Source organism: Microbulbifer sp. GL-2 (genome assembly GCF_007183175.1).
GTDB lineage: Bacteria > Pseudomonadota > Gammaproteobacteria > Pseudomonadales > Cellvibrionaceae > Microbulbifer.
In genome coordinates this window covers 1,837,672-1,895,342 of sequence record NZ_AP019807.1, presented here as the reverse complement: position 1 = coordinate 1,895,342, position 57,671 = coordinate 1,837,672, and the positions used below count along the sequence as shown (strand labels likewise).

General features: G+C 48.9%; 53 protein-coding genes (2 of these 53 only partly in view). 28 read left to right on the top strand and 25 right to left on the bottom strand.

Annotated features, from left to right (window positions below):
• The 7 genes from GL2_RS08355 to GL2_RS08325 form a co-directional block, all read left to right on the top strand.
• Positions 1–460 carry the 3' portion of a DUF5694 domain-containing protein gene (locus GL2_RS08355; RefSeq protein ID WP_143730225.1) on the top strand. Its footprint begins 368 nt before the window's first position, so the window shows 460 of its 828 coding nt (coding positions 369–828); the start codon falls outside the window, past its left edge; the stop codon is at positions 458–460.
• 37 nt (positions 461–497) lie between these two features.
• Positions 498–1,325 carry a DUF5694 domain-containing protein gene (locus GL2_RS08350; protein WP_143730224.1) on the top strand — a complete coding sequence of 276 codons (828 nt, stop codon included), beginning with the start codon at positions 498–500 and terminating at the stop codon, positions 1,323–1,325.
• A gap of 12 nt (positions 1,326–1,337) precedes the next feature.
• Complete coding sequence (locus GL2_RS08345; RefSeq protein ID WP_143730223.1) at positions 1,338–1,586, top strand: hypothetical protein; 249 nt, start codon at positions 1,338–1,340, stop codon at positions 1,584–1,586.
• Positions 1,587–1,631: 45 nt separating this feature from the next.
• Positions 1,632–1,853, top strand: coding sequence for a hypothetical protein (locus tag GL2_RS08340; protein WP_143730222.1), 222 nt, complete (start codon positions 1,632–1,634; stop codon positions 1,851–1,853).
• A complete protein-coding gene (locus GL2_RS08335; protein ID WP_232053796.1) occupies positions 1,816–2,361 on the top strand; it encodes an alpha/beta hydrolase in 546 nt (181 codons plus the stop codon). Before GL2_RS08340 ends, GL2_RS08335 begins: the two co-directional genes overlap by 38 nt.
• Positions 2,362–2,521: 160 nt before the next feature.
• Positions 2,522–3,118, top strand: coding sequence for an alpha/beta hydrolase (locus GL2_RS08330; protein WP_143730220.1), 597 nt, complete (start codon positions 2,522–2,524; stop codon positions 3,116–3,118).
• A gap of 116 nt (positions 3,119–3,234) precedes the next feature.
• Positions 3,235–3,609, top strand: coding sequence for a phosphate-starvation-inducible PsiE family protein (locus tag GL2_RS08325; RefSeq protein ID WP_232053795.1), 375 nt, complete (start codon positions 3,235–3,237; stop codon positions 3,607–3,609).
• Positions 3,610–3,707: 98 nt separating this feature from the next.
• Here the strand turns inward: GL2_RS08325 and GL2_RS08320 are convergent, their stop codons facing one another.
• The 6 genes from GL2_RS08320 to GL2_RS08295 all read right to left on the bottom strand — a co-directional run bounded on the left by GL2_RS08320 (position 3,708) and on the right by GL2_RS08295 (position 8,574).
• Positions 3,708–4,469, bottom strand: coding sequence for a TerC family protein (locus GL2_RS08320; RefSeq protein WP_143730218.1), 762 nt, complete (start codon positions 4,467–4,469; stop codon positions 3,708–3,710).
• 103 nt (positions 4,470–4,572) lie between these two features.
• Positions 4,573–4,959: an STAS/SEC14 domain-containing protein gene (locus tag GL2_RS08315; RefSeq protein ID WP_143730217.1), complete on the bottom strand. Its 387-nt coding sequence runs from the start codon at positions 4,957–4,959 to the stop codon at positions 4,573–4,575.
• 264 nt (positions 4,960–5,223) lie between these two features.
• Positions 5,224–5,547 (bottom strand): DUF2007 domain-containing protein, encoded by a 324-nt coding sequence (locus GL2_RS08310; protein WP_143730216.1) that lies wholly within the window; start codon positions 5,545–5,547, stop codon positions 5,224–5,226.
• Between the two features lie 72 nt (positions 5,548–5,619).
• Positions 5,620–6,018 (bottom strand): hypothetical protein, encoded by a 399-nt coding sequence (locus tag GL2_RS08305; protein WP_143730215.1) that lies wholly within the window; start codon positions 6,016–6,018, stop codon positions 5,620–5,622.
• Positions 6,019–6,241: 223 nt separating this feature from the next.
• Entirely contained in the window at positions 6,242–7,750 is a 1,509-nt protein-coding gene (locus GL2_RS08300) for an aldehyde dehydrogenase (RefSeq protein WP_143730214.1), read from the bottom strand.
• Between the two features lie 161 nt (positions 7,751–7,911).
• Positions 7,912–8,574, bottom strand: a complete 663-nt coding sequence (locus tag GL2_RS08295) for a fumarylacetoacetate hydrolase family protein (protein WP_143730213.1) — start codon at positions 8,572–8,574, stop codon at positions 7,912–7,914.
• A gap of 159 nt (positions 8,575–8,733) precedes the next feature.
• Here GL2_RS08295 and serA point away from each other — a divergent pair, with 159 nt between their 5' ends.
• Both serA and rarD read left to right on the top strand, forming a co-directional pair.
• Positions 8,734–9,981 carry a phosphoglycerate dehydrogenase gene (gene serA / locus GL2_RS08290; RefSeq protein ID WP_143730212.1) on the top strand — a complete coding sequence of 416 codons (1,248 nt, stop codon included), beginning with the start codon at positions 8,734–8,736 and terminating at the stop codon, positions 9,979–9,981.
• A 231-nt stretch (positions 9,982–10,212) separates the two neighbouring features.
• Positions 10,213–11,121 carry an EamA family transporter RarD gene (gene rarD, locus GL2_RS08285; protein ID WP_143730211.1) on the top strand — a complete coding sequence of 303 codons (909 nt, stop codon included), beginning with the start codon at positions 10,213–10,215 and terminating at the stop codon, positions 11,119–11,121.
• A gap of 419 nt (positions 11,122–11,540) precedes the next feature.
• On the opposite strand, the gene GL2_RS08280 is transcribed toward rarD, so the two are convergent.
• The 6 genes from GL2_RS08280 to GL2_RS08255 all read right to left on the bottom strand — a co-directional run bounded on the left by GL2_RS08280 (position 11,541) and on the right by GL2_RS08255 (position 17,064).
• The gene (locus tag GL2_RS08280; RefSeq protein ID WP_143730210.1) at positions 11,541–11,921 is read right to left on the bottom strand and encodes a VOC family protein; all 381 of its coding nucleotides are present in this window, start codon (positions 11,919–11,921) and stop codon (positions 11,541–11,543) included.
• A gap of 224 nt (positions 11,922–12,145) precedes the next feature.
• Complete coding sequence (locus tag GL2_RS08275) at positions 12,146–12,679, bottom strand: GNAT family N-acetyltransferase (RefSeq protein ID WP_143730209.1); 534 nt, start codon at positions 12,677–12,679, stop codon at positions 12,146–12,148.
• Between the two features lie 314 nt (positions 12,680–12,993).
• Entirely contained in the window at positions 12,994–13,515 is a 522-nt protein-coding gene (locus GL2_RS08270) for a DUF4166 domain-containing protein (protein WP_143730208.1), read from the bottom strand.
• A 124-nt stretch (positions 13,516–13,639) separates the two neighbouring features.
• A complete protein-coding gene (locus GL2_RS08265; RefSeq protein WP_143730207.1) occupies positions 13,640–14,620 on the bottom strand; it encodes an alpha/beta hydrolase in 981 nt (326 codons plus the stop codon).
• Positions 14,621–14,740: 120 nt separating this feature from the next.
• Entirely contained in the window at positions 14,741–15,805 is a 1,065-nt protein-coding gene (fba, locus tag GL2_RS08260) for a class II fructose-bisphosphate aldolase (RefSeq protein ID WP_143730206.1), read from the bottom strand.
• 95 nt (positions 15,806–15,900) lie between these two features.
• A complete protein-coding gene (locus GL2_RS08255; protein ID WP_143730205.1) occupies positions 15,901–17,064 on the bottom strand; it encodes a phosphoglycerate kinase in 1,164 nt (387 codons plus the stop codon).
• A 591-nt stretch (positions 17,065–17,655) separates the two neighbouring features.
• Here GL2_RS08255 and GL2_RS08250 point away from each other — a divergent pair.
• The 3 genes from GL2_RS08250 (at position 17,656) to GL2_RS08240 (ending at position 23,287) form a co-directional block, all read left to right on the top strand.
• The gene (locus GL2_RS08250; RefSeq protein WP_143730204.1) at positions 17,656–18,054 is read left to right on the top strand and encodes a globin; all 399 of its coding nucleotides are present in this window, start codon (positions 17,656–17,658) and stop codon (positions 18,052–18,054) included.
• A gap of 275 nt (positions 18,055–18,329) precedes the next feature.
• Entirely contained in the window at positions 18,330–21,149 is a 2,820-nt protein-coding gene (locus tag GL2_RS08245; RefSeq protein WP_143730203.1) for a pitrilysin family protein, read from the top strand.
• 632 nt (positions 21,150–21,781) lie between these two features.
• Positions 21,782–23,287, top strand: coding sequence for a S8 family serine peptidase (locus GL2_RS08240; RefSeq protein ID WP_143730202.1), 1,506 nt, complete (start codon positions 21,782–21,784; stop codon positions 23,285–23,287).
• Between the two features lie 82 nt (positions 23,288–23,369).
• Here the strand turns inward: GL2_RS08240 and GL2_RS08235 are convergent, their stop codons facing one another.
• Positions 23,370–24,314: a LysR family transcriptional regulator gene (locus tag GL2_RS08235; RefSeq protein ID WP_143730201.1), complete on the bottom strand. Its 945-nt coding sequence runs from the start codon at positions 24,312–24,314 to the stop codon at positions 23,370–23,372.
• 228 nt (positions 24,315–24,542) lie between these two features.
• Here GL2_RS08235 and GL2_RS08230 point away from each other — a divergent pair, with 228 nt between their 5' ends.
• Positions 24,543–24,836: a putative quinol monooxygenase gene (locus GL2_RS08230; RefSeq protein ID WP_143730200.1), complete on the top strand. Its 294-nt coding sequence runs from the start codon at positions 24,543–24,545 to the stop codon at positions 24,834–24,836.
• A gap of 189 nt (positions 24,837–25,025) precedes the next feature.
• Here the strand turns inward: GL2_RS08230 and GL2_RS08225 are convergent, their stop codons facing one another.
• Positions 25,026–25,916: an SPFH domain-containing protein gene (locus GL2_RS08225; protein WP_143730199.1), complete on the bottom strand. Its 891-nt coding sequence runs from the start codon at positions 25,914–25,916 to the stop codon at positions 25,026–25,028.
• Positions 25,917–26,082: 166 nt separating this feature from the next.
• Between GL2_RS08225 and GL2_RS08220 the strand changes: the two genes are divergently transcribed.
• Both GL2_RS08220 and GL2_RS08215 read left to right on the top strand, forming a co-directional pair.
• Positions 26,083–26,313, top strand: a complete 231-nt coding sequence (locus GL2_RS08220) for a DUF350 domain-containing protein (RefSeq protein ID WP_143730198.1) — start codon at positions 26,083–26,085, stop codon at positions 26,311–26,313.
• An 11-nt stretch (positions 26,314–26,324) separates the two neighbouring features.
• On the top strand, positions 26,325–27,158 hold the full coding sequence (locus GL2_RS08215) for a transglutaminase domain-containing protein (protein WP_143730197.1): 834 nt from the start codon (positions 26,325–26,327) through the stop codon (positions 27,156–27,158).
• Positions 27,159–27,235: 77 nt separating this feature from the next.
• On the opposite strand, the gene GL2_RS08210 is transcribed toward GL2_RS08215, so the two are convergent.
• Entirely contained in the window at positions 27,236–29,629 is a 2,394-nt protein-coding gene (locus GL2_RS08210) for a zinc-dependent metalloprotease (protein ID WP_232053794.1), read from the bottom strand.
• 206 nt (positions 29,630–29,835) lie between these two features.
• Here GL2_RS08210 and GL2_RS08205 point away from each other — a divergent pair, with 206 nt between their 5' ends.
• Positions 29,836–30,606, top strand: coding sequence for a DUF2884 family protein (locus GL2_RS08205; RefSeq protein ID WP_143730196.1), 771 nt, complete (start codon positions 29,836–29,838; stop codon positions 30,604–30,606).
• A gap of 356 nt (positions 30,607–30,962) precedes the next feature.
• Here the strand turns inward: GL2_RS08205 and GL2_RS08200 are convergent, their stop codons facing one another.
• The 10 genes from GL2_RS08200 to GL2_RS08155 form a co-directional block, all read right to left on the bottom strand.
• On the bottom strand, positions 30,963–32,240 hold the full coding sequence (locus tag GL2_RS08200; protein WP_143730195.1) for a CAP domain-containing protein: 1,278 nt from the start codon (positions 32,238–32,240) through the stop codon (positions 30,963–30,965).
• 379 nt (positions 32,241–32,619) lie between these two features.
• Positions 32,620–33,504: an alpha/beta fold hydrolase gene (locus GL2_RS08195; RefSeq protein ID WP_172621091.1), complete on the bottom strand. Its 885-nt coding sequence runs from the start codon at positions 33,502–33,504 to the stop codon at positions 32,620–32,622.
• 480 nt (positions 33,505–33,984) lie between these two features.
• Positions 33,985–35,376 carry a pyridoxal-dependent decarboxylase gene (locus tag GL2_RS08190; RefSeq protein ID WP_143730193.1) on the bottom strand — a complete coding sequence of 464 codons (1,392 nt, stop codon included), beginning with the start codon at positions 35,374–35,376 and terminating at the stop codon, positions 33,985–33,987.
• Between the two features lie 120 nt (positions 35,377–35,496).
• Positions 35,497–36,120, bottom strand: coding sequence for a GDSL-type esterase/lipase family protein (locus GL2_RS08185; protein WP_143730192.1), 624 nt, complete (start codon positions 36,118–36,120; stop codon positions 35,497–35,499).
• 500 nt (positions 36,121–36,620) lie between these two features.
• A complete protein-coding gene (locus GL2_RS08180) occupies positions 36,621–37,781 on the bottom strand; it encodes a DUF3570 domain-containing protein (RefSeq protein WP_197736534.1) in 1,161 nt (386 codons plus the stop codon).
• Positions 37,768–37,986 (bottom strand): DUF4266 domain-containing protein, encoded by a 219-nt coding sequence (locus tag GL2_RS08175; RefSeq protein ID WP_143730191.1) that lies wholly within the window; start codon positions 37,984–37,986, stop codon positions 37,768–37,770. The genes GL2_RS08180 and GL2_RS08175 overlap by 14 nt, the downstream gene beginning before the upstream one ends.
• Before the next feature lie 4 nt (positions 37,987–37,990).
• Positions 37,991–38,467, bottom strand: coding sequence for a TlpA disulfide reductase family protein (locus tag GL2_RS08170; RefSeq protein ID WP_143730190.1), 477 nt, complete (start codon positions 38,465–38,467; stop codon positions 37,991–37,993).
• Positions 38,468–38,505: 38 nt separating this feature from the next.
• A complete protein-coding gene (locus GL2_RS08165; protein WP_143730189.1) occupies positions 38,506–39,159 on the bottom strand; it encodes an outer membrane beta-barrel domain-containing protein in 654 nt (217 codons plus the stop codon).
• Complete coding sequence (locus GL2_RS08160) at positions 39,129–40,025, bottom strand: outer membrane beta-barrel protein (protein WP_143730188.1); 897 nt, start codon at positions 40,023–40,025, stop codon at positions 39,129–39,131. The genes GL2_RS08165 and GL2_RS08160 overlap by 31 nt, the downstream gene beginning before the upstream one ends.
• Before the next feature lie 3 nt (positions 40,026–40,028).
• The gene (locus GL2_RS08155; protein WP_143730187.1) at positions 40,029–42,644 is read right to left on the bottom strand and encodes a PD40 domain-containing protein; all 2,616 of its coding nucleotides are present in this window, start codon (positions 42,642–42,644) and stop codon (positions 40,029–40,031) included.
• 225 nt (positions 42,645–42,869) lie between these two features.
• Here GL2_RS08155 and GL2_RS08150 point away from each other — a divergent pair, with 225 nt between their 5' ends.
• From GL2_RS08150 to GL2_RS08095, 12 genes are all read left to right on the top strand, one after another.
• Positions 42,870–44,096, top strand: coding sequence for a hypothetical protein (locus GL2_RS08150; protein ID WP_232053793.1), 1,227 nt, complete (start codon positions 42,870–42,872; stop codon positions 44,094–44,096).
• Positions 44,097–44,101: 5 nt separating this feature from the next.
• Complete coding sequence (locus GL2_RS08145) at positions 44,102–46,585, top strand: LamG domain-containing protein (protein ID WP_143730186.1); 2,484 nt, start codon at positions 44,102–44,104, stop codon at positions 46,583–46,585.
• A gap of 122 nt (positions 46,586–46,707) precedes the next feature.
• Entirely contained in the window at positions 46,708–48,279 is a 1,572-nt protein-coding gene (locus tag GL2_RS08140) for a general secretion pathway protein GspF (RefSeq protein WP_143730185.1), read from the top strand.
• A gap of 12 nt (positions 48,280–48,291) precedes the next feature.
• Complete coding sequence (locus tag GL2_RS08135; RefSeq protein ID WP_143730184.1) at positions 48,292–49,290, top strand: FAD:protein FMN transferase; 999 nt, start codon at positions 48,292–48,294, stop codon at positions 49,288–49,290.
• Between the two features lie 114 nt (positions 49,291–49,404).
• Positions 49,405–49,929, top strand: a complete 525-nt coding sequence (locus GL2_RS08130; protein ID WP_143730183.1) for an AraC family transcriptional regulator — start codon at positions 49,405–49,407, stop codon at positions 49,927–49,929.
• A 36-nt stretch (positions 49,930–49,965) separates the two neighbouring features.
• Positions 49,966–52,020, top strand: coding sequence for a hypothetical protein (locus GL2_RS08125; RefSeq protein ID WP_143730182.1), 2,055 nt, complete (start codon positions 49,966–49,968; stop codon positions 52,018–52,020).
• A complete protein-coding gene (locus GL2_RS08120) occupies positions 52,013–54,889 on the top strand; it encodes a tetratricopeptide repeat protein (protein WP_232053792.1) in 2,877 nt (958 codons plus the stop codon). Before GL2_RS08125 ends, GL2_RS08120 begins: the two co-directional genes overlap by 8 nt.
• A complete protein-coding gene (locus GL2_RS08115; protein WP_172621090.1) occupies positions 54,876–55,526 on the top strand; it encodes a tetratricopeptide repeat protein in 651 nt (216 codons plus the stop codon). The genes GL2_RS08120 and GL2_RS08115 overlap by 14 nt, the downstream gene beginning before the upstream one ends.
• Positions 55,526–55,795, top strand: coding sequence for a hypothetical protein (locus GL2_RS08110; RefSeq protein ID WP_143730180.1), 270 nt, complete (start codon positions 55,526–55,528; stop codon positions 55,793–55,795). Before GL2_RS08115 ends, GL2_RS08110 begins: the two co-directional genes overlap by 1 nt.
• Positions 55,796–56,035: 240 nt before the next feature.
• On the top strand, positions 56,036–56,701 hold the full coding sequence (locus GL2_RS08105; protein WP_143730179.1) for a MotA/TolQ/ExbB proton channel family protein: 666 nt from the start codon (positions 56,036–56,038) through the stop codon (positions 56,699–56,701).
• 11 nt (positions 56,702–56,712) lie between these two features.
• Positions 56,713–57,237, top strand: coding sequence for a biopolymer transporter ExbD (locus GL2_RS08100; protein WP_143730178.1), 525 nt, complete (start codon positions 56,713–56,715; stop codon positions 57,235–57,237).
• Position 57,238: 1 nt separating this feature from the next.
• Positions 57,239–57,671, top strand: partial view of a biopolymer transporter ExbD gene (locus tag GL2_RS08095; RefSeq protein WP_143730177.1) — the 5' portion only. 89 nt of this gene lie beyond the right edge of the window; the window shows 433 of its 522 coding nt (coding positions 1–433); it begins with the start codon at positions 57,239–57,241; its stop codon lies beyond the right edge, outside the window.

The following is a 57,671-nucleotide window of genomic DNA, read 5'->3' as shown; positions in this document are numbered from 1 at the left end:
AGCCGCAAAGGCGGGGTTACAAGGTGTAATCTGTTATGATGAAAGAAATGTCCACTGGAAAGGTGCTGAGCTTAGAGATTTTATGGATAAAAACACTCCAGAAAGGAAAAAGGCACATGATCAATTAATCAAAAAATCAGGCCAAGACACTTCTCAACTTCACAATACTTTATCTTTAAGTCAATTACTCCGACTCAACAATAATCCCTCTGAAGAGCGGGATAACATGAATTTCTATATCATGGAAAATGATATTGGTGCGGGGCAGGAGTTTATCGGTGCCGATGCGGCAGCCAGCTGGTGGCACCGCAATTTTCGAATGTACGCCAATATACAGGCACAAGCTCAGCCAGGAACCAAAGTAATCGCTATTGGAGGATCGGGTCATACCGCAATTTTAAAGACTCTGCTAGAAGTTGACAAAAGTCGTCATGCTTGGGATGTTAATGAATACTTGTAATAATTATTAATACCAATAAATGGAAAATAAGATAAAAATGGGAAAGCTACACAAACTCTTTGGCAGTATCATCGTCTTAGCTTCTTGCTCTGCAAGCTGGGCTGTGGAAAAAGAAGTATTTACCAGCCCGGAAGTGACGCCAGCTCAGGTAATGTTATTCGGTACCTTTCATTTTGCAAACCCTGGCCGGGATTCAGTAAAACTAAATGTTACCAATGTGCTAACACCGGATAATCAAGCCTATCTGGAACAGTTAACTGATAAACTCGCAAGTGAGTCTCCCACCCATATAATGCTGGAGTGTGACCCTGGTATTCAGGACAAAATAGATAGAAAGTTCCAATCTTATCTAAATGGGAAACACAAACTCGAGGTCAATGAGTCCCAACAGCTGGGTTTTCGTATTGCGGCTAAAGCTAAGCTGAATAAAGTCATTTGCATTGATGAGCAGCAGGTTCACTGGAATGGATCTGAACTCATGGACTATATGAGTAGCAATACACCTGAAAGAAAGAAAATATTCGATGCCGAGGTAGAAGGTTTTGGAAAATTAGCTAGCAAGCAACACAAAATGCTACCCTTAAGGAAATTACTCCAGATTGATAACTCTGTTGAGAGAGACAAAAAAAATATGAATCTATATCTTATGGTAAATGATATTGGTTCTGGTGAGGGTTTTTCGGGGGCAGATGCGTCCGTCAGTTGGTGGCATAGAAATTTTCGCATGTATGCCAATATTCAAACCTATGCCCAGCCAGGAACAAAAGTGATTGCTATTGCTGGACAAGGTCATACGGCAGTTATAAAGTCCTTCTTGGCCACTGATCTTCAGCGCGAAGCCTGGGACGTAAACGACTATCTGTAAGGCTATCCAGCTTTGGCTCATACCCCCAAGGGGATGAGCCAAGCCCACCTGGTTTTCCGTAGAGTTGATTTTTATATCAATGAATTAGAACAGGTGGAGAATATGTTTCTTAGTTTACGTTTTTTAATCGCTCTTCTTTGCTATCTAGGTGTTACACCTTTCTCTAAAACCTTCGCACAAACACAGCTAGCCTCCGGTATCCTGGAGACCTTACCTGCCGCTTCATATGAAGGTATTGCAGATCGCCCTGTGCAGGTATAGCTTCCAGATAACTATCCTAATCAGGCACCCTACGCTGTCCTGTATATGCATGACGGACAGATGCTATTTGATAGCCGTACCACATGGAATGGACAGGAATGGGGCGTTGATGAAGTGGCTTCCCGGCTGATTTCCGAGGGGCTCATTCGCCCCTTTATTGTGGTTGCAGTGCATAACAGTGGTGATGGTCGCCATGGGCGATTATTTCCCACAGAAGGCTTGGGACCTAATGCCGGATTCAGCACGCAAGATGAATCACCCATTTAATCGAGCTGAGCTACGTGGCGATCAATACCTGGAATTCCTGGTCAAGCGGGTAAAACCCTATGTAGAGCAACACTATAAAGTTAGCCGCGAGGCCAACGACGCTTTTATCGCCGGCTCCAGCATGGGAGGGCTCATTTCCCTGTATGCGGTATTGGAATATCCACAAGTATTCTCCGCAGCAGCAGCAATTTCCACCCACTGGCCGGGCATCGATCCCAAGGATACATTACCTGTCGCAGAGGCTATTCGTAAATACTTGCAGGAGAATCTACCTGAGCCCGGGAAACACCAATTTTATTTTGATCATGGCACGGAGACACTGGATCGCTTTTATCCGTCCATGCAAGTGGCTGTAGATAGGATTATGTGGGAGCGGGGTTATGACGACAGCAATTGGCAAACCAGAGTATTTATAGGGCATGCTCATGACGAGAAGTCTTGGAATACAAGGCTGGATCAGGTTTTAGTTTTCCTATTGGGTGTAGAAAAACTAAACGCTGATCAATAATTTTCACCTCTTCTATCGGGTAGATCAAGTAGCTTCTTATGGCATATTTGGTCGCCCCACGCCTAGTCCAACTACACTCAGTAACAGACGCAGTCCAAAACCCAATTACCAACATCTAAGCTCTGTGGACCACTCCGGAAAATCGCTCCTACGTTACACAATGAATCCAAAAAGTCACACTGTTCTACTGATTCCGGGAATTTTTGATCGCGGCACTTCTCTATTGCGGATGCAGCGTGCTTTGGCCGCAGCTGGATTTGACACCCATTATATTCATCTGCGTTACAACTCCGGCTGGCACGGCATGGAATACCTTTCCTCGCAGTTAATGGCGAAAATGGAAAAGCTAGTGGGAAAAGGGGCGACCTGTACTTTGGTGGGATTCAGTATGGGAGGCATCGTGGCACGTTACTATTTACAGTCGATGAATGGTATTGGCAGGGTACACAAGTTTATTTCTATCGCATCTCCTCACCACGGCAGTTATTGGGCCAACTTTCTACCCTACAAGGGCGGTAAGCAGTTGCGTGTTGGCAGCGAATTCCTACGCGGATTAAACCAGAGTATTCATATGCTGGAGGCGACAGAACCGGTTTCTATCTGGACAAAGTATGATGTCACTATCATGCCCCACAGTAGTGCCAAACTCGGGGTAGGCACCTCCTATGAAGTTCCGGTGATCCTGCACAGATTAATGCCAATGAGTAGCAAGGTTATTTCCCTGATGAAAAATGAAGTCATCATCGGAATGGAATAATAGACCGTCATTGAAAATGATAGTGAGATCCAGGCATGAGTGACTCCGATCAAAAGCCTATTCGCTCATAACATGCAATACACAGTTATTATCACAAGTTTGAAAGCCTGATTGCCTTGATTCTGACATTTATTATTATTGTTATCGTAATTGTAGCTATCAGCCGACTGGCATATTCGGTCTACAGCATGTTAGTGATTGGAATGAAGGACCCTTTGGATCACAAAGTATTCCAGACTATCTTTGGCGAAATTATTACACTTCTTATCGCACTGGAGTTCAGCCGTACCCTGCAATATGTGGTCACTCGACAACAAAGTATCATCCAGACCACCGTTGTTGTGTTGATTGCCATACTGGCACTCGCACGTAAATTTATCATTCTTGACCTGGATAAAGTCAGTGCAGGAGAGCTTCTAGGTCTCGCAGCTGCAACCCTTGCGCTGGGATTGACATACCTGATACTGAAGATAAGGAAAAACACGCCTTAATTCACATCGTTATTGATCCACTCAAAATGAAGTTAAAAGGGGCAAACTCTTTCACCCCCCTTTTACGATCACTCCGAATTATCGGTTCCAAATCACTATCACTGGCCATCTTCGCGCAGGGATTGGTGTAGTTTAACAGGCGGCGTCTGCCGCTCTTTATTGCCCCTGAGACGCAGGTTGAGCATCTCAACCGCCATAGAGAAGGCCATAGCGAAATAGATATAACCCTTAGGCACATGCACATCAAACCCTTCCACTACCAGGGTAAGCCCCACCATGATCAGGAAAGCCAACGCCAGTATTTTCACTGTGGGATGGCGATCTACAAAATCCCCAATCGGCTTGGCAGCAATCAGCATTACAATCACCGCCAAAACAATGGCAATTGCCATAATGGAAATTTCATCCACCAGCCCGACGGCGGTAATTACCGAGTCGAGTGAGAAAACAATATCGAGAATAGCGATCTGCACCAGAACCATGCCAAAACCGGCAGTGCCCAAAGTTGAGGCATCGGTTTCAGGCCCCTCCAGGCTATTGTGAATTTCATGGGTTGCCTTGCCAATCAGAAATAATCCACCCCCAACCAGAATGATATCGCGCCCGGATATCTCCATATCAAATACGCTAAACAGGGGGTCTACCAGCCCCATAATCCAGACGATGGAAAACAACAGTGCAAGGCGAGTCACCATGGCCAGCGTCAAGCCAATAAATCGTGCAAGCTCCCTCTGTTTGGGCGGCAGACGCCCCACAAGGATGGAAATAAAAATAATATTGTCGATTCCCAGCACTATTTCCAACGCCGCCAGCGTAGCCAGCGCAATCCAGGCCTCCGGGTTGACTACCCACTCGAACATGAAGCTGTTCCTTCTCTGTGATTATTGTTGTTAAACTACGAGCAGTTGAAACTGTACAGCTTTAACTGTATGAAGATCACTCTGCACAATAGCGCAGATTATTCTAATTCTCCTTGCGCAGCCAGGCCATCGCATCAGCTTCATTTTCAAAAACCCGGTACTCTCCTCCAATAAACCAACTACCCACCTTGCCGGCAACTTTCATCCAGCGCTTATCGGAGATAACAGCAATGCGATTGAACTGTCGGCCGTGTGACATGCCCAGTTTAAAATCATCCCAGGCAGCGCGAGGCTCCCAACCCTGTAGTTCACTGGCATCCATTAAGCAGTCAATTTTCGGGTGCTCAATTCCCTCAAGGGCTGAAGTGAGCATAGGCACCATAGTTTGGTAATCTTCGTGGGTCAGCTTTCCACGGGCACGCAGGGTCAGAAAAAAATGATTACCGTCCTGCTCCAAGCCAATAGAAACACCGTGAGGTTGATCACTCATAAGCTTCCCCTTGTCTACAGAAACAGTTTCTCTATCAAAGTGGGTTTCTCATGGACGAATCAGGTTGGGTACCTGTGAGCCTGCATCACCCTTCCTTGAGTAGCAGGTAAATTGATGCATAAGCCCGCATCTTTTTCAGTGCGTCCTCACTAAGCTAACACCCTTAGGGCAAGTCAAATGCAGCACTATAGAAGTTAACCGCGCACCTCAAGTCATTCATAGCAATATGGACCTGTATTTGCCCTGGCGAATTCATCGCTTCACCTAACCTTCCTGGTGATGACTCGTTACCGGTCGCGCTTTGCCACACTGCCAACAATAATCGAACGCCGCGCCGTTCTCCTCGCCACACTTTGGGCATGGCCAGCTGGTTTGTTCTGCTTCAGCATCCTGCAGTAACTGGCAGGCACGCTCATAATCGCGCTCCCGTTCCAACCATAACTCCGGCCAGGCCTGATTTGGTGCCAGTTCACCAGAGGCTCCTTGGGCGAATTCATTTTTCAGCTTTACCGAAATACCAGCCACTTCAAGTCGACTTTTGGCCAGCTCCACCAACAGGCGGTTTTCATGGGTATAAATTAATTTCATAACAATAGAGGGCCGCTATAACGACCCCCAGAGTAACCCCATCGAGTGACTGGGCCAAATGCGGGCAAACAGCTATTCTCCGTTGCCGGCAGAGCAATTCTCCACATTACAGTATTCTTCATGAGGCACAGTAATGATTTCCAACACCGATCCCAGGGAGTTGAGTGCTGCCTGGCCATTTACCAGGACCCGGCCGGAACGACTGGCTATATACTCGAGCACCGTCCTACCTCTGGCGTTTCTGTAGACCGCCAGACGCTGACCCTTTTCCACTGCATCGCCATGCCTGACAAACAACTGTACCCAATCGTTGGTGCGAGTTCGCGCCGACGTGGAGCGTGTCTGGCTCGCATATACCCGCTCAATACTGATTAGGCCCGCAACCTCTCCAGCCAGTGGGGCGTCCGCTGCCCGTAAATGTGTCAATCCGCTAATAGCCAGAAAAACGATAAACAAGCAGACTTTTCTCAATGCGTTACTCCCACATGCAATTAACCAAACGGGCACCGGCCCGCACAACTGAGCATGTCGCCAAAGCCTTTTGAAAAGGGCGATAACTTAGGTATAGCTGACTAGATAATTCACGCCAGATTTGACAATTGCGAGATTGGATATGTGCAGCGAGTCGAGTGGGAAAGCAAAATAAAAGGGCCACGATATGTGGCCCTTTATGAAACCTGTGCTAATGGAAGGCTTAGCCAAGATCAATCCAGGTGGATTTTAGTTCACAGTACTTATCCAGGGCGTGCAGGGACTTGTCACGGCCATTGCCAGACTGCTTGAAGCCACCAAACGGCACAGTAATATCGCCGCCAAAATAGTTGTTCACCCATACCGAGCCCGCATAAATATCCCGGGCCATGCGGTGGGCACGCCCCAGGTTGTTGGTCCAGATACCCGCAGCGAGGCCATAGATGGAATCGTTAGCAATAGCGAGTGCCTCCTCCTCACTGTCGAACTCAATAACGGACAATACCGGGCCGAAAATTTCCTCGCGGGCAATAGTCATATCACCGGTCACACCACGAAATACGGTGGGCTCGTAATAGTAGCCGCCAGCCACTTCATCCACAGGTTTGCCACCACAAACCAGCTGTGCGCCCTGCTCCAGGCCCTTCGCCACATAGAACTCGACAGTATCAAACTGGCTGCGATCGATCAGGGCGCCCATTGCAGTATTCGGGTCCTGGGGATGGCCGGGCTTAAAGCGCTCAGCAGCCTTGCTCACTTTTTGGATAAACTCATCGGCAATACTCTTTTCCACCAGCAGGCGTGAACCGGCGGTGCAGGTTTCCCCCTGGTTGTAGAAAATAGCCAGCGCCGCGGCATTAGCGGCTTTATCCAGGTCCGCATCGGCAAAGACAATATTCGGGCTCTTTCCGCCCAGCTCGAGGAAAGTGCGCTTCAGATTTGACTGGCCCGAGTATTCGGTGAGGGTCTTGCCCACTTCGGTAGAACCGGTAAAGGTGAGGCAGTCGATATCCATGTGCAGACCCAGCGCCTTACCCAAGCTGCTGCCCGGCCCTGGCAACACATTCAGCACGCCGTCGGGAAGGCCTGCTTCCCTGGCCAGACCAGCCAGTTTGATCGCCGTCAGCGGGGTATTGGAAGCTGGCTTCAAAATCACACTGTTACCGGTAGCCAGCGCCGGGCCCAGCTTCCAGGCGGTGGTGGACAGGGGGAAATTCCAGGGCACAATCGCCGCCACCACCCCCAGGGGCATCCGGGTCACCAATCCCAGTTCACCAGGACCTGTAGGGGCTACCTCGTCGTAAATCTTGTCGATAGCCTCACCACTCCAACGAATGGTAGTAGCCGCACCGGGCACATCTACGGCCATGGTATCGCCGATGGGTTTGCCTGCATCAAGGCTCTCCAGCAGGGCAATTTCCAGCAAATGTTCTTCAATCAGATCGGCGAAGCGCACCATGATTTTCTTACGCTGCATTGGCGGCATTTTTGACCAAATGCCAGACTCAAAAGTCTCGCGTGCAACTCGAACTGCCAAGTCGGCATCCTCAGGCCCACAGCTGGCAATCTGGGCCAGCTCTTCACCGTTGGCAGGGTTATTCGTAGCGCGTTTTTCACCGGAGAGGGCATCGACATAGCTGCCGTTGATAAAGGCACGCCCCTCAATTTTCAGTGAAGCCGCCAGGGCCTGCCATTCCTGCAGGTTTTCGGGGATATTATTTTGCGCTGACATGGCACACCTCGTTAGAGACAGTTAATTTGTCTGGGTTATATCGAAAATGTGATCACAAATCAAAGAAGATGGTGAGTTTAGGGGCGACTATTCCAGTAATTGCACCCGCAAAGTAACAGGCACAGGTTAAAGATATTTGTTTAGAGCCTCTCTGCTCAGGGCTATGCCACCTGAGTTTCCACCTGCAGCCAGTCATCCTCTAACTGCATCACCAGCTTGTCACCGTGTTGCAACTCGCCAACACCCGCAGGTGTACCAGTCAGCACCACATCACCGGGCTCGAGAGTAAAGTAATTGCTGATATATGCCACAAGATCGAGAATCGGCGTGAGCATATGTTCGGTCTTACCGCGCTGGCGCAACTCATCGTTTAGCCAAAGGGAGTAACTGAGCTTGTCCCAATCCGGCAGCCAGTCCAGTTTTACAAATGGTGAAAGGGGACAGGAATTATCGAAGCCCTTGGCCTTCTCCCAGGGGTGTCCCGCCTTTTTGAGCTTCGCCTGCAAATCGCGCAGGGTCAGGTCCAGTGAGAGGCCCAGCCCTGCGATCGCAGGCGACACTTCTGCAGCATTGGCATTACTCAACCTCTCACCAATCAGCAGTGACAGCTCTCCTTCAAAATGACAGCTACCACGCCCTACCGGCATATGAATACGCTGGGTCATATCCACAGCTGCGGTAGCTGGCTTGATAAAAAGCAGCGGTTCATCCGGTACCGGATTATTGAGTTCTGCAGCGTGGTCTGCATAGTTACGCCCTACACACACAATCTTCCCAAGCCGAAATGGAACATTGGTGCCACAGGTAAATTGGTGTTGATACATAGATAAACCAGATAGTTAGGATAGATATTTCGAATAAAACGATATAACCAGCATGTGCTATGATCGCGCCTTCGCCTGTCTCCCGACACCCGAAGAAGTGACCCAACCGGAATAGACGCACCTGTATCGTGTTATTCGCACTCAGTGAAGAGATAGTTTATGGCTCCGCACAATACCGATCAAAAAAAGTCCCTGCAAAAAGACAAGATTCGCATCCTGCTACTGGAAGGTGTACACCAGTCTGCCATCGACCTGCTCGCCTCCCGCGGCTACACCAACGTGGAGTTACTAAAAACTTCACTGCCCGAAGATCAGTTAATTGAGAAGATCGCGGATGCCCACTTTATTGGTATTCGCTCTCGAACCCAGCTGACCCGCAAAGTGCTGGAGCACGCCTCTAAGCTGGTGTCCATCGGTTGTTTCTGTATCGGCACCAATCAGGTGGACCTGCAAGCAGCGACTGAGCTGGGTATTGCCGTATTTAATGCGCCCTACTCCAATACCCGCAGCGTGGCGGAGCTGATCATTGCCGAGACTATCTTTATGCTGCGCGGCATTCCAGAGAAAAATACCGTGTGTCATCGCGGCGGCTGGCTCAAGTCCGCAGCTGGTTCCTTCGAGGCTCGCGGTAAAACCCTCGGTATTATCGGCTACGGCGCCATCGGCTCCCAGGTATCGGTCATGGCAGAAGCCATCGGCATGCGGGTGAAGTTTTACGATGTCATCACTAAGCTGCCTCTGGGCAATGCCAGCCAGGTGGGCTCTCTGGCGGAATTGCTAGGCGAGTCAGATGTGGTTTCACTGCATGTGCCCGAGCTCCCCTCCACCAAGATGATGATGGGCGCGGAGCAGATCGCCCAGATGAAGCCTGGCGCTATCCTGCTGAACGCCTCCCGTGGCACTGTGGTGGATATTGACGCTCTGGCGGAAGCGCTTAATAGCAAGCATTTGGCTGGTGCCGCTATCGACGTATTCCCAGTGGAGCCCCGCGGTAATGACGATGAGTTCATCTCCCCCCTGCGCGGCATCGATAACGCCCTGCTGACTCCACATGTTGGTGGTTCAACGATGGAGGCACAGGAAAATATCGGCACCGAAGTTGCGGAAAAGCTGGCGCATTACTCCGATAACGGTACCACCACCAGCTCGGTTAATTTCCCCGAAGTGGCACTGCCAGGTCACGTGGGGACGCACCGCCTCCTGCACATCCACAAAAATGTGCCCGGTGTCATGAGTGCGATTAACCAGGTGTTCTCTGAAAATGCCATCAATATCTCTGCTCAGTTCCTGCAGACCAATGAGACTGTGGGCTATGTGGTTATTGATGTGAATGCGGAATACTCTGACCTGGCCTTGGAGAAACTGAAGAATATCCCCGGCACCCTACGCTGCCGCTTACTTTTCTAATGCTACCTACTTCTTCCCATTAATTTGGGGAGGCGCAATGCAGGCAGTTGGCTATGTTATAACACCAGCTGCCTACCTCTCGCCGCCTTCGATTGGTCGATAAGGGGATTGATCCCCACAGGCGGACGCTTCTACAATAGCAAACTCTATTCTGTTGGTTCGGCCCCGCGCGCAACCCCTCGTGTGTCCAGGCTCAACCCGATACTTCGTTTTTCCACAGCAGGTGCTCCCTTGCGCAACAACGATTCTGCCACCACTGGCTTGCTCGCCGGCGTTGCCGCCTTTCTCATTTGGGGCCTGGCCCCGATCTACTTCAATCAGCTACAGGGGATTCCCGCTGCTGAGATCCTCGCGCATCGCAGTATTTGGTCGCTAGGGCTGGCGCTGCTGATTATGTTGCTATTGGGCAAACTACCAGATCTTGTCCGCACCCTGCGCAATGGCAAAAAAATGCGTACGCTGGCCCTTACCACGGCACTAATTGGTAGCAACTGGCTGGTATTTATCTGGGCCATCAACAACGGGCACCTGCTGGAAAGCAGTCTTGGTTACTACATCAACCCATTAATTAATATTGTCCTGGGCGTGCTGTTTCTGGGGGAGAGGTTACGGCGACTCCAGTGGATGGCGGTAACGCTGGCGGCAATGGGTATTGTCCACGAGCTTTGGCAGTTTGGCCGCGTACCAGTGATCGCTCTATTCCTGGCATGCTCCTTCGCTCTCTACGGGCTGGCGCGTAAACGCGCACCAGTAGAGAGCCTCACCGGCCTTGCGATAGAGACCCTGTATATGCTGCCCGTGGCACTAATCTACCTGCTTTGGAGTACCAGCCCCACCAGTAACCTGCTTCACAACGGCTGGGAATTGAATAGTCTGTTGATATTGGCCGGTCCCATCACCTTGGTGCCACTGCTGTTATTTACCATTGCAGCACGCAGGCTTAACCTGTCCACTGTAGGATTTCTTCAATATATTGGGCCTTCGCTGATGGTGGTAATTGCCACCCAAATCCTTGGCGAACCATTTAGCGAGGGCAAACTCACGACCTTTATGTTTGTTTGGCTGGGCTTGGCACTCTATTCCATTGATGCTCTGGCGCAAAAACGCAAACTGCATCTGCAGGGTAAGGCCACTCTCTAGTGAGCTAATATGTGAGGAAATTTCCTCTTCCCAATTGAGTAGTAATGGCGGCCACAGACTCGGAGCTAGCGCCGCCAAGTATCAAGGCCCATATATCTGGATCGATAAGCTGCCAGACAGTTGATGCTCTAAGATTGTCCGCCGGCCTGATTGTACCCGGCTGTACGGTATTGAAAGCTTCTGGCGTGTACCAATAGCGCGATACCAGCTGCATTCCTGATCTTTTGCCCTTTTGAGCATCTGCCGAGATAAGTACCGTAAGTATTTCAGAAGTAACAACGCACAATCCTGTTCCTATCCCCTGTTCCTACCCCCCTCCAATTCCTCAAAATTTTACTGCTTTATTCCTTTAAATTATCACGCTACTTAGCGTTCTCAGCATTCATATACAGAGCACAGGAGGTCTCAACCAGAAGATATCAACCCACTGGGTGCAAGGCACAAATCTTGTTACCATCTGGGTCGCGTAAATAAGCAATATACCATTTACCCGCTACCCCCTCTCTAACTCCCGGCGGGTCTTCACAGCGAGTACCACCATTTTCAAGTCCAGCTTCATGCCAAGAATCTGCCTGCTCAATACTTTCCGCAGTAAACCCTATAGTACCACCATTCGCGTGACTGGCTGGCTCGCCATTGATCGGCTTGGAGATTGCAAATACCCCCGTTTTAGTAAAATAAAAACAACGCCCCTTCTCATCAATGACACCAGGTTTATGGCCCAGACAACCTAAGGCAGCATCGTAAAATGCCTTGGCTTTCTGCACATCGTTGGTACCCACCATAATATGGCTAAACATTCAGGTTTTCCTTTTAAATGTTCAAATTATTAACATGACATACAACTTATAACACAGAGATAGCAAAGTCCATGTTCAGAAGTCCTTTTTATTCGGCAGGCACATAAAAACTATTGTTATACCCAAGTAAACAAGATAAAAACTGTCCTCCACCAACTCTACAATCAAAAAATAAACCTGAAAACCATAGTGTTTCAACTTCAAATTATACTTGCAATAAAATTTTATTTATCCTTAATAACCGCCATCATAATAGAGCTATAATACTGTCCTCCCCAGCAAAGGGAATCACGTAAAACGCCCTCATTCTGAAAGCCCAATTTTTCGTATAACTTTATGGCCCTCAAATTAAACGCATAGACTTCCAAAGAGATTCTATGTAAGTGAAGTTCATTAAACGCATAACTTATTATCAAGCGAGATGCTTCGGCAGCAAATCCCCGTCCAAAGTACACTTTGTCATACAAGGCTATGCGGAAATTGGCTGACTTATTATCTTCATCAATCTCATTCAACACCACTTCCCCCATAACTCTTAGTTGCTCATCTTGAGACAAAATTGCAAAATCAATGCGATCAGCTTCATTTACTGACACCGCACAATGATATCTAACTTGCTCAAATGTGAACTTCAGATGTGTTCCAGTGCACTTCCTAAATTCATTATCCTGTAAGGCAGCATACATATACCTCGCATCACTCTCCTGAATAGGCCGCAGGATAACTTCATCACCGTATATTGTTTCTATCACTTTCACGCTTCATACTCCATAAAGCAGAACTCAGTAAATTTGGACGTTTTTTTTGGAAATCGAAAAAAATACGACTCTAAATGTCTCACCAAAGGCAGAATCAGAACAGGAAGATGCATCTTCAGAATCTACTTACAGACTTGAAAATTATAAAGCATCGGCATCAATCAGGTGAACCAGTAGGATTTACCTGGAGGATATGGTAAAAAATTAATTACCATCTAAAAAGCAGAAAGAGCAGAAAGAGCATAAATTCCAGTTTCAATTAGCGAAAAACCTTGCTGGCCGCCTTAAAACAAAGAAATATTTTTCTTACTGTATCAAGTAGTTAAAACATCCATACTTCCTCCGTAGGCAATAACCTTACCCACTGCGAACATACTAACCTTTACACTAAAGCAGTAAACTCCATCCACTTCATATTCGCGCGCATATATTTTAGGGCTAAATATCTTAGGCAGGGGGATTCCAAAAAATTTTGTTTTGAGAAATCGATATTCCAGGACCCCATCATTTTCCACTGGGTAGAAATACATTCGCAAAAGCCCCATCTGCTCACACAAAAGATTTCCAGATGAAAAAAAATGAGATCTCAATATTAACCCATCAAAGTTACGTACCCATAAAATGCTATCACTGGAATGGTGGCACTCTACACGAAGAGAACAGTTATGATTCTGCTTGGGAAACCTGAATAAAGTACAAATTACATCAGCGAGTAAGCCGCCTCGTTCTACACGTATCACTCCCTCAATCACTTTTTTGCCACTATGAACTCCCCTGATAACCGGGGAAAGCCTATCGTAGGAGGCTCCCATTTTTCTAGAAATAATATTTCCCATTATTACCACTTGTTAAACCAATTAAATCTTTCAGCTCTGCTAAAAGGCATCAGTTTTATATATTGGAAGTAACGGCGATGTATACCATTGAATAAAGGGCGCACAAAAAGCGGCCCCGTTTGGTCTATTGATTCAACCAATCATCCAGGGCGGCCAATATCTGATGTCGATAAGGCTGAGTCTCATTGATCATCTGGTGGCGAGCACCGCGAATCAACACCCGGTGGCAATGTGGAAAACGGTCTCGGATAGCGCGCATATCGTAGCGCCAGTCGACAGTACCATCGCCGGTCCCCTGAACCACAAGGATCTTACGGGGATTACGCGCTGTTTTAGGAAAGGTTTTGATCCAATCCACCATAGCCCCGAGCCAGCACATGGAGATCACTTGGGACTGCAAGGGATCACGCAGGGCTTGTCGCCGGGAGAACTCCGCGTCGTGAGTATTGATTGAAAACTCACGGCTGGGCTCAGTGATAAACAGGCGCCCCAGGTAATACTTCCACTTAACCAGGTGCCAGTTGGCTGGGCGTACCAGTGGTGCCAATAGAAAAACCTTATCCAATGGCTGCCAACGGCTGTATTGCAAGTGCGCTAACAGCGCAGCCCCTCCTGTACTTTGCCCCATTCCGTGCCAGGGCTTGGGTAACTTATCTTCGGCAATACAAAGTAGACGGTCGAAAACCTGGCGGTATTGAAGGAAAGTCTGAATTGCAACACGCTCCCCACTGGAGAGGCCGTGACCGGGAAAGTCAAAAACCACTACATTCAAGTTGCGCTCAAGTCCGAAGCGAATTGCTGGACCGTAGATGCCTGTGTGGTCGAAATACCCGTGGCAGATAAACAGAGTGCCGCGGGGCTTCTCTACCAGCCAGTATTGAGATACCAGTTCAAAGCCAGCAGTATTAAAAGTGCCAACCCCGGTTTTATGGGCCAGGGGAAAATGCAAATCGTAAAAATTTCGGTAGTCCTGCATCTCCGTCAACAAAGGTGCAGCATCATTGGCAAAGTCGAGCTGCGGCAGCTTTTGGCGCAGCGCCGTGTAGTCCGGGCGTTTGATCACCGGGCTGCTTTCGTAGGTGCTGATGTCTTGCAAGGTTTCCATTGAACTAATGGTACTGCATTTTTGCCGAGGTGGAAGTGGGGCATGATCCGGCAGGTAGTTTAAAATGCAAAAGGGCGAGCCAAAGGCCCGCCCTTTATCACTCTCGGGGAGAGTAACCGCTTACTTGATTTGCGGCTCCAGTTCACCGGCAGTATACCTTTGGCTCATGGCATCAAGACTGAGTGCGCGAATCTTACTCGCCTGGCCAGCGGTGCCGAAGGCTTCATAGCGAGCCACACAAATATCTTTCATTGCCTGCAGGGCAGCTTTGTAGAATTTGCGAGGGTCGAACTCGGATGGGTTCTCGGCCAAAAAGCGTCGGGTCGCACCAGTAGAGGCAAGACGCAAGTCAGTATCGATGTTGACCTTGCGCACACCATACTTGATGCCTTCGCAAATCTGCTCAACCGGTACGCCATAGGTTTCGGGGATTTCACCACCGAACTCATTGATCACCGCCAGCCACTCCTGGGGTACTGAGGAAGAACCGTGCATCACCAGGTGGGTGCCGGGGATACGTGCATGGATTTCCTTGATGCGATCTATCGCGAGAATGTCCCCAGTGGGAGGACGGGTAAACTTGTAAGCACCATGACTGGTACCACAAGCAATTGCCAGAGCATCCACTTTTGTTTTCTGTACGAAGTCCGCAGCTTCCTCTGGATCAGTCAACAGCTGGTCGTGGGACAGTTTGCCCTCAGCGCCAACACCATCTTCCTCGCCGGCCATACCAGTTTCCAGGGAGCCCAGGCAACCAAGCTCACCCTCAACAGACACACCACAGGCATGAGCCATATCGACGGCACGCTGGGTGACATCGACATTGTATTCATAGGAAGCTGGTGTCTTACCATCTTCACGAAGGGAGCCATCCATCATTACCGAGCTAAAGCCCAGTTGGATGGAACGTTGGCAAACTGCCGGGCTAGTGCCGTGATCCTGGTGCATTACCACTGGAATCTCCGGGAATTCCTCAATGGCCGCCAGGATCAGGTGGCGCAGGAATGGCGCACCAGCATATTTGCGGGCCCCGGCGGAAGCTTGAACGATTACCGGGGAGTCGGTCTCTTTAGCCGCCTCCATAATCGCGCGCATTTGCTCCAGGTTATTTACGTTAAATGCGGGTACGCCGTAGCCCTGTTCGGCGGCGTGATCCAGTAATTGGCGCAGGCTGATAAGAGCCATAGTTAATTCCTTTCTCGTCTACTCGTCGTATTTGTAATTTTTTGCTTTTATCACCCACCGGTTAACACCGGCAGGTGTCATTATTTGGGTATATCTCAATCGCCGGCGCGGGACTCAAGCATCGCAACCGCTGGAAGTTTTTTTCCTTCAACATACTCCAGGAAGGCGCCGCCGCCAGTGGAAATATAGGACACCTTATCGGCGATACCATATTTATCGACAGCTGCCAGGGTATCCCCTCCACCGGCGATGGAGAAAGCATCGCTGGCAGCAATGGCCTTGGACAGGTGCTCAGTGCCGGCACCAAACTGGTCAAACTCGAATACCCCGACAGGACCGTTCCAGATAATGGTTTTCGCCTCCTTGAGGATATCCGCCAGCTGTTCGGAGGACTGGGGGCCAATATCGAAAATCATGTCGTCTTCAGTTACCGCACCGGCGGGTTTAGTCTCGGCTGCAGCCGTCTCACTGAACTCCTTGCCAGTTACAACATCCACGGGGACAGGGATATCGCACTTCTGCATCAAGCCCTTGGCAGTATCCAGCAGATCATGCTCACAAAGGGATTTGCCCACCGGCTTGTTGCTGGCAGCAAGGAAAGTATTGGCGATACCTCCACCCACAATCAGCTGATCCACCTTGTCGGCCAGACTCTCAAGTACTGTTAACTTGGTGGAAACCTTGGAACCACCAACAATCGCTACCAGCGGGCGCGCCGGTTCAGCCAGGGCCTTTTCCAAAGCATCCAATTCTGCGGCGAGGAGGGGGCCGGCACAGGCTACCGGAGCAAATCTGGCAACCCCGTGGGTAGAGGCTTGAGCGCGATGGGCAGTTCCGAAAGCATCCATCACAAATACATCGCACAGAGCCGCATAGGCTTTGGCCAAGTCTTCACTGTCTTTCTTCTCACCTGCATTGAAGCGAACGTTCTCCAGCAGAGCGACCTCACCGTTCGCCAGTTCCACGCCTTCGCGCCACTCCTTAACCAGGGCCACTTCACGACCGAGTAACTCACCAAGATGAGCGGCAACTGGCGCCAGGGAAAACTCCTCAGCGTATTCTCCCTCCGTCGGGCGGCCCAGATGGGACATCAACAGCACTTTAGCGCCGGCATCAATAGCGGCCTGGATCGTTGGGAGCGCCGCGCGGATACGGGCGTCAGAAGTTACCCGGCCGTCTTTCACCGGTACATTCAAGTCCTCGCGGATTAGTAGGCGCTTACCCGCCAGGTCCAGATCTGTCATCAGTTTGACCGCCATGCGCCAACCCTCTTCTACTTCGATTAACTGAAAATATGGGCGCGGAGTATATCAACTGCACCCCGCTAGTGCCGACAGGAAAACGCGGAAAACGCTGTAAATTCACCAGGAACACCGCCTTGGGACACAGATGACATGGCCTTTTCGGTCACGGTACCTTAATAACAAGTCGGGTTATTGAAGTGGCCATGCCAGATTAAATCCCGAACAGGCATTCGTTATGTGCATGGCAACCGCCAAAAAGACGTCATACGCCAAAACAGCAACCTCCTACTCAGGACATCAGGGCTCAATATCGGCCCGGGCTGATATCCATCGAGTTTTTCATCAACAGGGACACTAGGAGTTAATTCGCTGTTTAAACCTTACAGGGGTATCGAGTGTTAGGCTGAGGGATACAAGGGCCAACTGACCAAGCGGTCTGTAACAACAGACAAACACTTTCCTTCACAGTAACTAACTGATTGACACAAATGAGCTTTTCGTAACGTGATCACCCCGCTAGAATCGCCGCCCCCTTCCAAAACGCTACTACACAAGTTCCGGTTAGTGGTATGCCACTGGCGGACACATCATGGAGATCTATTAAGTATGGAACGGTCGGACAGTGATATTGTTTTTCAAAGCTACGGGCGCTGTTGCAACAACGAGCAATTCTTTATCGACTTTTATGATCGCTTTATGGGTAGCTCCGCAGATATTCGCGACTTATTTGCCAATACTGATATGAGAGCCCAACGACACCTGCTGCGCAACGGCATAATGCAACTTGTCCTCTATGCCCGCGGCATGTCAGATACCAAACTTCGCGCCCTTGGTAAAAGCCACGACCGTAACGGCTACAATATCCGTCCAGAATGGTACCGCTTATGGCTGGATGCTTTAATGGCCACCTTACGCCAACATGACAGTGACTTTTCCCCAGAAGTTGAGGCCGCCTGGAACCGCGCAGTTACACCTGGCATCAATATTATTCGCCAAGCATACTGACCCTCTTCCAAGCTCACCGAAGTATCCAATTTCCGCTCGCCAGTACACCGGGTTTGCCAAGTACTTCCCGAATAGATATAACATTCTTAACCGGAAGATTCTTAACGCCGGCAAGGCGGGCGGAGTGGGCTCCAGTTTTTAACTGGCCATTCCACCCGCAGATCAAAACCTGAATAAAAATAGAAAAATTACTCCCGGATAACTGTAAGGCCCTCAAGAACAACACTTTCTGTTGCCTAAGCGGCCAATTGGGATTATTCGACAAGGAAAGCCCCATGAAAATAGTACGAAAGTACAGCATGCCACTGGCTATATCACTGGCTATATCAGCCTGTAGTGAAGCCCCGAAAAATGGTGTAACCACCCAAAATCAAAACGTCGCAGAAGTCACCACACCGAAACATTCTTTCGCTCCATTGGAAATAAAATACGAGAAATTTACCCTGCCAAATGGTCTTCGAGTGATCGTGCATGAGAATCGCAAAGCACCAATTGTATCCGTAGGTGTCTGGTATCATGTGGGCTCAAAGGATGAAAAGCCTGGCCGCACTGGTTTTGCCCACCTGTTCGAACACTTGATGTTTAACGGTTCAGAAAACTATAACGACGAATATTTCAAGCCTTTTGAGCTGGCGGGCGCTACCGGTATGAACGGTACTACCTGGCTGGACCGCACCAATTACTTTGAGACGATACCGACTAACGCATTGGATATGGCCCTATGGATGGAGTCTGACCGAATGGGGCACCTGCTTGGAGTAATCACCCAGGAAAAACTTGATGAGCAACGCGGTGTAGTGCAGAACGAGAAACGTCAGGGTCAAAACCAGCCCTACGGAAAAGTCTGGGAGCAATTGCAAAAGGCGATATATCCCGCCGGCCACCCCTACTCCTGGACTACTATTGGCTCCATGGAGGATTTGAGTGCAGCTACTTTGGACGATGTTCATGAGTGGTTTAAACAGTACTATGGGGCAGCTAATACAGTGCTGGTATTGGCCGGCGATATTGATATGGAAACAGCCAAGGAAAAAGCGAGTCAGTATTTTGGTGATATTCCTGCCGGCCCACCGCTAATCAAGAAAAAATCTTGGATCGCAAAGCGCGATCAATCCAGTCGCGAACAAATGTATGATCGCGTAGCCCAGTCCCGTCTCTACAAAGTCTGGAATACACCTGGCCTCGCCCACGAGGATGCTAATGCAATTGCCCTAGCAGCAGCAATACTTGGTGATGGGAAGAATTCACGGCTTTACAAGCGCCTCGTATATCAGGATCAAATTGCCACGGATGTTAATATTGGACTACAGCAATTCGAACTATCCTCAATATTCCCGATTATCGCCAACGCTAAACCCGGTATAGAGTTATCCAAGATTGAGAAGGCAATTGATGAAGAATTACACCGCTTCCTGGAAGAGGGCCCAACGGAAGAGGAGCTGGCTCGTGTTAATATGAATGAATATGCATCCTTTGCCCGCAATCTGGAACAAGTCGGTGGTTGGAGCGGCAAAGGCGTCATCCTTGCCCGCGGCGAACTTTATCTAAATGACCCCAATGCTTATCTCGATGCACTGAGAGAAAAACAGGATATTACTCCAAAGCAAGTAAAAGCCACCTCACAAAAATGGTTATCTACTGGTGACTATAATCTGGAGGTGCACCCGTTTCCAGAATACACCACTGCTGATTCTGGTGCGGACAGATCTAAGCTGCCGGAAACCGGCAATTTTCCAAGTGTCCCCTTCCCAAAGGTACAAACAGCGCAACTATCAAACGGCCTGAAGGTATTGCTGGCTGAACGTCATTCGGTTCCGGTTGTGGATATGCGACTGCAATTTGATGCCGGCTATGCCGCAGACCAGGGTAATAAACTGGGTACATCCAGTTATGCAATGTCTATGCTGAAAGAGGGCACCGGTAATCTAAACGCGCTGGAGATCAGTGCCAAAGAGGAGTTGCTAGGAGCAAGAATTAGTGCCGCAGCAGATATTGACACCTCTACAGTACACCTCAACGCACTGAAGGTTAATCTAGAGGATTCAATGGCATTATTCGCCGATATCGTGATGAATCCCAGTTTTTCTGAGGACGAGATTGAGCGCAAGCGAACCCGCTGGATTGCATCTATTCAGCAGGAGAAAACTCGCCCTATACAGATGGCCTTACGCAATCTGCCACCACTGCTATACGGTAAGGATCACGCCTATAGCGTTCCGCTCACGGGCTCTGGTACCGAAACCTCTATCCAATCTTTGAACCGTGATGACCTGGTAAATTATCACCAAACCTGGATGCGTCCAGACAACGCCACACTGATAGCTGCTGGCGATATCACTATGGAGGAGCTGACTAAAAGGCTGGAACAACATTTTGCCGATTGGCGTGTACCCGAAGCAGCATTGCCACAGAAGAATCTGCCTCAGGTAGCACACCCGGAAATGTCCAGTATCTACCTGATCGATAAACCTGGAGCTGAGCAGACTATAATTATTGGTGGTTTGCTGGCACCTTCCGAAAAAATTGCAGAGCGCGAAGCACTGCATATGATGAACGATATCTTCGGCGGAACATTCACCGCACGCCTCAATATGAATTTACGTGAAGACAAACACTGGGCTTACGGGGCCTATTCCTTTATGACAGGCGCAAAGGGACAGCAACCACTTATAGTTTATGCACCTGTACAAACGGATAAGACCAGCGAATCTTTACATGAGTTACAAAAAGAGCTACATGCATATATCGGTGACAAACCTGCTCTCAAAGAAGAATTACAAAAGGTAAAAAGTAAACGAGTTAATGAACTCCCAGGCCGGTTTGAGACAATTGGAGCAGTATCCAACGCTATTGCTGGAATGATTACTTATGATCGCCCTTTGGATTATATGGACAGCTATGCTGAAAAAATACGCGAAATCAATCTGCAAGCCGTACATAACCTGGCCAAGCAAACAATCAAACCAGATCAGTTCACCTGGGTAATTGTCGGAGATAAGAGTAAAATTGAAAACAATATTCGTGAATTGGATATCGGACCGATCATTGAACTAAACGCGAATGGCAAACCCGCCTCCGGATTAAACATCAACTAAGAACCCCTCCCTGGCAATCAAATCTTTATAACGGTTTGATTGCCCTTTTAAATTTCCTGAAAAATTAAAATAATACTATCAGCATTAAGTGATATCTAGCACTCATGCATTAGGGTAACAATGATTTACAGCAGAAATCATCAAAACAAACTTGGAAACATTTAACGGGCCACTCCAATCAGACCCCACCAATCGAAAAAATCACGCCTTCCTGAATCATCCAGGACTGTGATTCATGTGTAAAAATTATAATTGAATAGACAGCCAAACTATTACAGGCAATTTATTAAATTTCCAACATATGCTGAGCTAAAATTAGATCCGATATACACTTGATCACTCCCAATATGTTCCAGAGAAAAGATCAACAAGGAATCATACTTAGAAATATAAGTAAGTACTCATTAGCAATATAGACAGAATTATTGATTAGACGAAACAGACGCCCAACATCTCAATTATTTTTTTGAGAAGAGTTAAGAAAAATTCCAATTTGCAAATTAGCGCACATTCCTTAACCCACTCACTTCACGAATATTAAAAAACTGTTATTTTTCAGGCTCTCATAGAGAACAAAATATCTACCAATATAAAACAACAATAAAATAACACTAGCTTATTAGGAGCAATCAATGAAAAATGTTGTATCAATGGTCGCCACCAGCATACTAACCATGGCCATTGCGTCCCATGCCAGCGCTGAGGATAAACGCTACATCATCACCTTTAAACAGGGTAAAGGCGAATCAGTAAAATCACATATGCGTGAAAGGGGTGGACGCAAAGCACTGGAGATACGCAGACAAAATGCTATGGCCGCGCACCTTCCAGAAAAAGCCTTAAAGGCCCTTCGCAGGAATCCAAACATTGAATTTATTGAGGAAGATGTCAAACGCTACCCAATGGCGCAGCAGGTACCTTTTGGCATCCCCATGGTACAGGCCGACCAGCTGGGGGATACCCAAGCAGGCAATCGCACAGTATGTATTATTGATTCCGGCTACGATATAGCCCACGAAGATCTCTCCGGCAATGCCGTTACAGGTAGCAGTGATCCCGCTGGCGCTGGAAACTGGTATGAGGATCAAAGCGGACACGGCACTCATGTTGCCGGTACCATTTCAGCAATGAATAATGAAACTGGTGTTGTGGGCGTAATGCCCAGCAGTAACATTAACCTTCATATTGTCAAAGTCTTTGGCGGTGATGGTTGGGCCTACTCTTCCTCTCTCATGGCAGCAGCTGAAGTGTGTGCAGATAACGGTGCTAATGTTATCAATATGAGCCTTGGCGGTGAGCAATTTAATTTCTTTGAAAGACGTACATTTAATAACCTGAACAGTCGTGGCATTCTATCTGTTGCCGCTGCGGGCAATGATGGCAATACACGACATTCCTACCCTGCCTCATATGATTCGGTTATCTCAGTTGGTGCAATTGATAGTAATAAAGAGATTTGGGAATCCTCCCAGCAAACTAATCAGGTTGAGCTATCCGCACCGGGAGTACAGGTTCTCTCCTCTGTACCAACTGGAACCGGCAGGGTTTCCTCTCTAAATGTGGCCGGAGCTGATTTTGAAGCTGCCCCTATTTCAGGCTCTCCTCTTGGAGATATTACTGGCGCCCTGGAAAATTGTGGTACTGCAGAATCTGCCTGTAACAGTGCCGCTGGTAAGGTATGTTTAATAGAGCGTGGTAATATCAGCTTTGCCGACAAGGTATTGAACTGTGAGGCTGGTGGTGGCATCGCAGCAGTTATCTATAACAATGAATCCGGATTGCTATCAAGCGCCACCCTGGGTGAAACTGCTACCAATATCCCCTCAATAGGCATCTCAGGTAGTGATGGTAACACCCTTCTCGGGCAATTGGGCAGCAGTGCTACTTTGGCCAACAATGCCAGTGATTATGAGTATTTCAATGGCACCTCGATGGCAACTCCACATGTCGCCGGTGTGGCCGCCCTGGTTTGGAGTCATTTTCCCAGCTGTAGCAATAGCGAAATTCGTACGGCCCTGACTACTACAGCAGAAGACCTGGGAGACGCTGGCCGCGATAACGCTTACGGCTATGGACTGGTACAAGCTAAAGCTGCTTATGACTACTTGTCAACTAATGGCTGTACAGGCACCATATAATTCTCTCTAACTATTAAGAGGGAGTGTTAACTCCCTCTTAATAAAAACTAAACGCAGTAAATTCCAAGACCCAAAAAAAATTCTAGCCGGAATTTTTAATGATATTTTTTGCCAAAATTTTTTTCTTTGCCAGCTCCTGCAATATCTCTTTACATTTATCGCGAAAGTTATCCCTCACGAGCCGAACAGCTGGCGTTATCGACTGTCTGCCAGGACAGACAAGCCATAACTCTGTAGACTTAGGTGTATAAGAAGTCATTACAGGAACTACTTTTCCACTAAGCAAATCTACTGACATATCCAGGCTGGATTTAATTGCTAGTCCTCTGCCCGCCACACACCAACGTCGTACAAGATCTCCGTCATTAGAGGAGCGGTTGCCGCTCATGCGTACTTTAAGTATCTCACCCTCATGAGAAAACTCCCATATATTGTGGATTATCTCATGCAGCTGATAAAAAAGACCGTTATGCTTGGAGAGATCATTGGGAGTTCGTGGAGTACCTCGCCGGTCCAGATACCCAGGTGCCGCACATAATAGACGAGGCACATCGCAAATTTTGAAGCCATAAAGATTCGCATCTCCTGGCGGTCCATAGCGCAGGGCTATATCCACTGGGTCACGATAAAAATCCACCTGACTGTCAGTGATATTTATTTTTAAGCCAACTCCGGGATGCTGCTCTTGAAACTCATCCAGCCAGGGTGCTACCAGGTTGCGCCCAAGATCAGAGGAAACACCAATACGCAAATCACCAGTAATCTCTGCACTGCCCTCTTTCAGGTCCTGTTTGGCCAGATCCAGCATCAACAACGCTTCTTGACACTTGGGTATAAAGCGCTCCCCCGCACTGGAAAGCCGTAACTGTCGGGTCGTGCGAATAAACAAGTCTGCCCCCAAGGCACTTTCAACTCGTTTAATCGCCGCACTTGCAGTTGCTGTGCGCATATCAAGGCTGGCCGCGGCGGCAGTAATACTGCGGAATTCAGCTACTTTAAGGATAACTTCCAAATCTTCAATAAGCATATTATCAATTTTTTTTTGATAAAGATTCAAAGATTGTAACGTTTAAATAGTGGAAATCTAGTACTAGAATGCATCTATCTCATCAATGCAGTACATATTATCGAGCGTGACACAAAAAGCTCTGGCAGAGGTATTGATGACCGATAGAAGTCGTAGACCTAGACTGATGGCACTCTATATCGAGTAGCCAAGACATATTTTCAGTGAATGTAAACCCGGAGTTACATAATGAGCAGACTGACAATTGTTGCCAATATTAAAGCCAAAGCCGACAAAATTGACCTGGTAAAATCCGAACTTTTAAAGTTGATTAATACTACTCGCGCCGAAGAGGGTTGCGTAAATTACAACCTGCACCAGGACAACGATAACCCCGCCCACTTCCTATTTTATGAAAACTGGCAGAGCCGTGAACTTTGGCAGACCCACATGAACAATACCCATCTGCAGGAATATATGTCCGCCACAAAGGGCGCGGTAGAGGAATTTATCCTGAATGAAATGACGGAAATAGAAGACTAAATCATAACGTGACCAAGAGGGACGCTGGGAGTAGCCGAGCGTCCTTTTTTATAATAGATATACCTACAATATAAAAATTGAAGGCACTTCCATTCAGCTACAGCAAAGATACAAGCAAAAATCTAACAGAATAATTAACACTTCACTCGGGTAAATCGTCGAGACAGCCAAAACAATCTATCTTCATGATTAATTTTTCCTTGCAACCTGCTTTACCTGATCGCTAAATACCGCGTGCTGCAGGCCAATGGTCCCCAGAGCTTCAACTGGCAAAAACACTTTGTTGTTCGAGGCCGCCATTTTGTCCAGAACCTCTAAGGTGCGGTAAGAGAGATATTTATCAGTAACAGATTTGGCCAGGAGATCATTCACCTCCTTCTGTCCAATTGCCTTCTCTACAGCAATAGCGCGATTCATTTTCTCCCGCTCCAGATCCCGCTCCATTTGGATTTTCTGGATTTCAAACTGAGCTTTTTCCTGCTCAATCAATTCGCGCCTCTCTGCCGCCCGTTCCTTGGCTTGGGTAATTACTTTGGGAAACTGTACATCGGCCAGGCCTAGGCGTTTGACGACAATTGGAGTGCCTTTTAGAGCCTTGGCCACTTCATTAAAAAGCTCCTGACTTAGAGATTCCCGACTGGAAGCAATCTCATTAATCGAATACTTGGCCACAACACCACGCACCACATCTCTAATTACTGGCTGAGCATAAGTGCCATATACATGGTTCACTGAAATATTGCCATTAACCGGAGGTATACGATCAAAAACATGATCTATAGCATCATTGTTGATAGCTCCTGTCATGCGTATATCAAAGCTCATATTGAGTTGATCCTTAGGCATAAAGACCTTGAACTTCTCCACATGACCAAAATCTGCGATTGTCATTGTGACCAGCTTATCGCAATAAAATATACACATATCCAGGCGAAATTTAGAAGGTGGCACTACCTCCGGTTTATAGCCATTCTTGGTCAGAATCTTACCCACATGTGCCGGAGGTACCTCAACCCGGTCTGCGCATGCGGCGAGAAGTGCCAGCAAAGTTAACAGCCCCAGTACGGATATGTAACGCATTGTTATCCCCTAAAAAATATATAAAAGAAGCACGATATGTTAATCGGCGAACAACGACAAGACAGAGTAGCAAAAGAAAATATGGTATTATCAGCAAAATAATAGGATTCAAACCCCTTTCATTATAGTTGGGACGCAACAACAAACTCTCTTTTTTGGTGGAAATATGCAACTGGAATTTATCACTGCCACATTTTTCAATCTTGGTATAAACCTTATCTATACATTACTGGCACTATTTATCGGCATTGCCGCACTTATCACTATCGATAAAAAATTGTTGCGTACAGTGGATATCGAAGGCGAACTGAAAAACGGCAATATTGCGGTCTCTATTTTCGCCTCCACGATTCTGATCTTTGTAGCTATCATCATTTCTTTCGGCCTTAAGGGATAAGGAACCGATCCGTGAACAAATGGGTAATCCCGCTGTTAATTGTCTCTGTGCTCTTAATGCTACCGGAGGTCTTGCGTAATACCATACAAATACAGTCCGAGGATAATTCCGTAGAGAAAGCTCTTGGGTCTACTAACCGTGGCTATGGAGCTGGCAATACTAACGCTAACCTGGAACAGGATCGCCAATATGGTGTGGTCAGGGTATCCGGCACCAGTCACCCACTGGCTGAAGAGACCATCCAGAGAGTCGTTGCCAAACGCTCACTGGAGGAGAGTGCCCATGTATCCATTTGGAACTGGCAAGGGCTTGAAGCTGTTACTGCATCGGCGCGCGGCCTGGACCAGCAACACCACTTTGCCAATAGTTATCTGGTGGGGTTTAAACCCTTCAAAACAAGGCAACTTTGGGTGCCTCTGTACACGCTGGCCATGAATAAGGAGTATCAATACGATCACCAGCAGTATGCCGGCCTATCCGATATATGGCAGACATCCCGCCAGGCCTACTACCAAAAGCGCGGTGACTGTGAAGACCATGCCATCCTTCTGGCCGACTGGCTAATTGAGTTGGGCGTAGACGCGCGAGTGGCATTGGGAACCCATAATGGTCAGGGGCACGCCTGGGTAGTGGCCATAGTAGATGGCCGGGAGTATCTGCTGGAGGCAACCAGTAAGCGTCGTCAGACCAGCTGGCAGGCAATGCCTTTGGCCGCTTTGGCAGAGGGCTACGAAGTAGAGTTTCAATTCAATCGCAACTTTTTCTGGGCGAAGAAAAGCACAGCTTCCACTCGAAAATATCGTGGTAGTCACTGGATCAAGAAATCACAATTTGTGCGCAGCTAATTGGGTAAAAATTAAACCCACCCAAAATATTATTCCGGGTGGGTTTCCTCAATAAACGCCTTGTCGCTTCTTCAGGATCAGATAGGCGAGCCTGGCGGCATCGCCTTGATATCCCCCGCTTTCACATCCAGGTCACCACGCATAAATGATTCGATACGCTTTGCTTGGAAGTAGTAGTGAGCGCTGTACCCCTGGGCATCTTCACCGAACAGCTTTTTCTGACCTAATGCTTGCAGAAAGCTGGCCAATTGAAGCTGAGCTTTGGCTCGCACAGATTCAGCCACTTTCTTGTCACTGGCGAGTAACATCAGGTGTTGGATATAAACGTGATTCACCCTCTGGTGAATGGCAGCTTGCAGCCCAGTGTATTGTTCGCTTTGTAAAGCCATAGCGGTGAGTCGCTGTAATAACTGGCTGAAACCTGGAATTTCACTACTGCGTGCACTCTGCTGGTTCATGCGTGCAGCACGCTGCGGGTCCATCAGGATGGAGAGTGTGTGTCCAGCCGCCGCTTCACTTAACGCCACTGCATCAAAGGCAACACCGGTATAGGAGGGGAAACTCTCTGCAGTGCGCCCATAGCCGTATGACTTTGGCGGAATCAGTTGCAGAACTTGCTCTGGCAGTGCAAGAAACTCAGGGGAAAGCGTACCGAGTAAAGCATCTAACGCCTGTTGTTGACGCTCTGCTGGCACCAGGGTGTAGCTGTTTTGTGCGGTATCGTTATAAAGGTAATCGTAATCCAGACCACCGACCAACTTACCTACAGCTTCGGCCTGGTAGCGATGGCCGTAATAAACCGGAACCAGTGTTTCCTCCAAGTCGGAACGAGGCGCAGATTTCGGTCTGGCCGCAGTTGAGAACTTATCCAGGGCATAGCGGCGTAATTCCAGCAGGCGGCTGAATTCCGCCAGGGGGTCCACACCGTTATCCCAGAGGTGGGAAACAGCGTGGGCATTGTTGATAACGCGGGAATCCGGATCTGAAATAAAGCGCAGATTCTGCTCAGCCGCCTCGTGGATGACAGAATCCAGATACTCCTGTTCATCATCACCATTACCGTAGCCATAACGAATGGCCAGCTTGTCCCAAGCACCGATGCCTATCCCATAAGCACTTTTCAAATCCGGCCCAGAATCTACTAACGATACCAGTGGTGCCGGATAGTCCATGACCGAAGCACGCCCGTCAGCACTAGCTGCGAAATTGTGAGCCAGGCCCAGGGTATGGCCGACTTCGTGTGCGGACAGTTGACGGATACGTGCCAAAGCCATGGTCTTTAGAGCCTCAGTATCCACGGAGTCATCGGTATAGGGCTGCAGTAATCCCTGGGCAATCAGGAAATCCTGGCGCACGCGTAACGAGCCGAGAGTGACATTTCCCTTAAGGATCTCTCCGCTGCGAGGGTCAAACACCGAGTAGCCGTAAGACCAGCCTCTTGTGGAGCGGTGCACCCAGTTAATTACGTTGTAACGTACATCCAGTGGGTCTACTCCATCGGGTAGAATTTCCACGCGGAAAGCGTCTTTATAACCAGCGGCCGTAAAGGCCTGGTTCCACCAGCTGGCACCTTCCACCAAGGCACTGCGCACTGGCTCGGGCACCCCCGAATCTACGTAGTAAACAATCGGCTCTACTACTTCGTCACTGTTGGGCTTCTTCTCCAGCCGGTGGCGATAGATAAAACGCTGATCCAGGGGCTGATCAATGGCGCTGGCGTAATCCCTATAAGCAAAGGGGAAGTAACCACTGCGACTATGGAATCGACGTGGCTGGTAATCGCTATCCGGCAGCTCAATCAGCGAGATATGCTGGCGCAAAGACACCAGTGTCGGTGTAGGTACCACTTCACGTAGATACTTACCCGGCTTGGAACCAGTAAAGGTCAGCTGTACCTCGAATTCACTATTTTTTGGAAAATTCTTTGTTCGCGGCAAGTAAACTGCGGACTTGGACTTATCCACAGTGTAACTGCCCTGCTCAGCCTGCTTGAGGCGTGTGGAAATACCGTGCTGGTCGCTAAGCAGGAAAGGTGTAAAGTCGATCAGTACCCCACCACTGCTTTGCGCCAAAACCTCAAACCCCCAGAGCACCGAGGATGCAAAAGCTTCCTCGACTGCACGACGCTCAGCTGGATTTTTAGAGTCAGCACGATAGCGAGCGTTAAGCTGATGCAGCAGTACTTTGTTGCCCACCCGCTGGAATTTCACCAGCCGGCTCTCACCTACCTGGTTGCGATCCAGTCCTACCGGGTTGGACCCCAATCCCTGGGCAAGACCGGTAAGAAGCAACAATTCGCGTTCAAATTCATCCACCTGTAACAGAACACGGCCACTGCTTTCATCCCAGTAGAAATCATGATAACCGCCGTACTTGCGCATATCCGCAGTGTATTCAACGATCTCCTGAGCCTGTGCAATTGTGCCAAGTAGCACCAGACACAGCGCCACCAAATGTCTACCCATCGACATTAGCTGCCCCCAATTTATTAAATATTTTAAAGTGCCTCTGCGGTGTCACAGCAGACACCGGACCGCGGCCAAGGTTAGCATTTAATTCCATTACACGTAGCCCCAGGCCTGAACAAAAAACAACCAGAATTTATTTTTAATTGGCTGCATCTATTCACAATAGAGGCTGCGTCAAAGGGTAAAGGCTAAATAACAGAGGATTTGGCATGTGGAAGCCGCTCGCAATCTCGGCACTTATCAGTCTTGGTACAACCGCCCAAGCTCACAGTAATATCGAGATCGACACCGATGACTGCAATGTTTCATTGGACTACTCAGTGAGTGTCGGACCCGATTTTTTTGAGGTAAAGCCCGAGGATGAAGACAAACAACTGGTGTACTTCCACTCTCCAGACCAGCTTATGATTGATGGGGCCCCGGTATCTCTCAACCCACAACAACAGGACCTGATGCAGGAATACCGGCAGCAACTGCATGACGCTGGGCGCGATTCCCTGTTGATAACCCTGGAAGCTGTGGACATTGCCATGAACGGCTTGTCTATAGCAATTACAGCCCTGGCCGGTCCAGATCATCCGGATACCCTTGAGCTTGAGCAGTTCTCTGCAGATCTCCTCCAGCGCACCGAAGATCGTCTCAACCGTGAGGGAGAAATATATCAACTCGGAGCCTCCGAAATTGGGGACTTTGTCGACGAAACCATTTCCGCAGAGTTTGAACCACGCATCGAACGCCTGGCCAAAGAGTCTGCAGGAACCATTGCCTGGCATGCCCTGAAAGCAGTATTTACCGGAGGCCAAAGCATTGAGAGACAGGTGACGAGAGACGCTGAGCGAATGATAGAACAGCGTGCAGATGTGATCGAACAAAAAGCGGAACAGCTCTGCACTTCTCTGGAATCCATCGACCAACTAGAAAATAAAGTACAAGAGTCTATTCCCGCACTTGGCACTTATAATTTAGTCGAAACCAAGTAAGCTTTATCCCCCCAAACTTGGCCGCATTGCGGCCTTTTTTAATTTATCGAAAATACTATAAAATACAAAATTTATCGTTAAAAAAGGTCAATAAATATGAAGGAAAATTTAAAGTGAAACCCGAAGACATCAACGAAACAATTAATATACAGAATAAGCTATCGATCAAATAAATATTATCAAAAAAAAGTATACCTTCATTACCAAACAGCTGTGGATTATAAGATCCGAAGTCTCCATATCCTTTCAGATACTCCTTCATTCTTATACCATAATTTTTCTGAGAGCTTGGAATCTTCCAATGAATGGTGTCCTCTTTGCTCCCAGATCAGATTTAAATCATAAAAACAACAATATTACTTAGCATTTACACTAACATCCAGATAAGCAGGCTGACTCTCCTGGCCCGCGTGATCCACTGCAATTATTTTATATCGATAGCCACTACCGTTCTCTACACCTGGATCAGAAGAGGATAATTTCCGCGTTTTAGTTATTAGCTCTTCATCACGGAATATCTTATAGTGATGTACTCCGCCATTTTTAATAGCTTCATTCCAGGATAAGCTCACCGCTTTATCAGAATAAACATACTTAAATCCTGTTACTTGAGGTGGAGCTGGTTGGTTGTCATAGTAGGTACAAGGTACAATATCTCTTCCCAAGCCATCGGTACACTGATCAACATTTTTATTTCTTTTTTCTGAAGCATTCCAGTTTTTGGCAATCCCTCCGGTGCACATATTGTCTACACAGAAAGGCATATCATAATTAATACAGGTTCTACAGGTTTCATACCCCCAACCATTAGTGAAAGGCATTCGACTCTTATCTAACGAAGGAAAATAATTACAAACTACAACATGTGCACCATCGTTGTAGGCTGGATTATTAGAACCAATGATGCTGTCACATTCAGCGACAGCACAACCTACATAGCGGGTTTCCCCATGGCATACCTGAGCCCAATGTCCGCAAGTTTCTGCATGACAAAATTTACTGTCCCAGTCATACCCATGGCTTTCATCGTACCAAGATTTAACTGAGCCGGCCCAAGTCTCAGCATCATATTGTGATGCTGGTGGATTAAAGATATTAATCGAAACATTTTCTCCTATTTCTATATTATCGGCGGGCAATACAAAAGAAACTTCACCTTTAACTTTTTCAAATGCTTCCCTGATACCAGTGGCATCATTTAAGTGGCCAAAATAGCACGCCGACGCCCTTTCTTTTGCCATCTTAGCCAAAGCATTATCCCAAAAAAGGGTTTGCATATTACCGGCACTTTCTGGAGCGTTTTCACCTTCACCTGATTCTCCCATAGCGCACCTTTGACGGTATTCATTATGCGTATCCAGCATTACACGTTTTTGTTCCACTGATAAATTAAAGGAACCATCTGGATCGGGATCGGGATCAGGATCAGGATCAGGATCAGGATCAGGATCAGGATCAGGATCAGGATCAGGATCAGGATTGGGATTGGGATTTGGGTTGGGAGTCAACCCACTACCATCACCAACCCCAGGAGTACCTTGATTATCATTGTCGGAACTTCCTCCACCACCAGAGCAGGCAACCAGGAAGGCGGATAAACAAATAGCTGTTATTAGCTTGAACGAATCATTCATATCAGCCCCAATTAACGTATTGCACTTCAGATAAATTGGAGCGGATTATAGAGAGGGATTTTCTTTATTCTGTGAAGAATGACATATATTTTATGGGAGCCTGACCAGCGTTTAACGGGCCACTCAGAAAGCTGGCAAATTAACGAAAAAATAATCTATTTTTCATATATTCTTATAGGCACTTGATTTTAACCAAACAATAAAATCAATAATGAATCAACAGCATACCATACTAAAGAAAACGAGCTCTCTGGGGTTTAAATCAATTGGTGATCACCGTTAAGAAAAGCTTAAAATTCACACTCAAAACTATTAAAATAAAATATAGACTCAATGCAGACATCTACCGTTTTTTAATTAACCCTAACCTCAACAAAAATCACTTTAGATCTTTGATAAATTCAATTGCATCCCCGACACTGGTTTTTGCATTTTCAACATGGGCCATATGCCCAATGCTCTTGTAAATTATTAACTTACTGGCAGGTATTTTATTTGAAAAATAGCTTCCAACCTCTAAGGGAATGATTTTGTCATCCTCTCCCCATATAAACAGGATTGGAGTTTTAATATTTTCAAGACCAATTAACGGCTGAAAATTTAATGTGGAATTTGCCACCAGATTAATAGCCGTACCACGATTTTTATCATAACGAGATAGCAGATAAATACGCTCAACCATTGCTTCTGGCAGGTTATTCGGATCGTAAAACATTTTGGAGCGGAGCATTTTGCGCAACAGGCCACGACTGCCCAGATGGGAAATCAGACGGCGCCCCCAGTGACTGGTGGCAAAGTGAGCCAAACTGGTGGACATTTCCAGTCCCTTATCGCATTGATAGCCTCCCGGCGAAATAAGGATTACGGCCTCAGCTGAATCGGGATGCTCAACCAAATACCGTAAGACACTATTTCCACCGAAAGAATGCCCAACCAACACGAACCTCTCAAGCTTCATAAACTTGATAAATTTTGTAATAAAATCGGCAAAGTGCTTGGGCGTGTAGGTTCCACCCGGTAAGGGATCAGTCAGGCCATGACCAGGTAAATCAACCAATATTACGTGATAATCTTTTGATAGAACCTCAGCCCAATCATTCCAGGCACTTAGTGAATCACCACCACCATGGAAACATAAAATTACCGGGTGTCCCTCTGGACCCATTTCCCGATAATTTACTGAGAATCCATCATCGAAAGACAACTGGTTAAATGAATATTGAGATAACTCATTACGATTAAGGCTTGGACTGAAAAAAGCCATCCACAGTAGCCAAACCAAAATAAGCAGGAGTATCAGAACAATCCAGAATGTCATGATCTTGAAGGGGCCTCCCTGACCCGCGGTAGTCTTTTGTCATTCCTTATGCCACGGTTATCTGCTAAACGTTTATCTCCGCAGTAAATAACCTCGTGGGAGCCACACCACATGGTGGTTATCAAATATTATCTGCAAGAGTCTAAAATTTAGCTAAATTCCTGGCTTCGTATAACTCGGAAATTCAGTTCCTACAGGAAAATAGATAGGCAGGTCAGATTTACCATCAATGACGGAACTTTAAAGATTGCTGCGACAGTTTTTAATAGATCCGCCGCCAACCCCATGTCTCTTGCTGAATTAAAGGGAATCTCCACAATTCACGGATAATCCCTTATCTACACCATACCTAGAGTTCCCTACAAGAGGATAGACTGCAGTTAACGACGGGATCAGGGGAGACACCGCCGGGGGGCTACGAAGGTTTTATTCCATGTCCAAAACTTCCCTTGTTGCTCGTCGTATGGATTCCAAAGACAGGATTATATCCTCGTCATTAGTCGCCCACGAAGAAACACTCAGGCGTAAAGCTGTCTTTCCCTGCCACACTGTCGTGCCAAACCAGCAAACGCCTCCTTCCTGTACTGCACGCACGATACGGTGTAATTCATCCTCACTACCAATTGTGGCCACTACCTGGTTCAGGACAACTTCATTGAGTAGCTCATAGCCCATATCCAACAGTCCCTGTGCCAGTTGTCGAGCATAAGAACAACAACGCTCTATCAGTTCAGCGACCCCATCAGTGCCCATCTCCTGGATTGCAGCCCATACTTCAACGCCACGCGCTCGACGGGAGAATTCTGGCACCATATCCTTGGGAGGTCGTCCACCCCCCTCTTGCAGGTAAGGCGCCTGGGTAGTCATTACCCGGTAAACCGCCTCCGCATCCTTACAAATAGCAACGCCACAGTCGTACGGCGTATTCAGCCATTTGTGGCCATCTACCGCCCAGGAATCTGCCAGCTCCACTCCCTCGGTCAAATAGGCCTTGAGCGGCGACGCAGATGCCCACAAGCCAAAAGCACCATCAATATGTACCCAGGCTCCGGCCTCACGGGCTTTAGGAATAATCTCACTAAAGGGATCGAAGTGGCCGGAATTCACATTACCGGCCTGCAGGCAAACGATGGTACTTTCATCCATCTTCGGAAAACAGTCTATGCGAACCCTCCCCTGACGATCGCAGCGAGCTTTGACTAATTGGCCAGTGCCAATACCGAGAATGGACAACGCCTTATGCACAGTGACATGGGATTCCTCAGAAACAATAATGCGTAACGGGGGGGCACCAGCAAGGCCAGTACGCACCAGATCAATATCCAATTTTGCATACTGGTAATTTCTGGCCGCGGCCAGACAGACCATATTGGCCATGGAAGAACCAGTGGTAAAACCCACACTGCTTTTTTTCGGCAGTCCCAAAAGTTGCAGCAACCAATCGGCAGCTATTCTTTCAAGGTAAATTGCCGAGGGCGCAGACTCCTCCAGCACTGCCACTTGATCCCAGGCCGCATTTAAAACGGAAGCCCCCATCGCCGCCGGTGTGGAGCCACCAACTACCAAACCGAAAAAACGCCCACCGGTACTTGCTACCGTGGCGGGAGAAGCATAACGGTGAAGATCCGAAATTACCTGCTGGGCATTCACCCCTTCGCACAAAAGGGTGGAGTTCAGATTTTCCAGAGCATCCAGGTCTGAAGGTGATGGGCCGACTCTTCTCTCACGAACTCCAGATATATACTCTTCAGCATATTGCGCTGCTCTGGAAAAAGCTTGTAGAGATAACTTTTTATTCGTGAGCTTTTTAGTTTCCATACGCTATATCTCACACTATTGAATTCCAATCTTTCAATTGTATATATTACATAAATAACAATCGGTTTATCAATTAAAAAATTGATATTACAATTTTATCCAGCACTATTTATAGAGAGATTAAAAATAATTTTTTGAGACAAAATTCCAGGTCTGTTTAAAAAGTAACTGGTGCCCACTGGGGCTTGCATGGAGGCCATCTTCTGCTAGAAGATTGGAAATCTCCCTATCGCGCCACAGTAAATCAAAGTCCAGTATAGGAACCGCTTCTAAAGAGGCGACCTCTCTCACCACCTGAGAATAAACCTTAGCATCCGAACGAAAGAAATAACTATCGCTTTTCAGAAAAGGAGTAGTACGCTGCTCATCAAAGGGAATACCTGTCATCACAAAGGTGGGAGCAAGCATCTTGGAAATCTGCAATAGATTTAGCATTTCATTGCGAAAAACTTTAAGCGCCACTTCAGTATTAGCTTTTGCCCCTCCGATACGACATATATCGTTGAAGCCGGGGTATATCCCGATCAGGTGGGGACTTCTTGGAGGGAGCTCACTGGAAATCCTAAGAGCTAATGCTTTCACATTTTCTCCAAATACACCCAGGGAGTAAACCAAGTTTTTAGGGTTCATGGGTTCGAAATGAAATCGAAATCTTTGAACAAAACCACCTAGCTCTGTATCACCTCTCCCATAAATAGAACTCGAACCAATAAAAACGATTTTTCTGGGTATTCTTTCAGCCATGGGAAGTCTCTAAATCATAGTATTGACCAAACATTCAGCTCTATTCATCTTAATATATCTACATACTAACTATTCACCGTCAGGGTCAAGCCTACTATCGAGAAGTAAAAAATCCAAAACTATACTCAGTATAGACACAGCTTAATTACCGAAATACACCAAAACTTTCGATAAACAATTAATACAATGCCACACAAATTCTCGTGAAAAGGTCATTAAGAATTATGATTAAAGCCACTGGGTGGATAGAGGTAAATCGATGAAACTCGGGAAATCTAAGCTTTGCGGCGAGATGCCATACAGCAACTTTGATAAAGGAATCTATTGATCACTACCGGATACAGCGGCATGAGGTATTGATGACTATGGCTTTAATTCTGTAGGTTTTGAACAGCTCTACCTTCTCTCGCGAAACAGATACACTCAAATGGGCCCTAAGCCCAATTGAGTGTTACATAGTACTGGAGAGATACACGGTTCGTACTTTGATAATCTTGCGATCAGATACGTACCGTCCAGAACAGACGAATCACATTGGCAGAGAAACTGTAAGCTGGCTCAGCTCCAGGGGTGATTGCGGTACTATCCCCATGAACTGTCACGTCGAGGAAATCCTCGTAATCAAACAGGATATGGTCCCAATACAAATTAATGGTATTCCTACGATTGAGCAGGGACCAGCGTTGTGGCAACTCGTAGGAAACTCCCAAGCCGAATGCCAAGGTGGTAAAATTGCTCATCTCCTTATCCCGCGCACGAAAATTTGTGGCATTCAGATAGGGAAACAGGTCGCTATAAAAATCAGCACTGGTTTGTTGGTAGTAGCGTATCTTAGCTTCAAAAATCCACTCATCCCGCTCTTCCAGCGGGTGGGTATAGCGGAATTCCACATTATCTGCGGTTATCCCCCAGCTATCCGCATAGCGGCGGTATTCACCTTTTACTGACGCACGGTAAGGCAGCCGATATTTCGCCCTAATAGCCAAGGCATCACTGTTACGTGTTCTCGGATAGACCTCCGCCTGATAACTAAATCCAGAGCCCGATGCCGGGTCCAGGTAGCGTACACTGCGGTAGGGGTTATTAAGAAACCCTTCATCGGAGACTGTCTCCACACTCAGTTCAGCAATCAGTTTCTGAGTAAGTATCTGATTCCAGCTGAGAGCGTAACGACGGTGTTCTGCCACATCGGCAAAATTCTCATCGCCATTGCGAAAAACTTCATCGCTACCATAACTGACACGCAGATCAATAGTACTAAGATCACCAAAAAATCCCTGACTAACACCAAAAGCAACGGTTTCAGCTTCATAGTCATTCTCTGAACTATTGGTGTAGCCAACGCTGATAGTTGTTTTATCTACAAGGTAGTCCGCACCCAGGGAGTACTGATCGCGCTGTTCAGAATATTCACTTGCCGTTGCCTCCACATCAATAGAAGCTCCGGAGATCATATCCACATAGTAATTTGCAGAAAAGGAGACATTGTTGCCAATATTCTTACGTATCAATACCGAGGGGCCATCAATGGTAACCCCTCCACCACTATAAGCATGGTACAGATTATCGGCCCGCTCCTCAGGTAACACAGCAGCAGAAGTGTAGGTGGGGAACATCAATCCTAAAGCAAGGCAATTTCGCAACAATTTAGTTACAACCACATCCGCCTCCACTTCCACCCTCAGCACCCCTGGCGGCCTCACGGGCTTCATAGACATGGTTCATGTAGCTGGCGGCAACCGGATCGCTTTCAAACCCCATAATGGGGTCTGCCAGGTACTGTCGCTCATAAGGTGCCACCCAGGGCGTTACTGTGCAGCCACTGAACAGCGATACCGCCAACAGCGGCAACAAGTAGCGCAACATGGTGTTACTCCCGGATTAATTCCTTGATAATTTTTTTATAGGCGGCTTCATCACCATCCCGATAACCTTTGTGAATGTGGCGCACATTGCCATCACGGTCGATAAATACTGTGCTTGGCATAGCATCGATGCCGTACATCTTACTCACTTCACTGGTACTGTCGAACAGGATTGGAAAATCTACAGGTATTTTTCCCAGCAGCTTTTCTGCATCGGAGCGTTGCGCATCCACATTAACACCCCAGACCTGGAATCCAGCTGCGGCATAACGCTCATGTAACTTATCCAGCAAAGGCATTTCCTGGCGACAGGGTCCGCACCAGGAAGCCCAGAAATTCAACATAATTACTTCACCACGCTGTTCCTCCAGGCGCAGGTTGCTCCCCTTATTGGAAGCCAGGGTAAAATCCTTGGAAGGTTCGGACGCACTCGCACTTATCGAGGAGATAAGTAATGTAAATAACGCAACAAGTCGTAACATTTAAAAATCCTTACTGTAAATTTAGCCTGCAGCTGTAATCAGAAAAAGACGGTAAAGCCAAGTTGAGTTGAAAGGTTATGGGTTTTCTCTGCCTCACCAAACAGCTCGTGTTCAAAAACATGATCACGCACGTCAAAGCGCAGTGCTAGCCAGTCATTCGCCAGCAGGCGCACCCCAGCACCAAAATTGTAGGTAAAGTGTTCTTCATCAGCAAAGGAGGTATTACCTGCACCACTCACCAAGTAAAAATCGGTATTAAAGGCCCAGTCATCTGAAATAAAATATTCCCCCTGAAAAATATTCCAACCCAGAGAGAAGTTGTAATAGCTCAGTTCACGTTGCTCATCAGTAAGTAAGGGAGCGGCACCGCTTAAGCGCTCAAAACTTGATTCACCCAGCTCAGTCTGCGCATAAGTTCCCTCTATAAACAGGTCTTCAGTAATATGGTAGGAAACCGAGGTACCATAGACCGCATTAGAGCCGAAATCCTCTACATTGATTACTCCGGCAAAAACACCGAGCTCAATATTTTCACTATCGATCAGCGCATCACGAACCTCGCGACGTTCCAGGTCAGAGGCAACAATATCGGCTATAACATCCTCACCCTGCTGGGCGACACAGGCCTGTGCACTGAACAGGGCAGACAGAGTTGCAGTGCCTACAGATATACGTCGAAACCAAGTTTCCACTCGACTATCTCCTGATTATTTTCCCGCGAGGTGAGCAGGTAGTGGTTGGTATATTCCGCTTTGAGAGCAAAGCGGCGTGATAAATAGGTTTTAATACCGAGGCCCGCAAGCATTACCGTATCCTGACGGTCTTCTGTAGCGATAATAGTGGCGTTGGGAGAGGTGATATTCAGGCCTGCACCAAGGAGGAAATACGGGGATAAACGCCAGCGAGGAAATGGCTGATGCACGATCGCCATTTGATAAACCAAGCTATCGGAGAATTCACCTATTGCCTGGGTCGCACGAAGTTCTGTGGATAAATTAGCGCTAAACTGATACCCCAGTGTCGCTCCCATGGAATTGGCCCCGGCAAAATCCCCATAGGAGAAGCCCAGGTAAAAGTACCCTGCCTCCACATCTCTGAAATCCGGCAGGGGTACCCTTACCAGCTCACCTGCCTCACCATAAATTTCCTGTAGGTCTGATACCTTTACCCATCCAGTTTTGTTACGCGACGCCAGTACTTTTACCCAGTCGGTACGACGTTTGAGCAACCAGATTTTTTCCCCATATTCCGCCACATGGAAAATCGGGTAACCGCGACCAGGGCCGCGATAAATATTGATAAAGGCATTGCCAACGGTGACCAGTTCAGCATCCGTAGGTACCTCTCTCTCCGCCTCAGTGATAACTACTGCTGAGTATTCAGTATTCTCCTGTTCTCCCACTGCGGCTACCGGTTTATCCACCGGGGATACTTTCGCATCTACCGCTGGGCTCTCCATTGATGCAATCGTTGTTCCCTCTTGTGCAACTACCGGAAGCGAGATCAGAAGCGCACCCAGCAGCAGGGAAATACCTGTGTAGTTATGTATTTTCAACATGAATCAGTCAGCCGGTGCCGCAAATGGATCGTTGTAATATTGGGCACCGATATCCAACCATTCAGCAACCAGGCGCAGCTCAGCGGGCTGCAAATATCCGGCATGAGCACCACCAGAGGAAAACACCGGGAAAAAACTGCTCTCCAAAGCAGTTTCAGCTAATAGCGCAGAAGTACTTACAACAACCATCACCGGTATCGGATCACCGTTCACATCGAGAAGCAGATTACCTTCCTCATCAGTTTCAAATACCGGATTACCCTGGTTGTCTATTTCCTGACGCAATCGCGGAGTCAAAATTCCATCGACTAGATCCAATACCGGGCTGTCTGCCAGTAATTCGGCATAGGAAGTAAACCAGGCATCGTTCACTGTAGATGCACTGGCAGTCAGATCCAATTGTGCAGCGGGCACACGCGTAGCTCCGGCCGCATCCACAGGGGAGTGACAGGCGATGCAGGTATTATCACTGATAACGGTGCCGGCATTATCCATAACCTGGCGTGACAGTTCCCAGATTGGCTGGATATGCTGCTCGTAGTGAATAACGCTTCGACAGCCACCATTCCAGTTATCCAAACAAGTCAGGGGTGTTGGGGGGCTGGTAAGTAAGTCGGCGTAGGCCAGGGAAATATCTGCATCCTTGGCCCTCACAGCCGGGTCAGTCCATATATCGGAAAATTGAAGATCCCCATTTAATCCCGCTTCACCGACAAGTCGCGCCAACAGCTGTGCCATGGTTTCTCCCATTTCAGCCAGCAGGGCGGGTTCGGTGTTGGCGAAGGGGGCGGCGGAGGTGGGGGCGCCAGCCCAGGAGGATTCCAGCTCCATATCCACGCGACCGTGGGCAACTTCACTTTCGCTGGTATGGCAACCATTACAGTTGCGCACCTCTCCTGGCCGCAGCTGCAACCAGTTATTGTGCTGCTCAAAAATTCGTTTGCCCTCAGCATCTACTACTGAAATTGCCAGGGGAACATCTGCGGGTACCTTTACACGTACAGAGCCATCCGGCTGAATCGGCGTATAACCAAGAATCTCTCGCATACCCTGGCGACGGTTACGTCCGAAGGCAGATCCATCAAAGTCCAATATATCGTCATCGGGAATTGCCACAGCTTTTATGATGCGCAGAAAACGTGCAGGGCGCTCACCGGCACTAGTAGCGGACGGATCGGCGAGGGTTTCAATTCCAGCAATATCCTCCCCATCAAAATCGTACACACTGCGAATATCCAGGATACCCACAGACTCCTGCACCAGGTCTCCATCTACATCCACTCCGGCAATTGGGTCTGGAATATAAGTGGGCTCGGTACGGGGTTCCAGAGTGACCCCTTCAGAGATCATTTCTCCCTCTTCTGCCACCACTAAAGGCAGCTGGGTTCCGGCCTCGTAATCATAAATCCACAGTCCGTAGTGGGGATCCGCCAGTACCGGTTCTTCCTCTTCATCCAGAGTTTCCGGACAGGGACGTAATAACTCCGTCTCTTCTTCCACAATACGGCATTCACTCCAGGAGACCAGCATACGACTGGTGCCATCGTAGAATGGCCAAGCTGCAGCGAATGTTCCGTGTGGGGACAAAGTGCCGTCCGTGGTGACTTCATCGAAGGAAATAGTGGACTGCCCAACTAACTCTCCTTCACTACCGGCTTCACTGTAAGCCTCGCTGTAATTTATCCCATCAATTGCCACAAGATCACCGCCATAACTGCTACCAGCTGGCGAGCGGAGGTTTACCAGTAAACGTCCATCGGGCATTTCACGCGGCCTGAAAAAAGCCGCAACAGAATTCTCTGTACCGGTTTCCTGGCTGTGATAACCATAGTGAAATGACAGGTCACTGCCATCGGGCTTGATGGTATACAAGCTTAAGCGATCCACGCCGGCAGCATTATCCCAGCGATTAAACAGGATACGGCCGTTGTTCAAGACCGTAGGGTTGAGATCATGACTTTGATTAAATGATATCTGGCGAATGTCGCTGCCATCTGCCTCCATCACATGCAAAACAAAAGCCGGTTCATCCTGATCATCTGTCAGCGCTGAAAATTGAGGCTTGTTGTCATCCAATAACAAAGCGCGTGCTCGGCGCTGGCGAGAGGAGGAGAACACGATACGACCATCTGGCAGGAAAGCGGGGGCCACATCCTGCCCCTCCTCCGCGATGAGGTCAGATTCTATGACCCTTTTTAGCTCTACAGTCTCAAGGTCATACAACCAGATATTCCAGCTGGGTTGTTCATCATCATCTACGTCTTCAATCTCAGGAGCACGCATGGCGAACACCAGGCGCTTGCCGTCCGCAGAGGTATTCAGGTCTTTAACGTCGTAATCGCCAGTGAAAATATCCGCAGAAATGATAGTCTCTGTAGAGCTTGCAGTTGCGCGATCCTTCAATATCAGCTCTGCACCGGGGAAAAAATCCTGAGGCTGGTAAATATCGTCCTTTTCCAGGACATCCTCATCATCTTTATTGAGCTGACGACGAACAAAAGCAATGGGATAATCCACCACCACTGGGTCTTCCGCTTGTTCTCCACCACCTGAAGAACTGCCGCCACCACTACAAGCAGCTACCAGCAATAAAAGCGGTATTGCACGCAAAGATTTCATTATTTTTTATCCACCCGGCATAGGCACCAGCAATGCACCGGTAATTTCGCTGAAGGCCTAACATTATTCTGTGCACGGTTTTTACCGCTGAGGGTAATTCTCGCAAGTTGCGCACAAAAAGTTTGCCAACTGGAACGCAAATATTAAAAGTCATTCTGACAATATTGAAATCTGCTCTTAGTATGCCTTGCCATATCCCACTGACCTCACCGACAAAATAATCCAATGAAAAATAATTCGTCTCGAGCGCGTGTGATCCAGCTCACAGTGGTAGGCGCAATACTTGGGACTGGTCTTTGGAGTGGCTCTGCTCTCGCTGCTCCCCAGGACCAGGCCCTACAAATTCACAGTCGTATTACCGGCACGGTTCCATCCGAGAGTGTGTTGCTGGATATGGCCGAAGATATTGCCAATGGCGATCCTACCGCCGCTGCCTACACGGCTATGCAGCACGATGCTTTTTATAACGTCACCCTGAAAAATCTCGCCACCCCCTGGACCAACGAGGAACAGGATGTATTTGCACCGCTAAACGACTACAGCGCGACTGTCATCGGCATGGTGCGAGACGATATGGATTTTCGTCAGCTACTGTCAGCGAATATTCTCTATACCGGTAGTGTTTCCGGGTTGCCCGGTTACAGCACCAGCAACAATGATCACTATGAAGCCCTGGAAGCCGGCGGCTACTCATTGAAAGACAACCTGGCGCAACGGAGTCAGTCCTCTCTCAATGGACTACCTGGCGATGCCACCGCCGGAGTGATTACCAGTCGTGCGGCTGCAAAGGCTTTTTTTAGTGCCGGCACCAATCGCGCCATGTTCCGCTTTACCATGCTCAATCACATGTGCCGGGATATGGAGCAGGTGCAGGACACTTCGCGTCCGCCAGACCGGATTCGCCAGGATGTGAGTCGCAGCCCGGGCGGCGACAGCCGTGTATTCCAGAATAACTGTGTCAGTTGTCACAGCGGCATGGATCCCATGGCCCAGGCATTTGCCTATTACGACTATGTATACGATGCGGATAATGATCCGCAAGGTGAAAGTGGAACACTTGACTACAATGGCGCTGGAGATACAGATCCCGAAACCGGTAGTCGGGTAAAAGCTAAAAATCATATTAATGCTGCGAACTTCCCTCACGGGTTCCAGCTTCCTGACGATCGCTGGGATAACTACTGGCGCGAGGGGCCCAACCTGCACCTGGGTTGGAGCAACGCTCTGCCCGGCAGCGGCAATGGAGCAAAATCACTCGGTGAAGAGCTGGCTAACAGCCGCGCTTTTGCCACCTGCCAAGTCACCAAGGTTTTTCGTCAGGTCTGTTTGCGAGAACCTGAGGATTCCAGCGATCGCACACGTATCGAAGCCATTACCGACGACTTCAGCAACTCCGATTTCAACCTGAAGCAGGTTTATGCCGATGCCGCGGTTTACTGCGCGGGGGATTAATAACAATGAAAACTATAAAGAACCTGCAAATATCGACACTGCTGTGCACAGCAGCTTTTCTTGCCGCTTGTAGTGGTGGCAGTGGTCAGGATACGGAAGAGCAACCAAATACCAACCAATCCGATAATGGCACCAACTATACCGGGCCGTCACCAGAAACTGATGACGTCAACCAGTACAAGCGCTATATCTGGGATAACCTGGCTGCACAAAATCGTTGTGGTAGCTGTCACATAGAAGGCGCACAGAGCCCGCATTTTGTTCGCGGTGATGATATTAATGCGGCTTACGATGAGGGTCGTGAGCTGGTCAACCTTAGCCTCCCAGAGGAATCCCGACTGGTAACGAAAGTGGGCGGTGGCCACAATTGCTGGCTGTCCAGCGACGATGCCTGCGCGGAAATTATTACAAACTATATTGAGGAGTGGGCTAGAGCCAGCGGGGGCCTCAGTAACACAGTTACGCTGACTCCACCGGTAGAACGCGATGTAGGCGCGAGCAAGAGCTTCCCCGTTTCCAGTAGTAGCTTTGGCGGTACCGTATATCCTGTGTTGCGCAATTATTGTGCTAACTGCCACAGTGAAGATGCCGCACTCACACAAAAACCCTATTTCGCCAGCTCCGATGTCGATATTGCCTACGAAGCGGCAAAAAGCAAAATGAACCTGGATACTCCAGCGGATTCTCGCTTCTCTGTACGCCTGGGCAGTGAGTTCCACAACTGCTGGGATGACTGCTCCGATAATGAAGCGGAAATGACAGCAGCTATCCAGGCCTTTGCAGATAGTATTGCCCCCACCCAGGTAGACCAGAACTGGGTTATCAGTAAAGCCCTGCGCCTTACCGATGGCATTGTGGCCAGCAGCGGCGGTCGGGTGGAAAATAATGCAATCGCCCTGTACGAATTTAAAACCGGCAGCGGCACTACCGCCTACGATACCTCTGGGGTAAACCCGGCCATTGACCTGGCCCTGTCCGGGGATGTGGAGTGGATCGAATCCTGGGGATTGCAGCTAAAAGGTGGTAAGGCCCAGGGAGCCACTGCCACCAGCCGCAAATTGTATGAAACCCTCAAGGCCACCGGCGAGTACTCTATCGAAGTCTGGGCCGCACCCGCCAATGTCACCCAGGAGGGGCCCGCACGCTTGGTCACTTATTCCGGTGGTGACGATATTCGCAACTTCACCTTGGGACAGGCACAGTACAGTTACACCTTTCAAAATCGCAGCGACAGCACCGATGCTGACGGTATGCCGGCATTGATGACCGATGACGCCGACCAGCAGGTACAGGCAAGCTTACAGCATGTGGTCGCTACTTATGATCCGATCAATGGCCGCAGACTTTATGTAAACGGTGCCGATACCGGTGAAGCAGAGCCCAGCGAAGCGGGCCTGCTCAATACCTGGGACGATACCTTCGCCCTGGCTGTGGGCAGTGAGGTGAGCAACGGTAACAGCTGGCAAGGCTCCATCCGCATGATGGCAATCCACTCCCGCGCCCTGTCCGCCGAGGATATTGCCACCAACTATGAAGTTGGTGTTGGCGAAAAATACCTGTTGCTGTTCAAAGTCGAAGAGCACACCGGTATCGCCGACAGCTATGTAATGTTCACCGTGCAACAGTTCGACAACTACGCCTATTTATTCAGTGAGCCCACTTTTGTCAGCCTCGATGAAAGCGTGGATCCCCAAGGTGTTGTCATTGAGGGCATGCGTATCGGCATTAATGGTCGCGAGGCGGAAGTGGGCCAGTCCTGGGCCAAATTCTCCACAGAAATCGACAGCAGCTACGTGCCTCTACAGGGCCAGCCGCTATCCAGGCTGGGTACCATTATCACCCTGGATAAGGGCCCGCTATCCGACGAGTTCTTCCTCACCTTTGAGCGTATCGGCAATGCGACTTTTACCAGGGTGGAACCGACACCAGCAGCGCCGGCCGAGCCCGCAGACCTGGAGGCACAACCGCGTATCGGCCTTCGTCGCTTCGAGCAGATCAACGCCAGCCTGTCCCGTGCCACCGGTGTTTCCAGTGCTCATCCGGATGTTATGGAAACCTGGGAAACAGTAAAACGCCAGCTGCCTGTCTCCAGTGATATCACCGGATTCCTGGCCGCGCAGCAGATGGGTATTACTCAGCTTGCAGTGAAATACTGCAGTACCCTGGTAGATTCCAGCGGGCGCAGCAGTTATTTCCCCGGCTTTGACTTCAGTGCTTCAGCCAATACCGCTTTCGACAGCGCCAGCAAACGGGCTCTGGTGATCGATCCACTGATACAAAGCTTACTCGGCCATGAAATGAACTGGCACGATGGCAGCCATTCACAGCTGACTAGCGCTCCGGACCTAAGCACAGTAGAAACGGAATTGAATAACCTGATCGACACTATGACCTCCTGTGGCAACGGCTGTGAAGCCGATCGCACCGAGACTACCGTCAAGGCTGTCTGTGCTGCTGCCATGGGCAGCGCCATGATCTTGATTCACTGATAGAAAAAATGGGCTTAAACGCGGGTGCGGCTTAAATAGCAAACCCGCTGATTGCAAATAATGCCCCAATAGAACTTAAAAAATAATTTACCGGCACATCGGATAAAAAATCCGGGAAGACTATGAGCAAGAAAAAACATTTTGAGCTGGACCAGCCCCTGCGCCACCCGGATCATCACCGCCCGGTGACCCGCCGTGACTTTCTCGCCCAGGGTTTTCGCGCAGGCATGGCCACCGTCCTCGGCGGTTCCGTATTCAGTATGTTCGCCAACCCGCAAAATGCCCACGCAGCGCTGTCTTCCGACTTGGAGAACCTGCGTAAAAGTAATGGTGGTCCTTGTGATGTGAGCGCTTTCGGGGCTGGTAAGATTCCATTTATCTGTTTTGATCTTGCCGGTGGCGCCAATATCGCAGGCTCCAATGTATTGGTGGGTAAACAGGGCGGGCAAATGGATTTTCTCGGCACCGCCGGCTACAACAAACAGGGCCTGCCCGGTGATATGATTCCCTCCGCTGGGGAAGGCTTCGTTAACAGCGACCTCGGACTCGCCTTTCATAGCGACAGCGGCTTGTTGCGCGGTATTTTGGAAAAAGTGGGGTCCGGCACCGCCGCAGCCACAAACGGTGCTGTGATTCCAGCGCGTTCGGAAAATGATACCGGCAATAACCCCCACAATCCCATGTACGGCATCAACCAGGCTGGGGCCAATGGTTCTCTTCTGGCCCTGATCGGCTCTCGTTCCAGCGATTCCGGTGGCAATTCCATGTCCCCATCGGCAATGATCAACCCCGAGGTACGCCCAACCAAAGTCGATAGACCCTCAGACGTTACCGGCCTTGTGGATGTAGGTGATCTGGTTGGACTGCTCAGCCAGGAAGACACAGTTGCGGTCATGGAATCTATGTACCGTATTTCCGATGCCAAGCTCGGTAAGGTAAACACCCAGGTGGGCGCTGATGCGATTATCAAGGATATGGTGCGCTGCGGTTATATGAAGAGTGCCGACCTGGCGGACCGTTTCGGCAATCCCGCTGACCTTAACCCCGAGGCGGATCCGGACATCGTCGGTCCATCCGGTATTTTTACCAGCGCAGAATTGAGCAGTGATGGCGAATTCCGCAAAACCGCTTCGGCAATGAAGCTGGTGGTAAATGGGTATGCCGGGGCCGGCACCATCACCATGGGCGGATACGATTACCATACTGGCGATCGCGCCACTGGTGAGATGCGAGATCTGCGCGCCGGCCGCTGTATCGGTGCCTGCCTGGAGTATGCCGCGCGCCGCAACCAACCATTGATGATTTATGTTTTCAGTGACGGCTCGGTATTTTCCAACGGCATGATTGATGACTCTGCCGAAGGGCGCGGCAAAGGTGTATGGACAGGGGACGACCAGCAGACAGCGGCTTCTTTCTTCCTGGTTTACAATCCTGCAGGCCGCCCGCAATTACTCGGCGGCAGCGCTGACGAGCAGGCCCGCCATCAGCAGTTGGGATTTATGCGCGCATCCGGGGATGTAGAAACCGCTTCCAGTCCCGCCGCCAACAACGTCAACCTTCTGGTGGAAACGGTAGTGTTGAATTATCTGGCCCTACATGGCGAGCAAGGCAATTTTGCCAGCCTCTTCCCCAATCACGGGCTGGGCAACAGTGCTCTGATGGACAGCATGACCGCGTTTGGCCCTATAAGATAATTTAATACCCAGATGTTACGTATTATTCAATCTCTCCTGTTAAGCAGTGCCGCCCTATGCGCGGCACCGGCTCTGGCCGAATGGCACTATGCCGAGCGCGCTATTATGGGCACTGAGGTCCGCCTGCAACTCTGGCACGAAAACGCCAGCGAGGCAGAGTACCTGATTGAAGAAGTGATGACGGAATTCCACCGTCTCGATAGCCAGCTTTCCCCTTATAAGCCACAGAGCGAATTATCCCTGGTAAACCGCGAAGCTGGCCAGGGAACTGTGAATATTTCCGAGGAGATGGTATCCCTGATTGATAAGTCCCTGTGGTTCAGCCGCCTGACCAATGGGGCATTCGACATCAGTTACGCTACCCTGGGTAAACACTACGATTTCCGCAACAAGCAACAGGCAGATACCGAACTCACCGACTCATTGCTGGAAGCACTGAACTATCACCACTTACACCTTAATAAAAAGTCCAAAACTCTACGCTTTGGTCACAGAGAGACAAAAATTGACCTGGGAGGCATCGCCAAAGGATACGCTGTGGATAAAGCCATCGAAATCCTTAAAGAAGCTGAAGTCTGCTGTGCCAGTATCAGTGCTGGCGGCGATGCGCGTATGCTCGGCGACAAACACGGCGAGCCCTGGCTGGTAGGCATCCGTCACCCTCGTGAAAAAAGCAAAAGCGCCGCGGTAATTCCGTTACGTGATATTGCCATTTCAACTTCCGGTGATTATGAAAGATTCTTTATTGATGAGCAGCAAGATCGCGTACACCATATTTTCAACCCGAACACTGGCAGGCCCGCGGACACTGCGGCAGGGGACAGTGATAAATTGATCAGCGTGAGTATTATCGGCCCACACGGTTTCGATACCGACCCACTTTCCACCAGTGTGTTTGTACTGGGCAAGAAAAAGGGCTTAGCCCTGATTGACCGCCTGCCCCAATTTGAAGCAGTGGTCATAGACAGTAATAAACGCCTATTCTTCAGCCAGGGATTGGCGAATCCATAATAATCGTTCCAACGTCGTAAAGAATTTGCCAACGGGATCACACCAGATAGTTGCACCCCTGACATAATTTGCGCCCATTACACAATAAAGCCAAAAGCAAGCGAAAGGCCTTCCATGGGACGCGTCCTCTATTTCTTTATTTTTTCAATCGCCCTTCTTATCGGCACAGCGTCCCAGGCTGAGCAAAAAGCTTTTTCCGCTGAAAAACTGGAAGATTTAAAGCGGGATGTCATCAAGCTGAACCGGGATTTATTGATTCTCGAGGAGGACTTGCTATACCCGGCACAAAGTCAGGTTGCATTTTATGTCTCTGTGGATATCGGCCATTATTTTCAGCTGGACGCAGTTAAATTGCACGTCGACAATAAGCTTACTGCAAGTCACCTGTACACCGAACATCAGCGCAATGCGCTAATGCGTGGTGGCATCCAGCCTTTGCACAAAGGCAACCTGAAATCTGGTGAATACACCATTTCTGCATTTTTTACCGGCTTTGGTCCCGAGGGACGAGAATACAAACGCGGCGCAACTCTGGATCTGAAAAAAACCGATGAACCCGCGGTAATCGAATTACGAATCTCAGACAAGACCGGCAAACAACAGCCGGACTTTGAATTGATTCAATGGCCTGCGCCCTGATTTCTCATGTGCTACCGGTCACTCTCTCGTATCATATTGAGTATCACCCTGCTGAGCGCGGGCTTACCTGTGCATGCCGCAGAGTTTGAAAATACTCCAGAAGAAGCTCCCCTAGAGGAGGAAAATAAATCCGAAATTAAAAATTACCGTCAGGCTCAGGATATGCCTTACGGTGCCACTCTGTATGAGTACTTTCAGGGAAATAGCTTCGATGCCCTCAGTACTCTGCTCGTTGCCCAGCAGCGGGGCTCCATTAAAGTTCACCGCGATAGTGCTGCACTGATTGAGGGGGGCATCAGCCTCAGTTTTGGCTTGCATAAGCGCGCTGCTGAACTCTTTGAGCAGCAACTTCAGGCTGCCAACCAAAGTGCAGCCCCCCAGTTGCGCCAGACAGCATGGCTTAAACTGGCCGAGCTGAATTACTTACAGGGAGATTTTTCCTCTGCCGCAGCACACCTGGAAAAATCCGGGGCGACAGATTCTTCCACACTGCCCCTTAACCTGGCCTTGCGCAGTGAGGATATTGCCACGGCCACAAAGCATCTCAAAAATGCCAATCTGCCGCTGGCACAACGCCTGCTCGCACATATTAACCTGGCGGCTGCGCTGGCTCGCAGAGGTGATCTCAATGCGGCCGCAAAGGAATATCGCTTTGCAAGCTCGCTGGCGGCAGAGCAGGATGAGGCCTCGGAAGAACTTCTGATCCTTGCCGACAAAGCGCATATTGGCGCTGGCTATTCCCTGGCACTAACCGGGAATTTTGCACAAGCACAGAAAGAATTTTCCCATGTTCGCTTGCATACCCCCTGGGCCACCAAGGCATTGCTGGGTCTCGCCTGGTCCTCCATCAATGGGGAGCAATACCAGGAGGGGGTAGAAGCACTGCGGTTTTTATTGGCAGAGCACGAACACAGCCCTGCCGCGCGCGAAGCCAGGGTTGCCCTGCCCTATGCCTATGAAAAACAGGCTGAACATAGTAGGGCCCTGAGCGCCTATAGCGATGCTGCCACCTACTACCAGGCCACAATACAGCAGCTGCAAAAATTACAGCGGCAACTGGCCTTAGAACCGCTGGCCGATACCAACCAGTTTAGTCAGGCCCAGCGCTATGGCTGGCTGCAACTGGCCCAGGCTGCGCCCCTATTACGTGATAACCAACATTTTCTTTTACCTATTTTACAAAGTGACCAATTCCAGTTACGCCTGTCAGAACTCCGCGATCTACAGCAGATGGATACAGTGCTCATTGACTGGTCACAGAAAATCCCACAGCTGCACTCCCTGATTGATGAGCGTCATCAACGACGCTCCGGAATAATTGATAAATATCAGAGCGCTGAGTTTAACCAGCAACTGCAAATTGCCAGCCAGCAATATCGCAACCTCAATGATGCCCTGGCTCAGATAGAAAATAAGCGTGATGTGTTGGCGTTGCTCGAAGTTACCGGCGGCGGAGAGGACGACAATAGCGAGATCGCCGAGATGCTGGAAATACTGCAAAGCGCAGAGCAACGCTATCAACTTCTACGCAGCAACGGAAAAGGGTCGGATTATCAGGAGGAAACTCTAAATCGTGCCCGTGGTATTTTGATGTGGCAGGCAAGCGAGGAATATCACCAACGCTTATGGCAACAGCATAAAACCTTGCAAAAAATTGAAATCAGTTTACGCAATGGTGAGAAACAACTGCGTAAGACTTCTGTAGAAGCTGATCGCGCGCCACAATTGACCCAATTGACGAATCGCCTGGAAGTCACTGCGACACTGTTGACAGGTCAACGCGCAGCCATTGCCCAAGCCGCAGCGGTGATTGAATCAGCCTTACGCCAGGATGTTATCGCTGAACTTAAACGGGAACAGGTGCGCATTCAAGGTTACCAAGCTCATACCCGTCTCGCCATCGCCCGACTGCAGGATGCGGCCATGCAGGAGGCCGCCCGACAACCACTGCTGGAAAGGCCGTTAGAAAGTAACGGTTTGGAAGTACAGAACCAGGAAAATGCTAGAGAAAAAAATAGCATCGAAGTAGAAAAAGTAACTGAGAAAAAGTCTGTAGAAATATCTGCTAGTGAAGGGGTTCAAAGTGAGTAAATCCCTGCAAAAGCCCAAGGGCTTCTCCCTGTATTTACTCGCCGTTGCTATTTGCTGTGTTAGCACAGCCTGTGGTAATCAGTCGGCGCTGACTTTGGCCGACCTGCCCACAGTCAAGCAGCCAAGTTCCAATGAAGAGTCTGTTCAAGCTTCACCCGAGCCAGCCCCTGTGGATATCTCCACCCTGGTACAAAGCTACCAACAGGCCTTGGCCAGTCAACCAGATCCGCAGGTTCGCGCACAAATTCGTCTGCGCTTGGCCGATCTGGAAATGGAGCGACTGGAGCAGCATCAGGCGGACAACCCGGAAGATTCCATCGGCTTTACCAGCGCCGTTCAGCATTATCAACAACTTGCCCAGGAGAGTCCCCGGGACGACTATATTCTCTATCGCCTGGCGCGCGCTCGCGCTATGGATGGTGAGATGCCTGGTGCACTTCAGGCACTTGAACGTATCGCCCAGGGAGCCCCTGACTCACCTTTTATGGGAGAGGTGCTGTTTCGTCGGGGTGAGGCGGCTTTCAATCGCAAGAATTATTTGGCAGCAGCACAGGATTTCCGCACTTTACTGGATAAGGGGGAAAGCCCTTTTGCCGATAATGCCCGCTATATGCTCGCTTGGTCGGAATTTAAATCCAGTGATTACCGCAGCTCGACAGAGATATTCCTGGAGTCCCTGGATATTTTGCAGCAACGCGCCACCCAGGATGAACTACCTCTGGGACAGAAACGCCTGCGCGAAGACAGCCTGCGGGGCCTGGCACTGAACTTCAGTTACCAGGGCGGCGCTCAGGCAATCGAGTCTTTTAACCCGGAAGGCAAACCCAGAGATTACCAGCATCTCCTCTACAGCGCCCTAGGTAGTTGGTATCGGGAAAAAGAGTTGTTTCGCAATAGTGCGGATACCTACCTGGCTTTTGTGAAGCACTATCCCAATAGCCTTGAGGCTCCCTCATTACACCTGCAGGCTGTAGAGACATTGCAAAGTGGCGGCTTGCATGACGAGGTGTTGCCGGCCAAGCGCGAGTTCGCGCAGCGCTATGGTATTCGCAGTGAATATTGGCAGCAGGCGGACGAAACCCAGCGCGAAACCCTGTCACAATCATTGCGTCCATGGCTGGAAGAACTAGCTCAATTTGACCACGCGCGTGCACAGGAACTGGCTCAGCTGGCAAATAAAGCTCCAACGAATAAACCGACGCAAAAGCGTAAACTCAAGGCACAATCGCGAAACGCCTATTTGGCTGCAGCTGAACTCTATCGTCAATTCTCCCAGACTTTTCCACAGGATCCACGCACTCCTCCGATAGTTTTCCTGATGGCAGAATGCCTGGAGCAGGCTGGCGATTATCCCGGAGCTTGGCGTGCCTACAGCCAGGTGGCCTGGGAATATAAGGACAAAAAGAACAGCGCAGAAGCTGGCTATGCAGCGATTCTCAGCTCGGAGCAAGTATACAAGCAGATGCCGGACCAGGATGCCGAACAGAAAACCCTGTGGCTGGACCGCAATATTGAAACCAGCCTTAAATTTGCTCAGAGCTGGCCGGAAGATAAAAGAGCGCTGCCGGTACAGCTCTCTGCCGCAGATAAACTGCTGCAACAATCGCGCTTTGTTGAAGCCATAACTGCCGCAAAAGCTGCTGACAGTTGGCAGCCACCGGCCAATAAGCAGCAGCAATTGAATATCGCCATGATCCTGGCCCATAGCCACTTTTCATTAAAAGATTATGTTGCCGCAGAAGCTGCTTATACACGCGCACTGATTTACCAGGTAAAAGGGAACCGTTTGCGTGAGGATACACGCAAGCAATTGCAGCTTTCCATCTACCGCCAGGCGGAATTGGCCCTTGCCCAACCCACAGTCACTGAGGAAGGGAAGGAAATTATCAGTGAGGAAGCTCTGAGTCATTTGCTCCGAATCAGGGAGAGTGGCCGCAGCGAAATTGCAGCCAGCGCTCAGTATGATGCCATCAACCACCTGATGGAATTGCAACAATGGCAGCGCGCCAGTGCCGAACTGGCAGATTTCCGTAGTTTTTATCCAGCGCACCAACTCGCCCCCACTCTCGCTGCCAAAGCCGTAGTTATCTTTGAGGCGTTACAGATGCCCGCTGCGGCGGCCGGTGAGTTGCTGCAACTTGCCCAAAGTGATCCCGATCGTGAGGTTCGGCGCCAATCCCTGTTCCTTGCTGCGGAGAGTTTACAAAAAGCAGGGGAGCATCAGCGCGCAATTGAGAATTACCGCGACTACAACAAGCTCTGGCCACAACCCGTAGAGCAGCGCCTGGAAGCTCAATACCAGCTGGTGCAGCTGTACGGACAATCTGTTCAGCACAAAAAACGTAATTATTGGCTACAACAGCTCGCAAAAAATTCTGAAAAATCTCCACGCGGCCGATACTTGGCGGCTTACGCTCAAAGCGCATTGGCGGAGCAGAGTTATGAAAAATTCGCTGCGATCAAATTACAGTTACCACTTAAAACCAGTCTCTCGAATAAAAAGCGGGCTATGACAACCACTGTAGCTGATTATCGTAAAGTCCTGGAGCTGGGAATCGCAGACTTCGCCACCCAAGCCAATTTCCGTTTAGCGGAAGTCTATCGCCAGCTTAGCGGTGACCTGATGGAATCCCAACGTCCCAATAACCTTAACGAATTGGAGCTGGAACAGTACGAAATTCTGCTTGAAGAGCAGGCTTACCCCTTCGAAGAAAAGGCCATTGAATTACATCAGGCCAATATCCAGCGTACAGGTGACGGGATTTATGACGATTGGGTCAAGCGCAGCTTCTCCTCTCTTGGTGAACTGTTACCAGCGCGCTATAAAAAACCGGAAGCAACTCTGGAGTGGAGCCATGCACTGCACTGATTTGCGCAATTGCCCCACTGGCACGATTCGTCTGGCAACAGCACTGCTTCTGCTATTCACACTTAGTGCTTGTAGCAGTCTACAGCTGGGAAAAAATTCACAGCAAAACGATCTCTCAGTTGAGCGCCCCCTTACGGAAAATCCCTATTTGGCCAACGCCAAACGGGTTCCCAAGGAGGCCAGCGTTGCTATGGCCGCGGCACACCAAAGCTTCACCAGTGGAGACAGCCCAAAGGCAGAGGCACAGTTGCAACAGGTTATAGAGCGCTGGCCGCAACTGTCCGGACCCTGGCTCAACCTGGGAATAGTGCAGCAAAAAGGTGGACAGACTGATACCGCGGAAAGCAGCTTCCGCAAGGCATTAGAGATCAATGACAGTAATGTATTTGCCTGGAATCAATTGGCCACGCTGCTACGCGACAACGGCCGCTTTGACGAGGCCGAACAATGTTACCTGCAAGCATTGGAGCGCTGGTCTGACTACAGCGATGCTCACCGCAACCTGGGAATTTTATACGATCTTTATATGAATAAGCCCAAGGACGCATTGCAACAATACCGTTTAGCCCAGAACAGTCGTGAACAAACGGACAAACTGCTAAATGCATGGATACTGGAATTGGAGCGCAGACTCTGATGCGAGAAAAATTAATTATTCTACTAACTGCCATGTTTGCCAGCTCTAGCGCCCAGGTCGAGGAGGTCACTACCCTTGAGTCAACAGTGATAGGCAGCCAGGAACAGCCCAAGGTGCTGTATATCATCCCCTGGAAACAGGCAGACAGTCTACAGCGTTTGGATAGCACACTACCCCAGGCTTTCAACACTGTTTTCAAACATCAGGAATTCTCGGAACTGCAGCGCGAAATTCAATTGTTGAACACAAAGCAGGCTGTGGAAGAATAATCAAAGCATAAAAAACAACAGTAATCGACGTTCATCCAGCTTTGATTTTACTGAATAACTTTGCTGGGGTTCAGTAAAAAATAGAAGAATCAAAGCATTACGGTGACTTTTTACTTATCAGGAGATAATTGGCAAAGCCTCGGCGTCTGTGTCAATTTCATTCAAAACAAACCAAGTAGTAGCGGAGCTACTATTTGGCAAAAAATCAAAAATTAATATATTTCTGTGGAGATAACTAGCATGGAATTCACTCAAGCGTTATTGCGCTTTTTCCAAACTGGCGGACCTTTTATGTACCCTATCGCCCTGGTTCTGGTCATTGGCCTGGCCATGGTTGTCGAGCGCTGGATTTATCTTTCCCGCGCCAAGAGTGCCAATCGTCGCGCTTACCTACAGGTGCTGCCACTGCTACAAAAACGCAATTATCAAAATATTTTACAATTCGCTCGCGATAATGACGCCGCCATGGGGCGTATAGCCGCTGCCGGTATCAATACACTGCAATTTGCCAAACGTGAGGAAAATATCGCCCTGGCGATTGAAGAAGGTATTCTTGAGGCTGTGCCGCGCCTGGAAAAGCGCACCAACTACCTGGCCACCCTCGCCAATATCGCCACTCTGCTGGGCTTGCTCGGCACTATTATGGGCCTGATTGCCGCATTTACCGCTGTGGCCGCCGCCGATCCTGCCGAAAAAGCCACTATGCTATCCACCAGTATTTCCGTGGCAATGAACACCACTGCCTTCGGCCTGATTTCTGCTATTCCGCTGCTGCTGTTTAACTCTATGCTGCAAAACAAAACCAATGAAATTGTGGACAGTCTGCAGATGGCTGGAGTGAAATTCCTCAACCTTCTGACCATGGGTCGCCCACAAAAAACCGAACAGCGTGCAGTCAGCGCCTGAGGCCTCCCGCCATGTTGAAACTAAATATTCGCCGGCGCGGGCATGAAGAGGCAGAGCTGGACATCACCTCATTTATGAGTCTAATGACCATTCTGGTTCCGGTGCTGTTGCTCAATATGGTGTTCTCCCATATCTCGGTTTTAAAACTCAACCTTCCTGGCTTAAGTGATGGTAGCAATAACAGTGTGCAGGAGAGTCGTCAGCTGGAGCTGGTACTGCGCACTGCACATGTTGATATCAATTATCCGGCCGGACAATTAGTCAGGCGCGTGGAATACGCTGAGGGTGAACCAGATATGGAAACTGTGTCCCTGATATTACAGCAGATAAAGCGTAACCTCAGGGAAAAATCTATTGAGAAAGACGACCTGGTAATTCTTTCGGAAAAAGGCACTCCCTATAAAACCCTGGTGGCAGCCATGGATACTGCGCGCAGTTACCGAGCTGTAGTTGCAGCCTCGGTAGTCGATGCTGAATTATTCCCGCAGATTTCCCTTGGTGATGCTCCCCAGCAACAAACTGTAGCGGGGCCATAATATGATGCTTAATGCAACCGCTAAATTGCAGCAGCGCCGTCAACGACAGAAAAGGCAACAATCCAAGCTGAATCTGGTTTCGTTGATGGATATTTTTACCATTCTGGTATTTTTCCTGCTGGTAAATTCCACTAGCGATGTACAGGTCTTACAAACCGATAAAACAATCAAGCTGCCAAAATCCACCTCCCAGCAAAAGCCTGAAGTTACCACCGTGGTACGTGTGAATAATCAGCAGCTTTTTGTAGGTGATCGAATGATTGCCGACATTGGTAATCTCGATAGCGCAGCGGGAAATATCGAAGTGCTTTTACAGGAGTTAAAATACCGTGCCGAGCGCGCCGGTGAACTCAGTGAGATACAGAAGCAACGTGGACGCGCTGTGATCATCATGGGGGATGAACAGGTGCCCTATGAGTTACTCAAGCAGATTA

What these genes read in the sequence shown, in the direction of transcription:
- GL2_RS08350 (WP_143730224.1), top strand. Translation starts at nt 498, where the DNA reads ATGGGAAAGCTACACAAACTCTTTGGCAGTATCATCGTCTTAGCTTCT.
- GL2_RS08340 (WP_143730222.1), top strand. Translation starts at nt 1,632, where the DNA reads ATGCATGACGGACAGATGCTATTTGATAGCCGTACCACATGGAATGGA.
- GL2_RS08335 (WP_232053796.1), top strand. Translation starts at nt 1,816, where the DNA reads ATGCCGGATTCAGCACGCAAGATGAATCACCCATTTAATCGAGCTGAG.
- GL2_RS08330 (WP_143730220.1), top strand. Translation starts at nt 2,522, where the DNA reads ATGAATCCAAAAAGTCACACTGTTCTACTGATTCCGGGAATTTTTGAT.
- GL2_RS08320 (WP_143730218.1), bottom strand. Translation starts at nt 4,469, where the DNA reads ATGTTCGAGTGGGTAGTCAACCCGGAGGCCTGGATTGCGCTGGCTACG.
- GL2_RS08315 (WP_143730217.1), bottom strand. Translation starts at nt 4,959, where the DNA reads ATGAGTGATCAACCTCACGGTGTTTCTATTGGCTTGGAGCAGGACGGT.
- GL2_RS08310 (WP_143730216.1), bottom strand. Translation starts at nt 5,547, where the DNA reads ATGAAATTAATTTATACCCATGAAAACCGCCTGTTGGTGGAGCTGGCC.
- GL2_RS08300 (WP_143730214.1), bottom strand. Translation starts at nt 7,750, where the DNA reads ATGTCAGCGCAAAATAATATCCCCGAAAACCTGCAGGAATGGCAGGCC.
- GL2_RS08295 (WP_143730213.1), bottom strand. Translation starts at nt 8,574, where the DNA reads ATGTATCAACACCAATTTACCTGTGGCACCAATGTTCCATTTCGGCTT.
- serA (WP_143730212.1), top strand. Translation starts at nt 8,734, where the DNA reads ATGGCTCCGCACAATACCGATCAAAAAAAGTCCCTGCAAAAAGACAAG.
- GL2_RS08280 (WP_143730210.1), bottom strand. Translation starts at nt 11,921, where the DNA reads ATGTTTAGCCATATTATGGTGGGTACCAACGATGTGCAGAAAGCCAAG.
- GL2_RS08270 (WP_143730208.1), bottom strand. Translation starts at nt 13,515, where the DNA reads ATGGGAAATATTATTTCTAGAAAAATGGGAGCCTCCTACGATAGGCTT.
- GL2_RS08265 (WP_143730207.1), bottom strand. Translation starts at nt 14,620, where the DNA reads ATGGAAACCTTGCAAGACATCAGCACCTACGAAAGCAGCCCGGTGATC.
- fba (WP_143730206.1), bottom strand. Translation starts at nt 15,805, where the DNA reads ATGGCTCTTATCAGCCTGCGCCAATTACTGGATCACGCCGCCGAACAG.
- GL2_RS08255 (WP_143730205.1), bottom strand. Translation starts at nt 17,064, where the DNA reads ATGGCGGTCAAACTGATGACAGATCTGGACCTGGCGGGTAAGCGCCTA.
- GL2_RS08250 (WP_143730204.1), top strand. Translation starts at nt 17,656, where the DNA reads ATGGAACGGTCGGACAGTGATATTGTTTTTCAAAGCTACGGGCGCTGT.
- GL2_RS08245 (WP_143730203.1), top strand. Translation starts at nt 18,330, where the DNA reads ATGAAAATAGTACGAAAGTACAGCATGCCACTGGCTATATCACTGGCT.
- GL2_RS08240 (WP_143730202.1), top strand. Translation starts at nt 21,782, where the DNA reads ATGAAAAATGTTGTATCAATGGTCGCCACCAGCATACTAACCATGGCC.
- GL2_RS08235 (WP_143730201.1), bottom strand. Translation starts at nt 24,314, where the DNA reads ATGCTTATTGAAGATTTGGAAGTTATCCTTAAAGTAGCTGAATTCCGC.
- GL2_RS08230 (WP_143730200.1), top strand. Translation starts at nt 24,543, where the DNA reads ATGAGCAGACTGACAATTGTTGCCAATATTAAAGCCAAAGCCGACAAA.
- GL2_RS08225 (WP_143730199.1), bottom strand. Translation starts at nt 25,916, where the DNA reads ATGCGTTACATATCCGTACTGGGGCTGTTAACTTTGCTGGCACTTCTC.
- GL2_RS08220 (WP_143730198.1), top strand. Translation starts at nt 26,083, where the DNA reads ATGCAACTGGAATTTATCACTGCCACATTTTTCAATCTTGGTATAAAC.
- GL2_RS08210 (WP_232053794.1), bottom strand. Translation starts at nt 29,629, where the DNA reads ATGTCGATGGGTAGACATTTGGTGGCGCTGTGTCTGGTGCTACTTGGC.
- GL2_RS08205 (WP_143730196.1), top strand. Translation starts at nt 29,836, where the DNA reads ATGTGGAAGCCGCTCGCAATCTCGGCACTTATCAGTCTTGGTACAACC.
- GL2_RS08200 (WP_143730195.1), bottom strand. Translation starts at nt 32,240, where the DNA reads ATGAATGATTCGTTCAAGCTAATAACAGCTATTTGTTTATCCGCCTTC.
- GL2_RS08195 (WP_172621091.1), bottom strand. Translation starts at nt 33,504, where the DNA reads ATGGCTTTTTTCAGTCCAAGCCTTAATCGTAATGAGTTATCTCAATAT.
- GL2_RS08190 (WP_143730193.1), bottom strand. Translation starts at nt 35,376, where the DNA reads ATGGAAACTAAAAAGCTCACGAATAAAAAGTTATCTCTACAAGCTTTT.
- GL2_RS08185 (WP_143730192.1), bottom strand. Translation starts at nt 36,120, where the DNA reads ATGGCTGAAAGAATACCCAGAAAAATCGTTTTTATTGGTTCGAGTTCT.
- GL2_RS08175 (WP_143730191.1), bottom strand. Translation starts at nt 37,986, where the DNA reads ATGTTGCGCTACTTGTTGCCGCTGTTGGCGGTATCGCTGTTCAGTGGC.
- GL2_RS08170 (WP_143730190.1), bottom strand. Translation starts at nt 38,467, where the DNA reads ATGTTACGACTTGTTGCGTTATTTACATTACTTATCTCCTCGATAAGT.
- GL2_RS08160 (WP_143730188.1), bottom strand. Translation starts at nt 40,025, where the DNA reads ATGTTGAAAATACATAACTACACAGGTATTTCCCTGCTGCTGGGTGCG.
- GL2_RS08155 (WP_143730187.1), bottom strand. Translation starts at nt 42,644, where the DNA reads ATGAAATCTTTGCGTGCAATACCGCTTTTATTGCTGGTAGCTGCTTGT.
- GL2_RS08150 (WP_232053793.1), top strand. Translation starts at nt 42,870, where the DNA reads ATGAAAAATAATTCGTCTCGAGCGCGTGTGATCCAGCTCACAGTGGTA.
- GL2_RS08145 (WP_143730186.1), top strand. Translation starts at nt 44,102, where the DNA reads ATGAAAACTATAAAGAACCTGCAAATATCGACACTGCTGTGCACAGCA.
- GL2_RS08140 (WP_143730185.1), top strand. Translation starts at nt 46,708, where the DNA reads ATGAGCAAGAAAAAACATTTTGAGCTGGACCAGCCCCTGCGCCACCCG.
- GL2_RS08135 (WP_143730184.1), top strand. Translation starts at nt 48,292, where the DNA reads ATGTTACGTATTATTCAATCTCTCCTGTTAAGCAGTGCCGCCCTATGC.
- GL2_RS08130 (WP_143730183.1), top strand. Translation starts at nt 49,405, where the DNA reads ATGGGACGCGTCCTCTATTTCTTTATTTTTTCAATCGCCCTTCTTATC.
- GL2_RS08115 (WP_172621090.1), top strand. Translation starts at nt 54,876, where the DNA reads ATGCACTGCACTGATTTGCGCAATTGCCCCACTGGCACGATTCGTCTG.
- GL2_RS08110 (WP_143730180.1), top strand. Translation starts at nt 55,526, where the DNA reads ATGCGAGAAAAATTAATTATTCTACTAACTGCCATGTTTGCCAGCTCT.
- GL2_RS08105 (WP_143730179.1), top strand. Translation starts at nt 56,036, where the DNA reads ATGGAATTCACTCAAGCGTTATTGCGCTTTTTCCAAACTGGCGGACCT.
- GL2_RS08100 (WP_143730178.1), top strand. Translation starts at nt 56,713, where the DNA reads ATGTTGAAACTAAATATTCGCCGGCGCGGGCATGAAGAGGCAGAGCTG.